Origin of the sequence: Paraburkholderia sp. GAS333 (assembly GCF_050435665.1) — a bacterium.
In the GTDB taxonomy this organism is placed as follows: domain Bacteria; phylum Pseudomonadota; class Gammaproteobacteria; order Burkholderiales; family Burkholderiaceae; genus Paraburkholderia; species Paraburkholderia fungorum_A.
This window is the reverse complement of the sequence record NZ_JBNDKS010000003.1, coordinates 114,470-170,239: the sequence shown is the minus strand read 5'-3', so window position 1 is coordinate 170,239 and position 55,770 is coordinate 114,470. Positions and strand designations below refer to the sequence as shown.

The window sequence follows — 55,770 nt, the reverse complement described above, 5'->3', positions numbered from 1 at the left end:
TTGCCTGCAACGTGTCGTCGCTATCGTAGTTGTCGTATTTGACCTTGATGCTGTCCTCTTTCTCGAAGTTCGAAATCGTATCTTTCGCGATGTAATCGGACCAGTTATAGACATTCAGTTCCGTGTCGGCCGCAAGGGCCGGCGTAACCGATAACGCCGCAAAACCGGTAAAGGCGAGAAGCGCGGCCCCCGCGACCGCATGACGAAGATGACTAACGCTCATGGTTTTTTCCCTTGATGTGAAGAGCCGGCATGAGCGCGATGTGTGGGTGTGCCCATGCCGGAAACGAACCGCCGTTACGAAATGCCGAGTTGTTGTGCTGTTGCATCGAAAGCCTGTTTGGCCTTCGAAACGATTTCGTCGATTTCCAGTCTGCTAATGGTGAGCGGCGGCGACAGCAGCATCCGGTCGCCGCTGGCGCGCATGATCAGGTTGCCGTTGAAGCAGAAGTCGCGGCAGATCGTGCCGACGTCGCCGCCATTCGCGAAGCGCTTGCGCAATGCCGGGTCCTGTGCGAGTTGCACGCCCGCCACCATGCCTGCGCCCGCTACTTCACCGACGATCGGATGATTGGCGAAGGTGTCGCGCAATTTTTTCTGGAAGTAGGGGCCGGTATCGGTCTTCACGCGTTCGATGATTTTCTCGTCGCGCAGAAGTTTGAGGTTGGCGACCGCGACGGCCGCCGCCACCGGATGACCGGAGTACGTCAGGCCGTGATTGAAGTCGCCATGCTCGATGATCGCTTTGGCGACGCGGTCATGCAGCCCCACTGCGCCCATCGGCACATAGCCGCTCGTGAGCCCCTTGGCGAGCGTGATGAGATCCGGTTCGAAGCCGAAGTGCTGATGCGCGAACCATTCGCCGGTGCGGCCGAAGCCGCCGATCACTTCGTCGGCGACCAGCAGAATGTCGTATTTACGGCAAATGCGCTGGATTTCCGGCCAGTACGTCGAAGCCGGGAAAATCACGCCACCCGCGCCCTGGAACGGCTCACCGATAAATGCGGCGACATTGTCCGCGCCGAGTTCGAGGATCTTCGCTTCCAGTTGTTGCGCGCGAGCCAGTGCGAATTCTTCCGGCGTCACGTCGCCTTGCGCTTCGCCGAAGAAATACGGCTGGTCGATATGCACGATGTTCTCGACTTTCGACGGCATCTGGTCGTGCATGTAACCCATGCCACCGAGCGTGCCGCCTGCAATCGTCGAACCGTGATAACCGTTCTTGCGCGAGATGACGAATTTCTTCGAGTGCTTGCGTTGCGTGGCCCAATATTGATGGACGATACGCAGCACCGTGTCGTTGCCTTCCGATCCGCTATTGCAATAGAAAAAGTGATTGAACGGTTCGGGCGCGAGTTCCGCAAGCAACGCCGACAACTCGATCACCGGCGGATGCGTGGTCTTGAAGAAGGTGTTGTAGTAGGGCAGTTCCTGCATCTGCCGGAACGCGGCGTCCGCCAGTTCCTTGCGGCCGTAACCCACGTTCACGCACCACAGGCCCGCCATCCCGTCGATGATCTTGTTGCCGTCCGAATCCCACAGGTACACGCCCTCGGCCTTGACGATCACGCGGCTGCCGCTGCGATTGAGCGAGCCCATGTCCGAGAACGGATGAATGTGGTGCGCGGCGTCGAGCGCGCGATAGTCGGCGGTGCTGCGTTGCGCAGCCTTCGCGCTCGCTGCGGATTGTGCGGCGAGCACCGGCTGCACGTACGCGACTTCTTCTGTTCTGTAGCTCATTGTTGCCTCCAGTAGTTTTGCGGATGCGGCTGCCGTTCTCAAACGTGCAGCAGCAGATGCCGGCGTTCCCATGAACTGATCACACGGAAAAACGCTTCGTATTCGGTTTCTTTCAGCGCGAGAAATGCTTTGACGAACTTCTCGCCGAGTACTTCTGCAATCGGCTCGCACGCGCCCATCAACGTGAGACCTTCTTCCAGATTGCGCGGCAGCTGATAGGGCAATTCGTAACCGTCGCTGACGAGCGGCTCGGTGGCCGCGAGGTTTTGCGTCATGCCGAGATAGCCAGCGGCGAGCGTTGCTGCAATTGCCAGATACGGATTGCAGTCGACGCCCGGAATGCGGTTCTCGATACGGCGCGCGGCCGGCCCGGAATGCGGAATCCGGAAGCCCACGGTGCGGTTGTCGTAGCCCCACGCCACGTTGATCGGCGCAGCCATGAAGCGCGACAGGCGGCGATAGGAGTTGATGTACGGCGCGAAGATCGGCATCAGCGCGGGCGTGTATTTCTGCAAGCCCGCGATATAGCTGGTGAACAGTGACGTCGGCTTGCCGTCGGCTGCGGTGAAAACGTTCTGACCGGTTTCCTCATCGAGCAGACTTTGATGCATATGCATGGCCGAGCCCGGTTCGCCTTCCATCGGTTTGGCCATGAACGTCGCGTACATCTTGTGACGCAGCGCGGCCTCACGCACCGTGCGCTTGAACAGGAACACGCTGTCGGCGAGTTTCAGCGGATCGCCGTGCATGAAGTTGATTTCCATCTGCGCCGCGCCGACTTCGTGAATCAGCGTGTCGACTTCCAGTTCCTGCACCTCGCAGTATTCGTAAATGTCTTCGAATAGCGGGTCGAATTCGTTGACCGCTTCGATCGAATACGCCTGACGTCCTGTTTCCGGACGCCCCGTGCGGCCGATAGGCGGTTGCAGCGGCAGGTCCGGGTCCTTGTTCATATCGACCAGATAGAACTCGAGCTCGGGTGCGATCACCGGCTTCCAGCCTTTGGCCTTGTACAGTTCGAGCACGCGGCGCAACACGCGGCGCGGCGAAATGGCGACCGGCGTGCCGTCGAAGTGAACGCAATCGTGGATCACCTGGGCGGTGGGGTCGACCGCCCACGGAATCATGCGGATGGTGCTGGCGTCGGGCACGCACACCATGTCCGGGTCGGTGACGCCGGTGAGGGTGCCGTCTTCCGGGTAGTCGCCTGTGACGGTCTGGATCATCACCGCCTGCGGCAAGCGCATGGATTCGCCCGACTCGAACTTGCTGCGCGGAATGATCTTGCCGCGCGCGATCCCGGCCATATCCGGGATGATCGCTTCGATTTCGGTGACACGGTTCTTCTTCAGAAATTCGTCGATGTCATGCATGTTGGTTCTCTCAGTTTTGGTGCGTGACCGGCTCAGGCATGCGTGGCGGCGGCGGATGCCGCGCCATAGCCGGCTCTGGTCCGCATTCGATCGCGGCAGGCGTCGCCGAACGCCCGAAAGATCGCGGTAGACAGCGCATCGCTCGCGTGCTTCCACTCCGGGTGCCACTGCACACCCAGCGCGAAGGCGCGCGCGTCGTTCACGCTGACCGCTTCGATCAGGCCATCCGGCGCAAAGGCTTCGGCCGTGAGGCCGACGCCCAGCCGCTCGACGCCCTGGCCATGCAAGGAATTCACGCGCACTTCATTCACGCTGCGGGCGAGGCGCTGCAACAGGCCGCCTTGCGCGAGCGTGATTGAATGAGACGGCGCGTATTGCACGTCGAGGTCGTCTTCCTTGTTCTCGCGATGGTCGTTCAGACCGGCCACCGCGTGAACGCTTTGATGCAACGTCCCGCCGAACACCACGTTCATTTCCTGGAAGCCACGGCAGACCGCGAGAACCGGCACGCCGGCGGCGATCGCGGCGCGCAGCAACGGCAGCGTCGTTGCGTCGCGAGCCGCGTCGTGCAGCGTGCCGGGTGCGCTCGGCTGACCGCTGTAGTGGTGCGGCTCGACATTCGAATAGCTGCCGGTGAACAGCAGGCCATCGACTGTTGCGAGCACGTCGTCGACCGGTTGCCGTTCGCCGAGCGCGGGCAACAACATCGCCAGCGCCTGCGAGCCGTCCACGATGGCAGCAATGTACTTTTCGCCGACCGTGTGCGATGGATGGACGCCCATCATTGTTCTATCGGCGGTAACGCCTACCAGGGGTTTCTTTCGCATAACGAATAGACGTGAGTGTTCATCGCGGGACGCGACATGAACAACGCTGGATAACGTTCAGGCGCAACGCGGCACGACCCGGCAGCGTCGCGCAATGCACGAAGCCGCTGAATACAGGCAGCCGGTTTTTACCGACTACGTAACGCGTTGAACCGGATAAATTGTCGAGTCGTTCGATTCGATCCGTGTACGTCGGTCCGCAGGCTGATCCGGATGAAACACACAGCCGGCACATAGCACCGCACATGCGTGATTCACACGGCTCGAAAGAGCGCGCTGACGCAAACGGATGAATCGAACGACGAAAAGGAGGGAGGCGCTACGGCAGCAGCGAAGCGACTTCGTCCGTGCGCACCGCAATGAAGGCGCGCGCGGAGATGGAGTTGTGACGTCGAACGGAACGGCGGGAGAGGATCGTGAAGACGGACAGGAAGCGGCGAAACGCAAGGCTGCCGTTGCTGCCGTCGGCGATGACGCCGTCAGCGCGGGGACAACCCGTCTGACTACGATTCCATCTCACCAAAGGGCCTCGGACTCTCACGATTAGACTCGACTAGCGACGTTGAAATTATTGAACGGGCTTTTCAGAATCCGCACAGGGCGTTTAAAGAAACAGCACGTTTGGGGATGATCGTCTCGAACCTCGGCAACTGAATTCGTCTCGCCATCAAGTCATATTGCTGACTTTGTGTGGTGGTACGACGATCGCCTGAGAACCAGCATATACGAACCAAAAAAGCCGTCAAATCATTTTTATAAAAGATTTACCGAGGCTTTCCCCAAGTGTTGCGGATAGAATTTTGCACTCGCAGCACGAGTGGTGCAGTGCGCATATTCGTCGATCACCAGGGTTTCCCCCAGCGGCGCAATACCCAAAGTGATTAGAATATTCAACACTCTTGAGTACCCGGCACTGAAATAGACGCGGTTCAGGTTGCCGTTTTCGCTATCCGCCGCATGCTGCGTTATCGGCATCCGGTTGCATGCCACATCTGAGAGCCTGGCGATGTCCATTGAAGTAGCAACGCGATTGCAATACATCCGCAAACGGCATGGCCTGTCGCAGCGTGAGCTGGCGAAACGGGCCGGCGTGACCAATGGCACGATTTCGCTGATCGAGCAGAACCGTGTGAGTCCGTCAGTCGGTTCGCTAAAAAAACTGCTCGAATGTATTCCGATGAGTCTTGCCGAGTTCTTCACATTCGAAGTCGAAGAAGAGCGTTCGGTGGTATCGCGCTGCGCGACCATGCCGAACCTCGGCAACGAGTCGATCGAGCTTTACCTCGCCGGGTCGAGTGTGAAGGACCGCAACATGGGCATTCTGCGCGAGGTCTATCAGCCGCTGTCGGATACGGGCCCGGAGATGCTGGAGCACGAGGGGCACGAGGGCGGCGTGGTAGTGAGCGGGCAGATCGAACTGACGGTGGACGGCGCGACCTGGCTGCTCGACCCCGGTGACAGCTATTACTTCGAAAGCCGTCTTCCGCACCGTTTTCGCAATCCCAGCGCGGAGCATGTCTGCGAGATCGTGTCGGCCAATTCGCCGCCCACGTTCTGACAACTTCGCGCCAACGCGCGGCGACCCATACCAGGCCGCACGACACGAAAGCCGGTTGACGTCGCTCGCACAACATTGAGGCATCCTGATGGAAAACAAATCTCTCGCATTCTGGCAAGACAAGGCCGCCACGCTGTCGATCGAAGGCCGCGCGTTTATCGACGGCGAATATCGTGACGCCGCCAGCGGTCGCACTTTCGACTGCCTGAGCCCGATCGACGGAAAGTTGCTGGCGAAGGTCGCGGACAGCGGCGCAGCGGATGTCGACGCCGCCGTCGCCGCGGCGCGCCGCGCGTTCGATTCCGGCGTATGGTCGGGTCTGAATCCGCGTCAACGTAAAGCGATTTTGCTGCGTTGGGCGGCGTCGATTCGCGAACACATGGACGAACTCGCGTTGCTCGAAACGCTCGACGCAGGCAAGCCGATCGGCGACACCACGTCGGTGGACGTGCCGGGCGCGGCGTATTGCGTCGAGTGGTTCGCCGAAGCGATCGACAAGATCGGCGGCGAAGTCGCGCCGTCCGATCATCATCTGGTCGGACTCGTCACGCGTGAGGCGATCGGTGTGGTGGCAGCGGTCGTGCCGTGGAATTTCCCGATCCTGATGGCATCGTGGAAGTTCGGGCCCGCGTTGGCCGCAGGCAATAGCGTGGTGCTGAAGCCGTCCGAGAAGTCGCCGCTCACGGCGATCCGCCTCGCGCAACTCGCACTCGATGCAGGCATTCCGGCGGGCGTGTTCAACGTCGTGCCGGGCGCGGGCGAGCCGGGCAAACTGCTTGCGTTGCATCACGATGTGGACTGCCTCGCGTTCACCGGTTCGACCCAGGTCGGCAAGCTGATCATGCAATATGCAGGGCAGTCGAACCTGAAGCGCGTGTGGCTCGAACTCGGCGGCAAATCGCCGAACATCGTGTTGCCCGACTGCCCGGACCTCGATCGCGCGGCGAACGCGGCGGCCGGTGCGATCTTCTACAACATGGGCGAGATGTGTACGGCGGGTTCGCGTTTGCTCGTGCACCGCGATATCAAGGATATCTTCATCGACAAGCTGATCGCGGCCGCGCGCAGCTATACACCGGGCAATCCGCTTGATCCGGCCACGTCGATGGGCGCAATCGTCGACAAGGTTCAACTCGAACGCGTGCTCGGCTATATCGAAGCGGGCCGCGCTGAAGCAAAGCTGCTGCTGGGCGGCTCACGTGTCGACGAAGAAAGCGGCGGTTTCTTTATCGAGCCGACTATCTTCGAGATTCCGGCCTCGGGCGCGAAGATCGCGCGCGAAGAAATCTTCGGGCCGGTTCTGTCGGTGATTACATTCGATACGGTCGACGAGGCGATCAGTATCGCTAACGATAGCGAATACGGACTCGCCGCTGCCGTATGGACCTCGAACCTGACCACGGCACACGACGTGTCGCGCAAGTTGCGCGCGGGCACGGTGTGGGTCAATTGCTACGACGAGGGAGGGGACATGAACTTCCCGTTCGGCGGTTATAAACAATCGGGCAACGGCCGTGACAAGTCGTTGCACGCACTGGAGAAGTACACCGAGCTGAAGTCTACGCTGGTGCGGCTGCGCTAAAGGATTCGCAAGCCAGCGCGGCGGCGGGTGTAATGCACGCCGCCGCGTTCCCAATGAATCCGAAGCCGGATGTCGCGCGCGCTACCGGAAACTTTGCGCGCGGCGCCGGTACGTTATCTGGTATCAGGTCATCCATGACTGAACTTATCTATGGCGACGGGGCTGTCCGTCGGTCCTCGCTCTACGGCTCATCGATCGAAAACACCTATGCGGGCGTGCTGTCGTTCATGCGACGCAATTACACCCGCGAACTCGACGGCGTCGATGTTGTTGTCTCCGGCGTGCCGCTCGATCTGGCTACGACGTTCCGCTCGGGCGCGCGTCTCGGTCCCGCAGCGGTGCGCGCGGCGAGCGTGCAGTTGTCGGAGTTGCATCCGTACCCTTGGGGCTTCAATCCGTTCGACGACCTCGCGGTGATCGACTACGGCGACTGCTGGTTCGACGCGCACAATCCGCTGACCATCAAGCAGTCGATCGTCGAACACGCACGCAAGATTCTGCGCTCGGATGCGAAGATGCTGACGCTCGGCGGCGATCACTACATCACGTATCCGCTGTTGATCGCGCATGCGGAGAAGTACGGCAAGCCGCTGTCGCTGATTCATTTCGATGCCCATTGCGACACCTGGGCCGACGATAGCCCCGACAGTCTGAATCACGGCTCAATGTTCTACAAGGCGGTGAAAGACGGGCTGATCGATCCGGCAACCTCGGTGCAGGTCGGCATTCGCACATGGAACGACGATTTCATGGGGATCAATATTCTCGATGCCGCGTGGATTCACGAGCACGGCGCGCGCGCGGCCATTGAGCGGATTACGTCGATTGTGGGGGGACGTCCCGCCTATCTGACCTTCGACATCGACTGTCTCGACCCTGCGTTCGCGCCGGGAACGGGTACGCCGGTGGCAGGTGGTCTGTCGTCGGCGCAGGGGCTTGCGATCGTGCGCGGACTCGGTGCGCTGAACCTGGTGGGAGCGGATGTCGTCGAAGTGTCGCCCGCTTACGATCAGAGCGAGATTACCGCGATTGCCGCCGCTCATATCGCGTGCGATCTGCTGTGTCTGTGGCGTCAGCGGAAAGTGCAGCAGCGGTAGAGCAGATGCTTGCCCACAACGTTGGATCGGCCGTATTTCTGCATTCGGCGTACTGGTAAAAGCGCATGAAAAAGGCGGGCATTGCGCCCGCCTTTTTAACTACTCGGTCACGCTCGCCCGCACCGTGTATTCGCCTTCATTGCCTTTATCTTCGATCATATGCGCCATCGCGGTATTGAAGTCGGCCGGCAAGGGTTCGACCGGATAGCCGCGCTTTTCCCATGCATCGAGGCCGCCCTTCAGCGCACGAATATGATGAATGTTCTTGCGATGCAACTGGCTCACGATCCGCTTGGCCGTGGCCTCGTTCGGACACACGCAATAGACGACGATCGGCCGCTTCAGCAACTCGGGATGGATCGGATCGGGCGAATCGAGATCCAGCGGCCGCGCGCCCGCAATCCGGTGCGATTCCTTTTCGCGCACGCTGTGCGGACGCGCATCGAGAATCAGCGGCGGTTCGTTGGACTTCATCAACGCGTCGAGCTGATCCGGCGTGATGCGCGTGTGCGCGAGCCAGCGGCGAAACTGCAGGCGACGTACCCAGCGATACAGCAAGGCCGCAACGAAGATGGCCGCGAACGCGTCGAAGATCGTGCCGCCGTTCTGTCGCACGAGAAGCACCAATTGCACGATCTGGTCATGCAACGCAGCGCCGCCGATCACCCACACGCTCGCCCATAACGTTGCACCGATCAGATCCCACAGCAGAAACACGCCGACGCTGATCGCGGTCGTGCCGAGCAACGGGGCGGAGATCAGGCCGAGGCCCGGCAAAAATTTCGCGATGGTCAGGATCGGCGCGCCGTGGCGCTCATAAGTATTGCGCGCAACCCGCACCGTGGTGTCCAGCGATAACGAGAAGCGCACCAGATAGTTCAGCAGACGCCGGCCATACGCGCGACCGGTGAAGAACCACAGCGAGTCGGCGATCAGCGTCGCGGCGACGGCGGCGAAGACGACGTTGGCATACGAGGTTTGTCCCATGGCTGCCATGGTTCCACCGAAGATCAACATCGGCGCGGCCGGAACCGGCAGGCCGAGCTGGGTGACGAGCACGCTCATGAAGACGGCCCAGACGCCCAGAGAGGGTGGAATCGCAACAGGGAAATGCCACACAACCGCGCTCCTGAGAATGCAATAAGGGATTGAAATAAGTCCGCGTCGGGTCGCTGCGTTGCGGACACGCAGCGCATGTTCCGTTCCCGAGGTGACGCGAGCATGTCGTCAGCCGGTTCCCATGTCGGAATGGCCGGAACAGTTCGTGAAACCGGTGCGGAAAGCGGATTTAAGCACAGGTGGCAAAAAGCCGCTGCGAGGAGGGCTTGACGCGGCGCGAATTCTCGCAGGCGCGAGTGCCGCGTGCAAGCCGGAACCGGGCCCGTCCGGGGCGGGCGAGCCTATAAAAAAAGATGCCGCTCAGTGACCTGGCGGCTCGGCTGGGACGTGTGCTTTTTTCAACTCACGCATCCGTCGCGGGATCGTAGGGCGTGACGCGTTCATGCTCGTCCGCGTGATTGCGCGCGACGATCGCGCGCGCGGCGGTGGTGGCGTCGAGATTGAACGGTTGATGGGGGACACCAGGCGGAATGAACAGGAAATCCCCCGGCTCGGTAATCACCGATTCGCGCAAACCCGGCCCGTAGCGGGTCTCGATCCGGCCTTCGAGCTGGTAGATCGCGGTTTCGTAGTCGGCGTGGAAATGCGGTTCGGCGTGGCCGCCCGGCGGCACTACGACCATGTACATCGACAAACCGGTGCTGCCCGCGGTGCTCGCGGAGATGCCGACAAAGTAGGGCAGCCGCTGGGTGGTCGCCATTTCCCGGTCGGGACGCACCTTGACGACCGGTGCCCGCGCGTCGTGCAAAACGTCTGACATGATTGCTCCTGCCGTAAGCGCCGCCGCCGCGATCGGGTTGGTGATGTCAGTGGTGTCGATTGGGTCGACGCCGGTCGTCGTGGTTCGGCTCATGCTCCCTGAGAATCAGGGAAGTCTAGACGATAGCGGCTGCATTAGCGTCTCCCGCGATGCGACAAAACTTAGGCAACCGCGGGCTGGGAGCGCAACCCGGGCGTGGTCACCGCGGAGTCGTCGATGGGAAAATGCAGCAGCGCCGCGACGAGTCCGCTGACCACCGTCGCTTCCCACAGCAACGAATACGACCCCGTCAGATCGAACACCAGCCCGCCGAGCCACGCGCCGAGGAACGAGCCGATCTGATGGCTCAGAAAGCACACGCCGAACAGGCTGCCGAGGTGGCGCGTGCCGAATACTTTCGCGACCAGCCCGCTGGTGAGCGGCACGGTGCCGAGCCAGGTGAGCCCCATGATCGCCGCGAAAATCACCACCGACGTCGCGCTTTTCGGCAGCACAAAGAACGCGCCGATCGTCACGCTGCGGATCAGATAGAGCCAGCCGAGCACATGATGCTGACGGAAGCGTCCGCCGAGCCATCCGCATCCCCAGCTGCCCGCCATGTTGAACAGGCCGATCAGCGCGAGCGCGGTCGCGCCGAGTCCGAGCGGCATATGGCACAGCGTCAGATATTCGGGCAGATGCGTCGAGATGAACGCAAGCTGGAATCCGCAGGTGAAGAAACCGAGCGTCAGCAGACGGTAGCCGCGATGCCGGCTCGCCTGCGCAAGCACCTCGCGCAGCGGCACGGCCGGTGCTTCGCGAACGGTAGCGCCGACTTTTGCGCGTCGGTCGAGCACGATGCCGAGCGGCGCGACCAGCAGCATCAGGAAGGCCAGCGCGAACAGCGACGCGGCAATCCCCGACCCGAGCCGGATGCTCTGGACCAGCGGAATCATCAGCACCTGCCCGGCCGAGCCGCCCGCGCTGACCACTCCCATCGCCATGCTGCGCTGTTCCGGCGTCGCCACCCGGCCGACTGCCGGCAATACCACGCCGAACGTCGTGCAACTCACGCCGATGCCCACCAGCAGCCCCATGCCGACGATCAGCATCGCGCCCCCCGGCGCCACCGCCGCGAGGCCGAGGCCGGCGGCAAAGGTGGTCGCGCCGAACGCGACCACGGGCGCCGAGCCGTAGCGGTCCGCCGCCGCGCCCGCGAACGGTTGTGCGAAGCCCCATACCAGGTTGTGCAGCGCGATCGCGAAGGCGATCAGCGTGACCGGCAGGCCGCGGTCGAACGAGAACGGGCCGATGAACAGCCCGAAAGTCTGCCGGATGCCCATGGCCGCACTCAGGATCAGCGCACCGGCAAGGATCACGACGGTCGTCGTGTTGAAGGCGGGGGTGAAGCGTCTGCTGTTTGCGCTCGACATGGTTTGATCTCCTTTGACCGGAATGGTCGCAGCGAGCGTCGGGCGCGGCAAAGGAAAAGATGGCGACGACAGGTGAGCGTGGCTCACCTGTGCGGATGTCGAAGCGCGATTAATTGGCGCCGTCGCGCGTGGCTACGTCGGGTGTTTCGGGAGACGTGTCGACATGCTCCGCCTCGCCGATCAACCAGCGTCTGAAGTCGAACAGTTCCGGGCGGCGCTCCACGTTGTCCGCGCTCACCAGCCAGTACGCTCCGGCGGACGCCAGCGTCGGCGCGCAGGCTTCGACCAGCGCGCCGCTGGCCAGATCGCTGTCCACCAGCGGTCTTCTGCCGAGCGCGATACCGAGGCCCATTGTGGCCGCCTCGAATGCAAGCTGAATCGTGTCGACACGCAGTCCATTCGCGGGATCGATTCCTTCGACGCCCGCTGCATCCAGCCAGCTTTGCCAGTCCTCGCTCGCCGCATTGACGTGGATGAGCGTCGCGCGTCGCCAGTCGATCTTATTGCCGCCTTCGTCATGACTTTCGCGCAGCGTGGCGAGATACGCCGCGCTGCACACGGGCACGAAACGCTCGCCGAACAGGCGGGTCCACGCAGCGCCCGCAACCGGCGCACGGCTCAGGCGAATCGCAAAATCGAAGCCATCGACGGGAAAACCGACTTGCCGATGCGAGGTGTCCACGCTCACGTTCACGTTCGGCCAGCGCGCGCGAAAGCCGGCCAGGCGCGGCAACAACCAGCGCGACGCGAAGGTCGGCGCGCAACTCAGCGCAATCGGGCGATCCGCGCGATGGTTCGGCAGACGCTGCGTACCGATGGCGATCAGCGAAAACGCTTCGGACACATACGACAGGTAATCCGCGCCGGTCGCGGTCAGCGAAATGCCGCGCGGCTCGCGCACGAACAGTTCGACGCCGAGCGCCTGCTCGAGTCCGACGATGCCGTGACTGACGGCGCTCGGCGTGACATTCAGTTCGGCGGCGGCGAGCTTGAAACTTTGATGCCGGCCGGCCGCTTCGAAAAAGCGAAGCGCGGGCAGCGGCGGCAGACGAAGCGGCATGTGGCATCCCCAGGGACGGTGTGCGCTGTTTTGCGAGAGCATACCTTGATGGGCGAAGGCGGCAAGGATGCCGACATGCACCGGAAAATAGACTGACCGTCTGTCGATTTGCCGTATCCCCATTCGTCGTGGCTAGATAGGGGACGAGATAAAACGCCAGCGCCGCCATGCTGCGCCGCACTCGCGCCCTTATCTTTCACCGATAGAGGAGATGGCCAATGACCGATGTACCGACATCCGCACAGACCCTGATACCCGCCGCGCAACTCGCCGACCTGCCGCCGCGCTTCCCCGGCGAGAGCGCCGACTATCGCAGTGCGCGCAACGCGTTGCTCGCCGAGGAAATCGAATTGCGTCGCCACATCGAACGGGTGGCCGTACAGCGGCGCGCGTTGCCGCCCGGCGGCGTCGTCCCCGAGGATTACCGTTTCGACAGCGAGGCCGGACCGGTCACGCTGTCTGACATGTTCGGCGAGCACGACACGCTCGTCACCTATAACTGGATGTTCGGACCGCAGCGCACGCGGCCATGCCCGATGTGCGTGTCGCTATTGAGCGCGTACGACGGCGGCATGCCCGACATCCTGCAACGCGTCGCGTTTGCCGTGATCGGCCGCGCGCCGATCGGCAAGCTCACGGCCTTTGCGAAAGAGCGGGGCTGGCGGTATCTGAAGCTTTATTCGTCGGGCGGCAACACGTTCAATCGCGATTACGCGGGCGAAGACCCGACCGGCGACGACGTGCCGGCGCTGAATGTTTTCAGGCGTTCGGACGGCACGATCCGCCATTTTTGGGGTGAGGAGATGGGGCCGTCGACCGCCGATCCAGGCGAAGATCCGCGTGGTGCGCCCGATCTGAATCCACTGTGGACGATACTCGACACGACGCCCGAAGGACGCGCGCCCGACTGGTATCCGAAGCTGGAATATGGCGCCGGGCCGCGTTAGGGCGCGGTCCCGGTCCCGGTCACGGCATGGGCACGCGGGATACGGCAGGGATACAACACGCGGCCGAGACCGCTCAAGGCTGCGCTTCCACCGCATAAGCCTGCGCGAGCGCCGTCTGCAGATAACCGGCCACAGCGCTCGCACGCATCGGCCGGCTGAACAGATAGCCTTGCACCGCGCTCGCGCCGAGTGTCCTGACGACCTCGGCTTGCGTCGCCGTTTCGAGTCCTTCGACCACACATTCCAGCCCGAGGTTGCGGCACAGGTCGAGCACCGACTTGACGATCTTCTTCGACGCGCTGTTGGTGTCGACGTCGGTCACGAAACTGCGGTCGATCTTGATCGTATCGAAGGGCAGGCGGTGCACGTAGCTGAGGCTCGAATAACCGGTGCCGAAGTCGTCGAGCGAGACGCGGCAGCCTGCCTGTTTGATCATTGTGAGCGCGCTGTGAGCCTGTTCGAAATCGCGCGTCACGGCCGTCTCCGTAATCTCGAACGACACGCGATGCGGCGGCACGCCGCTCTGCGTGACGATATCGATCAGACGCCGGGCACGCGCCGAAGTGGAGATATCGATCGCCGACAGATTGAACGACAGATACAGCTCGCACGGCCAGCGCGCGACTTCATCGAGCGCTTTGTGCAGCAGTATTTCGGTGATGCGCAGAATCAGTTCGGTGCGCTCCGCGATGCGGATGAACTCCTCCGGCCTGACCGCGCCGAGCCGCTCGTTATGCCAGCGCCCGAGCGCTTCAAGGCCGGTCGGACGATGAGTGTGCAGATCGTAGATCGGCTGGAACTCCAGGAACAGTTCCGATTCGAGATCGGCGTGACGTAGTTCCTGAGTGACGAGGCTCGACCGGCGGATGCGGGTTTCGTGTTCGGTCGAGAAGATCACCGGCGTGCCGCGACGGCCTTCCTTGCCGACATAGAGCGCGGCGTCCGCGCGTTCGAACACCTGCGCGACCGTCACGCCTGCTTCGGGAAACGCGGCCCAGCCGATCGTGCCCGACAGTTCCGCGACGTTGCCCGCCACCCGGTAGGGGTAGCTGAGCGCGTCGCAAATGCGCTGCCCCAATTCCACCAACCTCTCGTTCGACAGTTTGTATTGCACGAGGATGCCGAATTCATCGCCCCCCAAACGAGCGAAGAACAGACCCGGTTCCGCGAGCGCGAGTAGCCGCAATCCGACTTCCTGGAGCACGAGATCGCCGCAGGCGTGGCCATAAATATCGTTCACCTGTTTGAAGCCGTCGAGATCGATCAGCCCGACGTTGAAGCCGTCGCCGGTGCTGAGCGCCTGCTCCGACATCGCGCGCAACGACGCGAAAAAGCTGCGCCGGTTAGGCAGATCAGTGAGGCTGTCGATGCTCGCGAGCCGGAAGTTGTCGTCGCTCAGACGCTGGGTTTTCTGCTGGCTCAACTGCAATTCGCGCTGTGCGTGAACCACGCCTGCGAAGGTCCGGTAATACAACTGGATGATCACCGCGAGCGCGAAGCCAACCAGCGCCATGTCGATCGTCATCGCGATGAACACCGGCGAGCGCGTGTAAATCAGGAAGCCCGAAAAGCTCAGGATGACGATGGATAACAGCAGTAGCGCAGCCGCGCGCAGATGCATCAGGCAGAACACGCAGCCCACCATCGTGGTCGCCATATAGAACGCGACCTGGGACTGTTCGAAGGCGCTGCCGTACGGGAACAGCAAAAGCGACCAGCAGCTGAAGGCGATGCCGAACAGGCTCGCGAAAGCAATCAGCCGACGCAGTTCGGGCACGGCCTGATCGTCGGTGATGACGCGATGGCGCAGCTTCCACCAATGCACGCCGCGCGCGATGCACAGCACGCAGAACGCGGCGGGCATATAGATGGACAGCCACGCCGGGGCACTCTGCAGATGCGTGACCGCGACCGCCAGCGTGTTGACCACCAGCATGAAATAGATGAGCGGGATCTGACGGCTGAATGCCTGGAGCTGCGAGCGCACGAGATCGGGATCGCCTTGTGCGATCGATAGCGCTTCCCTGAATCTGGCTAGCCGAACCATTCACATCCCTTTAACGTTTATGTGCCACACGCAGTGATAACGGCACCGTGGGCGCGACCTTGATAGCTCGTCAGTGGGAAATTCAATGGGATTCCATGGGACGATGGGCAGCCGGTAACTACGACCTGCCGCCGCTCGTCTATGTCATTTGTGCCGGAGAGGGTTTTCCGTAGGGGCCAGCGCTCGCGTTACAGCGCCGGACACGACAGCACGCGCTGAGGTGCAAGCGGCGTGCCGGGTTCGCCATCTTTGGCCGGTGTGCCTTGCGTGGGGGTCGATACCAGCCGGACGGCGTCGGTGCCTGCATTCGCGAGCACATATTTCTCCGGGCTGTTCTGAGGCTGCCAGTACGCACGAAACACGCCGTTGTCGGCGAAGACCAGCAGTTTGCCGTGGACCGTTTTGCCGCCGCCAACCAGATCGACAGGCTCGCCGTCACGAAGATGAAAGCCTTGCGGTGTGTCCGGCGAGGTGGCGCCGACCAGGGTCGCACAGCCGTCTGCATCCCCGGCAAAAGCCCTGGCGGACATCGCGCCGAGCAGTGAAGCCAGCAGCGCGCATGTTGCAATATGGCGAAATTTCATTTTTTTATTCCTCCCGGATTCTTAACTTGTCAGACGCCGGGAGCGGCAGTTCCCACTCGCCGCGCTCGACCCTGAGGCGGCCAGAAAGCCGGCCAGCGGCGCTTTGCGTCGTGCTAAAGCACTGAAATTGCAACGGATTGTGATCTGCTGAACGAGCGCGTAAAGCGGGATAAACGCGTAAGCGCGCGATTCTTATGGCACTTTGCAGCAAAAAAACGTCAAATTGGCTCTGGGCGGGAGATACAAGCCTTACACCGACAGTTTGCGCGAATGCTCGCCTATGCGTTAGTGTGTCGGTCCCGGCGCCTCAGATGTGGCGCCGGTTCCATGATTACCATACGGGAAGTGCTATGAACAAACAGGAACTGATTGATGCAGTCGCTGCAGCGACGGGCGAAAGCAAAGCGGCCACCGGCCAGACCATCGACGCAATCGTCGAAGCGGTCACCAAAGCTGTGGTGAGCGGCGATACGGTGCAACTCGTCGGTTTCGGTTCTTTCTCGACCGGCGCGCGCGCAGCACGCGTGGGCCGCAACCCGTCGACGGGTGCAGAGATCCAGATCGCGGCAGCCAAGACGGTGAAGTTCACGGCCGGCAAGGCGTTCAAGGAAGCCGTCAACGCGTCGTAATGCAACGCGCTTCACGCTGGAGCATCCACGCGCGCTGTCTGGCGCGCGCAAGGCGATGTCTCGGGCGTGAGGAGTCACGCGCTGCCCAACGCCGGTAAGCAGCAAGCATCGGCGGCTGGTGCGGCGCGTGTGCCTGAGCGGCGAAGTGGAGCGAACCTCGCTCCGTGTCGCCAGGCTTGCCCGGCTCCGCAGATTCGACTCCAGGCGGCTGCGCTTAAGCTGTGCGCCGTTTGCGGGTTGCGTCGGCGAGTGTGGCGAGTGCCGGTTCGGTTTGTGCCCAGCTCACGCATGCATCCGTGATCGATACGCCGTACTGCAACGGCACCCCGGCTTTCAGGTCCTGACGGCCTTCTTCCAGATGACTTTCCAGCATGACGCCGACAATGCGGTTCTCACGCTGCGACAATTGCTGCGCAATATCCTGCACCACATCCAGTTGACGCAAATGCGATTTGCCCGAGTTCGCATGCGAACAGTCGATCATCACCTGCTCGCGCAGTCCCGCTGACTTGAGCGACGCACAGGTGGCGTCCACCGACGCGCTGTCGTAGTTCGGTCCTTTCTTGCCGCCGCGCAGAATCACGTGGGCGTCGTCGTTGCCGCGCGTTTCGAAAATCGCGGCCATGCCCATTTTCGTCATGCCCATGAACGCGTGACTTGCGCGCGCCGCGACGATCGCATCCGCCGCGACCTGCACGCCGCCGTCGGTGCCGTTCTTGAAGCCGATCGGGCAACTCAGCCCCGACGCCAGTTGGCGATGGCTCTGGCTCTCGGTCGTGCGCGCGCCGATTGCGCCCCACGCGATCAGATCCGCGATGTATTGCGGACTGAGCAGGTCGAGAAATTCAGTGGCGGTGGACAGCCCCAGTCCGTTGATATCGAGCAGCAGTTGCCGCGCGAGCCGCAGACCTTCGTTGATGCGGAAACTGCCGTCCAGACGCGGGTCGTTGATATAGCCTTTCCAGCCGACGGTGGTGCGAGGCTTTTCGAAGTAGACGCGCATCACGATCAGCAGATCGTTTTTATAGGTGTCCGCGGCGGCCTTAAGTTTGCGTGCGTATTCGATCGCCTGATCGTGATCGTGAATCGAGCACGGGCCGACGATCAGCACGAGCCGGTCGTCGCGGCCATGCAGAATGTCGGCGATTTCCGCGCGGGTTTTCTCGACCAGCGTCTGCACGGCGGGCGGCACCGGCAATTCGTCCTGTAGCAGCGCGGGGGAAATCAGCGGACGTACCGCACCGATCCGTACGTCGTCGATGCGCGTGGTGTCCTGGGTGGCGTCGGCCGAGCCGACTTCCTGATCGTGCAAAGGATTGTCGATGGCGCTCAAAATGTTCTCCGGGACCTTGGTAGTGGGGTGGCCTCGTGGCCTGGTTAGGCGAGTGTCGATGGGTCGATTTCGCGCTTGTTTTGCGGTGCGTTTGGATTGCGCTTGCGTGATGTTTGCATCCTGCGTGCGTCACTTCACTGGCGCGATTATGACACTCGCGTGTGGCCCCGGGATCGTGCGTGCTCAGAGTTTCTTGATCAACGCCATCGCCGCAGCGGGGTTGCGCTCCTTGAAGCCGCTGATCACATACAGGTACACGTCGCGTGCCGCCGCTTTGCCCGATGGTTCCGCTGACGTTTCCAGATCGTCTGGCGTGGTGCCTGCCGCGAGTTGCTTCGCGCGTTCGGCCCATGCATCGAGTGCTTTGGTTGAATAGCCTTTGGCCTGCTTGTCGGTCGTGCCCATGATGCGCGCGTACACGAAGGGCGCGGTGATATCGGCGATTTGCGGGTACTCGCTGTCGCCCGCGAGCACCACGGCGACCTTGTATTTTCTCGCCAGCGCGATGAATTCCGGTGTCTTGAAGGTATCGTTGCGCACCTCGATGGCGTGCCGCAGCTTTTGGCCTTCGATGCTTGCAGGCAGCAGTTTCAGGAAAGCCTCGAAGTCTTCGTGATCGAATTTTTTGGTTGGCGCGAACTGCCAGTTGACCGGGCCGAGTTTCTGTTTGAGCAGCAATACGCCGCTCGCGAAGAACCGTTCGATCGTTTCACCTGCGTCGGCGAGCACTTTTCTGTTGGTCGCGTAACGCGGGGCTTTCAGTGAGAAGACGAAATCGTCGGGGGTTTCCTGATACCACTTCTCGTAGCTCGTGGGCTTTTGCAAACCATAAAACGTCCCGTTGATTTCAATCGACGTGAGGTTCCGGCTCGCGTATTCGAGTTCGCGGCTTTGCGTGAGATCGTCCGGGTAGAAGGTGCCGCGCCACGGGGCGTAGGTCCAGCCGCCGATGCCGATACGGATGTTGGTGGATTTCGCGGGTTTCGCTTCAGGCACGTTGGCTCTCCATCTGGCGGCATCGGGGAAGTTGTAGATTAGCTTCTTTTTGCCCGATGGATTTTGCCCGACAAACAGACGCAACCCATCACCACTACGAAGAGCCGGAAACGCATTTCTCTATTGGTCGCGACTTGCGTCCTGCACATGTCGCGCGTTCTCTTCAAACCGCCGGCTCGCCTCCGCCACTTCCACCCTGAACTGCTGCAACGCATTCACCGCCAGATCCGGCGGCGTGAGCGCGCTCCACAATACGTCGATTAACTGATCCGCCGTCGCGTCGATATCGATCTGGCGGTTCGTCAGCGTGGCGTCCCACAGCACGTGCTCCATCGGGCCGAACACCATCGACCGTAACAGCCGCAGAGGCACATCCGCGCGGATCTGGCCGCTCTCCTGACCCTGCGCCAGTACCCGCATCAGAGGAGCCGTGTAGCGGCGCTGCAATTCGGTTAGCGCCTCGCTCAATTCGTGATGGCGCGCCCGCCCCTCGGACAACACCAGCGCACACAGATCGGTGCCATTGACCAGCATCAACCGTAAATGCGTTCGCACGATGAACGCGAACTGCTGACGCACGTTGCCGTCGCGCGGCAGGCCCGACTCGATCGCTTCGATGATCTCGTCGTACCAGTCGCCGATCACCCGTGCGCACAACTCACGCTTGCCGCGAAAATAGCTGAACACGGTGGCCTCGGAAATGCCCAGCCGCTGCGCGATTTCCGCGGTCGTCGCGCGCTCGTAGCCTTTCTCGGAGAACACGTCGCGCCCCGCCTGAAGAATTTCTTTCACGCGCTGCTGCGACTTGCGCCCGGCCGGCTGACGGCGCGAAACAGGTGACTCGGGGTTCGATGCAACCGTCATATGAGTAAGATTCAGATTATCTTCGATAAATTCGGCCATTCAGGACCGATGGAGGCGATCCTAGCACGTCAGCAAGCCTGTGGGCCGTCAGGAAACATTTTCTGAGTAACACTCAAAAATACCTATTGACGCATACGTCAATCTGGCGTGAAATGCGTGTGGAACCTGCTGCGCTTCGAGCGGGACGAGCCAAGGCCCATAAGGCAACGGCCGTCCGCGAAGCCGCCACGGGACAAGCCGGCGCCCATCGGAGCGAACCGGCCGCCAACGAACTCTGGAGACACCGCAATGCCCAATCTGCCCGGTCTGCAATTCCCGCTCGGCGAAGAAATCGAAATGCTGCGTGACAGCATCGCGGGATTCGCTGCCAAAGAAATCGCGCCGCGTGCGGCGGAAATCGATCGCACCGATCAGTTTCCGATGGACCTGTGGCGTAAATTCGGCGATCTCGGCGTGCTCGGCATGACGGTGTCGGAAGAATACGGCGGCGCGAACATGGGCTATACCGCGCACATGATCGCAATGGAAGAAATCTCGCGCGCGTCGGCGTCGGTCGGTCTGTCGTACGGCGCGCATTCGAATCTGTGCGTGAACCAGATTCACCGCAATGGCACCGATGCACAGAAGCAGAAGTACCTGCCCAAACTCGTGTCGGGCGAACATGTCGGCGCGTTGGCGATGAGCGAGCCGAACGCGGGTTCCGACGTGGTCAGCATGAAGCTGCGCGCGGAGAAAAAGGGCGACCGCTATGTGCTGAACGGCACCAAGATGTGGATCACCAACGGTCCCGATTGCGACACGCTGGTGGTGTACGCGAAGACCGATCCCGAAGCGAATTCGCGCGGCATTACCGCGTTTATCGTCGAGAAGGGCATGAAGGGCTTTTCGGTGGCGCAGAAGCTCGACAAGCTCGGCATGCGCGGCTCGCACACTGGCGAACTGGTGTTCGAGAACGTCGAAGTGCCGGAAGAAAATATCCTCGGCCAGTTGAACGGCGGCACAAAAGTGCTGATGAGCGGACTCGATTATGAACGCGCGGTGCTCGCGGGCGGCCCGACCGGCATCATGGTCGCGGTGATGGACGCGGTGGTGCCGTATATCCACGACCGCAAGCAGTTCGGCCAGTCCATCGGCGAATTCCAGCTGATTCAGGGCAAAGTAGCCGATCTCTACACCACGTTGCAGGCGTGCCGCGCGTATCTGTACGCGGTGGGCCGTCAACTCGACACGCTCGGCAAGGAGCACGTGCGCCAGGTGCGCAAGGACTGCGCGGGCGTGATTCTCTACACCGCTGAAAAAGCCACGTGGATGGCGGGCGAAGCGATCCAGATTCTCGGCGGAAACGGCTATATCAACGAGTACCCGGTCGGCCGGTTGTGGCGCGATGCGAAGCTCTATGAAATCGGCGCGGGCACGAGCGAAATTCGCCGGATGCTGATTGGACGCGAACTGTTTGCCGAAACGGCTTGATGTATAGAAACACGCGCAAAACACGCGTTAAAAACCGGCCTATAAAAAGCGGCGAACCGGAGACGTTACCCAAATGCCGATCATCGAATCAAAGCTGAATCCCCGTTCGGACGACTTTCGCGCTAACGCGGCGGCGCTCGAAACGCTGGTCGCCGATCTGCGGGCGAAGGTCGAGCAACTGTCGCTCGGCGGCGGCCAGGCGGCGCGCGACAAACATACGGGCCGGGGCAAGCTGCTGCCGCGCGACCGGATTGCGCAACTGCTCGATCCGGGCACGCCGTTTCTCGAGTTCTCGCAGCTCGCCGCGTACGCCATGTACAACAACGACGCACCCGGCGCGGGCGTCATCACAGGCATAGGCCGGATCGCGGGGCAGGAATGCGTGATCGTGTGCAACGACGCAACGGTCAAAGGCGGCACTTACTATCCTGTCACTGTTAAAAAGCACGTACGCGCACAGGAAATCGCGGCGGAAAATCGCTTGCCGTGCGTGTACCTGGTTGATTCAGGCGGCGCGAATCTGCCGAATCAGGACGACGTGTTCCCCGATCGCGATCACTTCGGCCGCATCTTTTACAACCAGGCGAATCTGTCCGCTGCGGGCATTCCGCAGATCGCCGTCGTGATGGGCTCGTGTACGGCGGGCGGCGCATATGTGCCGGCCATGAGCGACGAGTCGATCATCGTGAAGAATCAGGGGACGATTTTTCTCGGCGGACCTCCGCTCGTCAAAGCCGCGACCGGCGAAGTGGTGAGCGCGGAAGATCTCGGCGGCGGCGACGTGCATACGCGTTTATCCGGTGTGGTCGATCATCTCGCGCAGAACGATGCGCATGCGCTGGGAATTGCGCGCAGTATCGTCGGCAATCTGAATCGCGCGAAGAAGGTGCCGGTGGTGTTGCAGGAACCGAAGCCGCCGCGCTACGACGTGCAAAGCATGTACGGCGTTATTCCCGTCGATACGCGTAAGCCCTTCGATATTCGCGAGGTGATCGCGCGTATCGTCGACGACTCCGCGTTCGACGAATTCAAGTCCCGTTATGGCACGACCCTGGTGTGCGGCTTCGCGCATATCTGGGGACACCCGGTCGGCATCGTCGCGAATAACGGCATTCTGTTTTCGGAGTCGGCGCTAAAGGGCACGCACTTTATCGAACTGTGCTGCCAGCGCAAGATTCCACTGGTGTTTCTGCAGAACATCACCGGCTTCATGGTGGGCCGCAAATACGAAAACGAAGGCATTGCACGCAATGGCGCGAAGATGGTGACGGCTGTGGCAACGGCGAAGGTGCCGAAGTTCACGGTGATCATCGGCGGCTCGTTTGGCGCGGGTAATTACGGCATGTGCGGCCGCGCGTATTCGCCGCGCTTCCTGTGGATGTGGCCGAACGCGCGCATCTCGGTGATGGGCGGCGAGCAGGCCGCGTCGGTGCTTGCCACAGTCAAGCGCGACGGCATCGAAGGCAAGGGCGGTTCGTGGAGCGCTGACGAAGAAGAGGCGTTCAAGCAGCCGATCCGCGAGCAATACGAACACCAGGGGCACCCGTATTACGCGAGCGCGCGTCTGTGGGACGACGGCGTGATCGACCCCGCGCAAACTCGCGACGTGCTCGGTTTAGGCCTTTCTGCAAGCATGAACGCACCGATCGAAGACACACGCTTCGGCGTGTTCAGAATGTGATTGCGCGCCATTCGAAGGAGCCGCAACGTATGCAATACGAGACGCTGGAATTCGGATTCGACGCACAGGTCGCCACTATCACGCTGAATCGCCCGGACGTGCGCAACGCGTTCAATGAAATGATGATCGCCGATCTGACCTCGGCTTTCACGTCGCTGAACTCGCGCGACGACGTGCGCGCGGTCGTGCTCGCGGCGAACGGCAAGGCGTTTTGTGCGGGCGCCGATCTGAACTGGATGAAGAAAATGGCTGCCTATTCGGACGATGAAAATCGTGCCGATGCGATGCGGCTGGCGACCATGTTGTCGTCGGTTTATCGCTGCAACAAGCCGGTGATCGCACGCGTGAACGGCGACGCTTACGCGGGCGGCATGGGCCTGATCGCGGCGTGCGATATCGTGGTCGCTGTCGATAGCGCGCACTTTTGCCTGTCCGAAGCACGGCTCGGGTTGATCCCCGCAACCATCGCGCCGTACGTGATTCGCGCGTTGGGCGAGCAGGCGTCGCGCCGCTATTTCACCACGGCGGAAGCCTTCGATTGCGCGACGGCGTTGCGTCTCGGCTTTGTCAGCGAAGCGGTATCGGTCGATCAACTGGACGCGACTGTGAAGCAGATCGCCGGGACGCTTTGCGCAAACGGACCGCAAGCAGTGCGAGCGTGCAAGCAACTCGTGCAGGATGTCGCGGGCCGCGAGTTGAACGATGCGCTGATCGAAGACACGGCCGCGCGCATCGCACGTACGCGGGCCGGCGCGGAAGGCCGCGAAGGTGTGGCCTCGTTCCTCGAAAAACGCGCACCAGGCTGGCGCAACTGACGCGAAAGCCGACGTTGAAACGCGAGTCGCCCTCACATCAGAACAACCACTCCGTACGGCCCAATTCATCGAGACACTCATGTTCAACAAGATCCTGATTGCGAACCGGGGCGAGATTGCGTGCCGCGTCGCCGCGACCTGCAAGCGGCTCGGTATTGCCAGCGTGGCCGTCTATTCCGACGCCGACGCCAAGGCGAAACACGTCGCCGCGTGCGATGAAGCGGTGCATATCGGCGGCTCGTCGGCGGCGGAAAGTTATCTGCGCATCGAACGGATCATCGAAGCCGCGCGCGCTACCGGCGCGCAGGCGGTGCATCCGGGTTACGGCTTCCTGTCCGAAAACGAAGACTTTGCGCACGCGTGCGAGGCGGCCGGTATCGTCTTCATCGGACCGCCGGTGGCGGCTATCGCTGCGATGGGTTCGAAGGCTGCGGCCAAGGCGCTGATGCACGCAGCCGCAGTGCCGCTCGTGCCCGGCTATCACGGCGACGATCAGGATCCGCAACTGCTGCATCGCGAGGCCGACGCAATCGGCTATCCGGTGCTGCTCAAAGCGAGTGCCGGCGGCGGCGGCAAGGGTATGCGCGTGGTCGAACGCAGCGAGGACTTCGCCGCCGCGCTGATGTCCTGCAAGCGTGAGGCCGCGAGCAGCTTTGGCAACGATCGCGTGCTGATCGAAAAGTATCTGACACGGCCGCGTCACGTGGAAGTGCAGGTTTTCGCGGATCGTCACGGCGGCGCGGTGTATCTGTTCGATCGCGATTGCTCGGTGCAGCGGCGTCATCAGAAGGTGCTGGAAGAAGCGCCTGCGCCGGGACTTTCTGCTGAAATCAAACGTGAAATGGGCGAGGCGGCGGTCGCTGCCGCGCGCGCGGTGGATTACGTCGGCGCGGGCACGGTCGAGTTCATCATGACCGGCAGCGGCGATTTCTATTTCATGGAAATGAACACGCGCCTACAGGTCGAGCATCCGGTGACGGAGATGGTGACCGGCCAGGATCTCGTCGAATGGCAATTGCGGGTTGCCGCGGACGAACCGTTGCCGCTCACGCAGCAGCAGTTGAAACTCGACGGCCATGCGATCGAAGCCCGCATTTACGCCGAACATCCGGCGCGCGGTTTTCTGCCGTCGACGGGGACGCTCAAGCATTTGCGCATGCCTGAAGGCGTGGAATTTTCAATCGATGCCGCCGGTCTGGGCGAATCGGGCCGCAAGGCGCCCGTGCGGATCGACAGCGGTGTGCGCGAAGGCGACGCGATCACGCCGTTCTACGATCCGATGATCGCCAAGCTGATCGTTCACGGCGCAACGCGCGAAGAGGCGCTGGCGCGCATGAGTCGCGCGCTGCACGCGTGCGAGGTGGTCGGGCTGCATACCAACGTCGAATTCCTGCAGCGTATCGTGACGAGCGAGCCGTTCGCGAGCGGCGATCTCGACACGGGCTTGATCGAACGTCATCACGACGCGCTGTTCGCGCCGATAAAAAAGCCCTTCAGGGAGGCGCTCGCGCTGGCCTGCGCCGCGTTGCTCACCCGCGAGGGCGGCAGCGCACACGGTGCCTCGCCTTGGGATGCGCTGTCGCACTGGCGTCTGAATGGCGGCTACACGCAGACACTGGGCTGGCGCAACCTCGACGATGACAACGTGTTTACCGTCACATTCGCGCGCAACGGCGGCTCGCAGACACTTGAACACGACAGCCTGAGCGAAGGCTTTTCCTGGTCGAACGGCACGGGCAAACACGAGTTCTGCGCGACGATAGGCGACGCGCGGGCAACCGGCCGCGTGTTCGTCGATGGCGATACGTTCCACGTGTTCTGTCTCGGGCAGGCGCTCGCGTTCGAGTGGCAGAACCTGCTCGCTCATGCGGCCGACGTGGAAGGCGGTGAGGGCCGTTTAACCGCGCCGATGCCAGGTAAGGTGATCGCAGTGCTGGTCGAACCGGGCGCCGTCGTGGAGAAAGGCACGCCGCTGATCGTGATGGAAGCGATGAAAATGGAGCACACGATCGGCGCGCCGACGGCGGGTACGGTGTCGGAGGTGCTGTACGCCGTGGGCGATCAGGTCAGCGACGGTGCGCAGCTTCTGGTGCTCGACGTGCAGCACTGAAGCGCCGGTCAGGCGAGGCGCGGATAACCGGCTGAGCGCGCTTCGCTTTCGAGTTGTCGGATCCGCTCGTAGTCGGCGAGAGAGAGAACGGAAAAGCCCTGCAAACGCAGGCGTTTTGCACGCTCGGGACGAATTTCGAGCGTCTCGTTCAGCGCCTCGCGCAACGCTTCGATCGTGGCTTGCGGCACCGTGCCCGACGCGATCAGAGGCAATCCGGGCGACGTCGCCGTCATGCCGATAGGCCGAACCTGGCGGGCCAGTTCCGGCAATTCATCGCAGACGAAGGCGAACGTCACGCAGTCGATCGCGGCCACGTCCGCACGATTACTGGCAACGGCCTGTAGCGAACCGAGATGCGAACCGGTGCGCAGCACAGCGCTGAAAAACATCCCCGCCCGCGAGTGCGGCGCGACCGCGTGACGAAACACGTTCATACCGCTATTCGAATCGTCCTGATTGTAGGCGGCGCGCGCGCCACGGCACGAAGCCAGCGAATCGAACGGCGCGCTCGCGCGCGTCACCAGCACGCTCGAATAGTGCGCGCCTTCGCAGCCAGGCGCGTCGAAACGCGGTGTCGCGATCAGTTGAACCTGCTCGTGCAAGCCGTGCATCAACGGGAAGCCGCAGGTTTGCGAAATCAGAAGATTGGGCCGCCGCCAGAAGCCGTGCAGTTCTTCATCCGGCTCGACGATGCGGCACGTTGGCTTGACCGCGTGCAGCACGTCGCTGAGCCACCCGCGCCACTCGAGCGCGAGGGCGGGCGTCACGTTGTACATCGGCAGCGCGGCGATCCAGGTCATGGACGCAATTCTTGCATACCTAATGTCTGACCATTCGGAATTCATCCAGATCGAGCCGCACCGGCTCGGTCGGTCTGAAGGTCCACTTTCGGGCGGCCACGGTGAGAATTTCCTGCTGCGCGTCTTCGAACGCGACCAGCAGGTCCTGCTTGCGCTGACTCGCGGCGCCGCAGAAGGTCATCAGCGCCTCGGCGCTGACCTCGAAAATCTGTGCACGATCGTCGCAGCACACGCGGAACGCAACCGTCCTGCACTCGGTAACACAGGGCCGGAACCCTTCATCGACATAGACCGACATGGCGATCTCCCCTCGCACGTCTAAGTCCACAGGATGACGAGTTGTAAGCATCAGGTATGTGGGAGAACCGGCATTGGCGATAAAAAGCCGCGCGCGGCGTGCAGAGCCGCCTTTTCTGGCAAATGAATACAAGGGGGAACCTTTGGTAAGTGGATTCGCTTTTCGCCCCGGTATTCGTCCGTTTTGAGCGTGAGGGTGCTGGCTACACTCGCTCCAGCAATTTTACCTGGCTCAGAACGAACGATAGACCCACGATGGACGGCGAAAAAATGATCCTTGACAGTAGACCCCGAACGGCGATGCGCAACCGTGGCCGGCACTTCTTACTGGCTATTACCCTGGTATGTGTCGGCAGTCTGCAGGGCTGTGCGACGTCGCTCGAAACGCTCGGCCTTGGAGCGGGGATCGGCGTTGCCGGTGCGGTCGGGCTGCTGACCTGCGCGATCAGTTGCCGGTGAGCGAAGCGGGAGAGCAATAGATGGAGCAGGCCGTTCTGGCTGTGCTTGACGCGTATCACGGGCCCGTCGACAGCGCGAATGCGGACGGAAAGACATCGCGGCCCCAGCGCAAGGCGCAGTTGCAGTCTTCGCAGTTGCAACAGCAGCCGCGGGTGGAATCGAATCGCCGCCGGTATTCAACCGAGCAGGAAACAGGGCGCCTGATCAACATCCTGGCCAGAAGCCAGCGTGCGCCGAAAATCCTCGAACTCGGCACGTCGTTCGGCTATTCGACGATCTGGCTCGCGGATGCCGCCAGAGCGGCCGGTGGGCGGCTCACGACGATCGAGCTACACGACTACAAGTCGGCATACGCACGCGACATGTCCACCCAGGCAGGTCTCGCCGCGTATGTCGATTTCCAGATCGGCAACGCGGTCGTTCTGATCGAGGATCTACGATTCCAGCCTGATTTCGTGCTGATCGATGTCTGGAAGAATCTGTATGAGCCGTGCCTGGAGGCGGTTTATCCGAAGCTCAATTCAGGCGCGATTATCGTGGCGGCCAAAATGAACTGGCCACACGATGACGACGCGAAGCGCTATCTCACGACCGTGCGCGGGAAACCGGGACTGAAGAGTTTATCGCTGGCGGTTGGCGCGGGTCTGGAGATCAGCCGGTATCGCTGAAAGTTCGTGCCCTTTGTGTTACCGCTAGTTCAGCGACCACGCAGCTTTCCAGTCTCCTTCGTCGCAATATCGGCCCCGGTCCCACTGGTTTTTCAGCATCGCCAGCGGTTGAGCGCTCTTGAGGCTTGCCTGATCCCCGGCGGCCAGATCCTTGACGCTATAGCCCCGCTGAAGCATCGCCGCGACGAGTGCCGGACTGCGCGCCTGCACCGCTGCCGTCAGTTCATCCGAAGGGCTGAGCTTCGCGCCCGGCGCGTACGGAATGCGGCTGCTTTCGGCGAGCCACTCGTCGATACCTTTTGCTCCGAGTTCGGGCGGCGCGCGAGTTGCCCAGTCGGCGAAACTGGTCCACATATTTTGGGCCGACGCGGCTGTCTGCACCTTGACGCCCGCTGACTCGAGCCAATGGATCGATTTGAATGCACCGCCGGCAGCCGCGCTCGCATACGGATCGTCAGATGGCGTTTTCGCCTGCATTGCGCGCGGGTCGACGCCCTGAGTGACGAGCGTGTCCATCAGATCGGTCGATCCACTCGTGACGGCGCCCAGAAACGCCTTGTCGCGATCCGCCGGTCCCCAGAGTGGCGCGAAGAGTGCGGTAATCGCAGGGCTGTTCCTGAACCCCACCAGGTACGCCAATGAATCCTGCCCGTTGTAAAGCACGCCTGACCGGCAAATCTTCGGAATGTTGTGATTGTCGAATTGGGAGTAGGTGGCGGGCGTGACGCCTTGCAGGGTCACTGCGGCGATGCGCGGCGTGCTCAGAAGTATCGCCTGAGTCACCCACGAGTCGCCGCAGATGCTGGAGTCGTCACACTCGGCATAGGCGGGCGCGAAGGCCGTTACATCGTCTTTCGCAATGGCCCGGTTCATGGTGTCGGTGTCGGCGGCGAGCCGGATCTGGTGCGCGGCTTCCCGCTCGGTTTGCGCTGCACTTCGATGCGCATCGAGTTCGAAAAGACCCACGATCAGCAACACGAATAGCGCAAACGGAACCTGCAGCGCAAACGCGAGAGATCCGCGACCCGCCCGCCACGGTTGCTGGATCAACGTGTAGAGCACGAGGAGAACGACGCCTCCTGCCGCAGCCGGTGCTGCCACCGTGAACAGATCGGTCAGCTGGTTGATCGCACCGAAGCCAGTGCCTCCAAAAAGCAGTGCACCTGCCCCAAGCGCCGCCGAACCCCACAGGCCAACCCCCGACAAAAACAGCAGTGTCGACGCGAATGGATTGCGATATCGCGGAGCCGGTGGCCCGATGAATTCTGGTTGCTCGAACTTGAATGGAAACAGCACTGACCCATCCGCACCTTTTCCGTCGGCTTGCACTTTGCTATCTCCTAAATGTTTTGTTCTATTCAGACAGGCTGTGATTTTACGCGTGCTGTTCAATTCGTGAGAATAAGACTGCAATAAAGTTTGGAATTGTTGAAATTAATGCGGTATGAATAAATATCGCGTTTTGTTAATCACAACGCCACCCGTGGTGAAGTGCTGAAAACTCTTTCATTTCAACAGCGTTTGTCAGCAGGGAGCCCTTGTTCTGTCAGGAATCGCGAAGAGTGCGGTAATACCAGGTTCTACGCCTTATGCGATTTCAATCGTTAATTTGAGATTTGAACATTCATTCTTCGATCGACAGGTGGAGTTAATCGTGCTCGGCAACCGCTTGAAAAAATTTGTAATGAATAAAGTTGTTTGAAGTTCTGGTCTTCCTTTGCGCCGGACTACTTCGCCTTAAATCTGATGGACGAACTCGTGACTCGCAGTGCGAAACCGGTGTTATCGGAGCAGGGGGATGTTGTCGACCGTCTCAAAATATGGGTACGCGTGGCAGTTGCGAAAGGAGGCCCAGAGTGGCGATTCAAAAATAGAAATTCATCCTTGCGAATAAGGCGCTTAATTATCAGCGACCACTTTTCTAAACTTGCCGAGTGGAGATCACTGCATTGCTGCACGTGCGCCACCGCGAAGGGGCGAGCGAGTCTGATCGTCACGAATGACGCGCAAAACGACGGCCATGCGGAAGAATCAATGGACCATCAATGGACCGTTTTGCGTTGAAATTTCAGTCCAATCAAGGAGGAGCGAGTCATGATCAAGGCAACCAGCACATTAATCGCGGCAGTTGCCGCACTCACGCTGTCGGCCGGTGCTTATGCACAAAACAACACGTTGGCGACTCCGTCCACTGTGTCGCCGGCCGCTGCAACGAGCGGCTACGGAACACCTGGCGCCAACAACTCGGAGAGCGGCACGAGCGCCGGGGCGTCGAATACGAATCCGCAGAATAGCTCCAACAGTGCGACTTCCCTTACCAACCTTCCCGGAAGTCATAACACTCTGGCTACACCGTCCACCATGTCGCCGGCAGGGCAGTAACAGCCTATAAGTAGGGTAGCGACGTCGTGACAGGTCGACCGGCATCACACGGCCTGTTTAGTGCGACGTCGTTACCATTTGCGCAAATTAACAGTACTCAAGCAGCACTCGTCGCCCAATGCGTTCGGGCCGGGTCAGTCTTTCAATTTTCCAACATCGTTAGTTAGAACTCTGGCGATTGGTTGGCGCAACGTAAGGGCACGCTGCTAATCTTCTCTGTCGTCCATGAAAGCTGCACGACGGGGAATAAGCGATGACCTCCAGAAGCATCCGCCGCGCTACGGCAGATGATGTACCGACGCTCACACAGATTCGCAACGACGCGCATGCGAAGAAGGTCGCGCACCGCGATTACGCGTGGGGCAAGGAAGGGGACGGCTTTTCCGAGCAGTGGGTGCGAAACCATGTCTGTCAAAAAGATGTGTATGTCCTCGACCTGGATGACACTCCGGTCGGCACCTTTTCGCTCGATCTCGACGATGAAAAACACTGGGGACCACAAGAACCCATCGCCGTTTATGTGCATGGAATTTCTGTGCGGAAAGGCTTCAACGGACGTGCACTCGGCAGCTTCATGCTTGATTGGTGCGCTGAAATGGCGGGTAGTCTGAACCGGGCTCTGGTTCGACTCGACTGCGCCGTCCACAACGCGAAGCTATGCGGCTACTATGAGTCGCTCGGCTTTATCCGCGTGGGACTGTATCCGGAGCCAGAACCCGGCGGCTATGTCTGGTCGCTGTACGAAAAATTGGCGTACGGTCTTCGATCGGACAATCATGAAAATTGAAGTCACCGACATGCGCAATGAGCACGATGATGCTTTCGTTGCATCGCAACTCGGTGCTTATAACGCGACGTTTGCGGTAAGGGACTTTAAACCGTTGCGGGTGTTTGCACGCAACGCGGACGTGAGAACGCAAGCAATGAAGCAAAAGATGCTTCGTCACATCATTCGAAATCTGTCTGCGGTTATGACGGCTCCCCTGGTCGCGGCGTGTACCTCGACGATCCCAGTCAGTTCATTGGTCACGACCTCGCTGGCGGACGGTCGCAGCGGCGTCGTCGCTTTCGAATCGGTGACGCCCGTCAATACTTCAGATTTTCTGTCGCACTACGCCACCGGCCACAAGGTAATCATTAAAGGCGACCTCACCCTTCCCGATAACCATCCACACGCCGTACCTGCGGTAATCATCCTGCACGGAAGCAGCGGCGTGAATCGGGGAGAGCGGGTGTGGGCCCGACGCATGAATGCGCAGGGTTACGCCAGCTTTGTCGTCGACAGTTTTACGGGGCGTGGCATCAGAAATACTGAAAACGACCAGGCACAGCTTTCGATGACAGCAGATATCGCCGATGCTTATGCCGCGCTGCGCTTGTTGGCGACGGATCCTCGCATCGATAAACAGAGGATTGCCGTCATGGGATTTTCGCGAGGCGGTGTCGCCGCCCTTTATTCATCGCTGGAGCCTTTTCACATTGCCGCAACGGACGGCAATCTGCGTTTCGCCGCGCATGTCGCGTTCTATCCGTCTTGCGGTATCTCTTATGATTCGGCGCATGTGGATGGCGGACCCGTGTTGATGTTAGTCGGCGGCAAGGACAATTACACGCCAGCGCCGCCGTGCATTGCCTATGCCGACAAGTTACGTTCGAAAGGCGCCCAGGTCACGCTGAAAGAGTACCCGGATGCATACCACGGTTTCGACAGACCCACACCTCTACGCACGATGCCACTCGCGACCAGCGCACGCGAATGCCATGGATCGTACGATCTCGATACCAGAAAGTTCACGATGATGCGGAATGGCCAGGCGCTGACTGGTTCGTCTGCTGTCGCTGAATCGAAACGTTGCCTGACGAGGGGCGTCACGCTGGGGGGTGATGCTCAGGCGCAAGCGCAGTCGCCTGACGAAGTTGCTTCTTTTCTCAAGGCCGCCTTCGAGCAGGTTGAGTGACTGCTTCGCGCTTATCGCGTGCTTTGATGTCGCCGCGCTGCCGAAGGAAAGCTGTCCCATCACAGTGCAGCGCGCCCCAGCTCTAACCTCGTTCATTCATGCTACGATGCGCAGCGCCTGAAGAGAGACACGACAAGCGCAAGCTTCATCCCGTAGTCAAGACAAAAGATTCCACCCAAACCATGTACGCAGCTGCCTGGCCTCCCTCGAAAACGCACTGAAAGCCTGTGTCGATGCAGCCACTGCATCCACGCTCGCATTCCTCCCGGACCTGTTCTCACAACAGTCCGGCGATGTCGCACGAATCTTCATCTCGCATTCCGATTCGCGCGACTGCATTTTCACGAGACCACAACATGCGTATTCTCAATACGATGGCGGCTCACGCCATCCCGCTCGTTCCCCGTTCGCTGATTCGTAAGATCTCCCGCCGCTATATCGCTGGCGAAACGCTTTGCGATGTCCGCGAGCGCATGCACGTGCTCCATGCAGCAGGCTTGCGAACCACCATCGATGTACTGGGCGAGACAGCTTCGTCGACGGATCAGGCCGAGTCGATGACTCGCAGTTATCTCGATCTCGTCGAGACACTCGGCTCACACAATGAGCGTACCGAACTGTCGATAAAACTCACCGCGCTAGGCTTGCATCTTGACGAAAAGGCCTGCATGGCGCGAGTCTCGGCGATCCTGCGAACAGCGGCATCACATAGGATCACCGCGTGCATCGATATGGAAGACCTCGGTTGCACACAGAAAACGCTCGATGCGTTCTCGATGCTCGAAGCCGATGCATACCCAGTCGGAATCGCGCTGCAAGCGTATTTGACGCGTACCTACGATGACATCGTTTCGTTGCAAACTCGCAAGAGCCGCATGCGTATTTGCAAAGGCATTTATGCCGAGGCAAAAGAGCATCTGGTCGACGGCGCGTCGGCAGACCGGAGCGCGATCAACGCGCATTTCGTTCGACACGTTTCGACCGCGATACAGGCAGGATCGTTTGTGGGTATCGCAACGCACGATGCACAACTGATCGATACATTGATCGGCTGGCTGCAACACGAGCGCATCGACAGATCGCGATTCGAGTTCCAGATGTTGCTGGGAGTCTGCGAGCCGCTGCGCGACGAACTGCTGGCGCAGGGATTCAACGTGCGCGTCTACGTTCCATACGGACATGACTGGTATGGCTACAGTACCCGTCGAATCAAGGAGAATCCGCGAATCGCCGGATATATTCTGGCGGCGATGATGCGTAGCGACCGGGCGCGCTAACCGTTATAGACGAGGCGTTAAACGGGACCGGCAAGTTCACTGGTCCCGCTCCGAACGCCTGTGTTAGAGAAATAAATCCGGTGTCTAGCGTTCGGTAATAGTCGGTACGTGAGCTTCAGTCACGTCGCCAAACCATCCGGCCGCTCTGAGTTTCCCTCGCGATTGACCGGCAAAATCGTCGCCAGTCGCCGGAAGAAAATCCACGCCGGCAGCAGTGCCGCTATGTGCCGGATGAGCTACAACGGCAAACATATACTGTCTGATCCATTCGCTGTAACCCTTCACCAGAAAATCGCCCGAGCGTTCAATGTACTGCTGGCGAGACGTCTGATAGACACCCTTCAGCGCGAACCACGGCACATGCGGCAAATCGTGATGAACCAGGTGGTAGTTGTTGTTCAGAAACAGCATCCGCCAGCCCCACGCCGCTTCGTTGATCACCGTCCTGTGCGCATGCTCGCTTGCGGCGCGATGTTCGTGAAACGAGCGAATCGAACCCAGCGACAGTGCTCCATACCCGACGCCGATAATAAAGACCCATACCGGTATCGCACAGACCTGCTGCAGCCAGATCGCGAGCATCCCCAGTGCGACGAAATGCGCGAACCACGCGGGCACGTCGCGCAAATCGCCTTGTCTGATCTTGTTGAGCGCGTCGGCGGCGGTCGCTGCAATCGAGAACGCAGGCCCGACCAGCAGTCGACCGATAAACGTATTTCGGAAAGCGAGCAACGCACGAATCGACGAACCGGCCCGTTGCCATTCGCGCTCGCTGACGAAATAACTTTCGGGGTCCTGCTCAGGGTGCGTGAGATGCGGATCGTCGTGATGGCGGAGATGTGAATCGCGATAGATACGATAGGGGAACCACACGGCCAGTGGCGCAAAACCGAGCAGCGCGTTGATGAATGGCGAACGGGTAGGGTGCCCATGCAGCAGTTCGTGCTGCAACGACATGAACCACGTGCTGAGTATCGCGAGCAGAAACGCAGTGAGCGGCAACCCCAACATGCGGGCGTGCAACGCCACACCAAACCACCCGCCGTATATGACGATGATCAGCAACCACGTCGGCCATTGCGTGCGCCATGCCCAGCTAGTCGCCAGTCTGGCTAGAGTCTTGCGCTGCGTGTCGTCGAGATAAATCGCCATAGAGTCGGTCAGAAAATGCAAGTTCAGGACCGATCCTAAGGATCATTGCGTCATGCCAGAACCATTTTGTTGAGCAATGCTTCTGCGCAATCGTGCATAGGCCGCCTCAAATACGCGGACGCCGCTTTTTTTCAGGTGCTCATTGAGCGTCCGCCACGCGGCAAGCGTGATCGAGCAGGCCTTCGGCCGTGCCGCTGCCATTCTTCAGATCGATGTCGCTATTCACGATCAGCCAGCCGTCTTCAGAGGCGGAAGGTCCTGCACCTGTGACCAGAATGGTTTGCCGCGACATCGCGACCGTATCCGGGTTATCCCGTGCGACGATGCGGAAAGGATTGCTTGCGTCAGCGAGGGACGTCACGCGCATGACCCGGTAACGATTGCCGTCGAGCGTGTCCCAGCGCCATTTGTCAGGCGTATCTTTCGCGTGGCGCGCGAGCGCTTCGCTGATATCGGCGCGCATGCAGTCGATATGAATATGCAGCTGATTCTGCGAGCGCCGATACGGCGAGTTGATTTCGAGGCCGAGCTGATTGTCCGGCAACGTACGTTTGACTGCGTTCTCGACGTAATGCCGCGAATCCCACGCATCGACCCAGTAGTCCTGCGCGCGAGGCGCCAACACCAACGGACTTTCTATTCCGGTGATACGGTCGGTCGGAATCAGCAGATGTTGCGAGCGCCCGACGATATCCTTCAGGATCACATAGCGTTTATCGAGATCCACGACCGTGCATTGGCCGGGCGTCCCAGTGCTCTGCTGCGACGGCACACAGCGTATGTCGACGATCTTCCATAGCGCGTTGGAATCGACGGTAGCAAGGCGCGCACAGGCCGTGGCCGTGAACACGACCGTGACTGCGGCGGCAAAACGGGCAATCGAATGAAAAGATTTTCTGCGGGATTGGGCGGGGCGGGCGGGTGTCGGTGTGGTCATCGGCACGTTGGCGTGGGGTTTCGAAAGAGGGGGATAAACGTCAAAGCACGGGCGCGGGCAATAGGCCGAGCAACTGTTCGAACGCGACGCCAATAGCCAGCAGCCGCCGGTCTTCACCGAGCGGACCGTCCAGTTCGAGGCCGACCGGCAAGCCGCTCGCCGTCATGCCCGCCGCCAGCGACAGGCCCGGAATGCCGGACGTGCTGGCCGGATCGGTGTTGCGCAGGTAAGCGTTCATCGTGGGGATCGGCGCAGAGCCGTCGATTGAAACCGTCGACGAGCCGTGGATGTCGTCGATCGGTGTCGCGGCGAGGCGCGTGGTCGGAAACAGCAGTGCGTCGAGACGGTGATCGGTGAACGTCGCGGCAATGTATTGCTGCAGGCGCGGCCGCCAGTGGTTCAGCGCGGCTTGATACTCGCCGCAGAGCACTCCTGCGAGGACGTCGTCGTAAATCTCGCGCACATCCGGGCTCGCAATGCGCGCGGCCAGTTCCGCCACCGTCGTGACCGGCGCGTGATTGGCGACGAGCCAGGCCCCCACATCGCCGAGCGCTTCATGGACCGCAATCGGACTGCCGACCATCGCGTTCAGATAATCCAGATCGCTCATCGCTACCGGTACGAACACGACGCCCGCAGCTTCAAGCTGATTCAACGCGGCACGCGCGACATCTTCCACCTGTCGTTCGAGCCCTTCCCAAAGCGGCTCGGGCAGGCCGATACGTAGGCCGCTCAATGCGATTGCGGGCAATCCGCCGGCACCTGTTATCACACCGTCGAGCAGCGCAATATCGGCGACGGTGCGTGCCATCGGGCCCACAGTGTCGCGCGTGTGGCTGATCGGCACGACCGCGTCAGGATCGTGATAGCGCCGTTCCTTGCCGCCATTGCCGACCGATGGACGAAACCCCGCGATGCCCGTCAGCGCGGCCGGAATGCGGGTCGAGCCGCCCGTGTCCGTGCCGAGACCGGCGGGCACGATGCGCGCGGCGATCGCCACGGCCGTGCCGCCCGACGAGCCGCCGGGAATCAGTGACGGGTCGTACGGATTGCGCACCGGACCCGCATGCGCGGCGAGGTTCGTGCTGGTAATGCCGAACGCGAGTTCGTGCATGTTGGCTTTGCCGAGCACGATCGCCCCGGCGTCGATCAAACGCTGCACGGAGGGTGCGTTCGTCGCCGGCACGAAGCCTTCGAGTGCGGGTGTGCCTGCCGAAGTCTGCAAGCCTGCCGTGTTGATGTTGTCCTTGATGACGACCGGCAATCCGGCCAGCGGCAATTGCGCTTTCTGCGCGGGCGACAACGCGTCGATGCGCTTCGCGGCCGCGAGCGCACCGTCTAGATCGATCGTGGTGAGCGAGTTCAGATTAGCGAGCGATGCCGCTCGTGCGAGCAACGTGGCGACGTAGTCGGTTGCGCCGAGACGTCCTGACTGGATCGCATCGACCGCTTGCGTGGCGGTCAGCGCGAGTTGTTCATCGACGGTCCATGTCATGACTGGGCGCCTCCCTGTCGTTGCGTATTCGCGCAATGTGCGCTTGCAGGGAGGGCGTAACGGAGATCGGTGTCGGGCATGGTGGCGTCGGGAGAGCGGACTCGATGTGCCGACTATTCTGGCACATCCGCTTCAGACGCATGGTTGGGCCGCGCAGACCTGCACCGGCAGTCGGGCGAACGCGACACGCAGGGTGTCGAACCCCTTCTCGCCGCGCTCGACGCAACCGCATTCTCAACGACCGCAGGTTATTGAAAGGCCACCAGAGGCCCATCAAAAACTCACTGATGATTATCGATCCACATACGTCCCCATCGGAATGCGTAGGCGAGTGCATGTTCTTCGTCGAAGAAGTAATCGAGCGCGTCGAACGAGTACGCCTTACCGTGGTCCGCGCTGGTTTTTTCGATCGTGAGGTTGGCGGCAAACAGCCCGTTGGGCAACAGTTGCGCAACCGGCGCGACTTCGTAGCCCTTGTAGCGAATATGTGAATTCATGGTCTCGACAGAGGTGCCCGTGTGCGTTGCAGAAAATCCAGTGCGTGCGACTAACCCTGTAGCGCCGTGCGTCTGGAAAGCGGCGAATCGGTGGACAGGGTCAAGCGTAGGGCGCGCTGCGCAGCGGGTGAACCAATCTTTCGTCGTAAGCAAATCAGCGGGTTTCGGGAGTGATATTCAGATGCCCGGATCGGATCATATGCGCTGTGTTCGATCACACTATCCAGCCTCGCGCGGCGAGTCTGTTATGTGCCGCACGGTTCGTGCAAACGCCACTCGCGTGGGCCGCCGAAGCGGCGCCACGCGAGTGTGTCAGGAGCGGGGGAAAACGCTGAAAAAGAAGCGCGTGATACGCGGATTACACCGCGTGCAGCAGACGGGCAGGCTGTGTGGAAGCGAGCGTCGACGCGTTCAGCGAGTCGCTTTCTGCCGCGCGATGAGCGTTGAACGCCAGCGCGAATTGCGCAGCCTGCTGACCGACGGTCGCGAGCTGGTCGACGACCTTCGCGTCGGAGCAGGTATCGACGGAATCGAAACGCGTTTCCAGCGTGTTGATGCCCGCGCCGAACGGCGTGGGCCAGCCGCGCAACGCGTGGACGATCGAGCGCAGCGACGTCAGCACCGACCCGGCGGCTTGCCAGCCATAGGCGGTGACGATGCAGCCGACCGCGCGGCCGTCGAGATACGGACGTTCGTCGGCGCGTAGTTCTTCCAGCGTGTCGAGTGCGTTCTTGACGAGGCCCGACACGCCGCCGTGATAGCCGGGCGTGGCGATGATCAGCGCGTCTGCATGGCGCACGGCTTCGATCAGTTCGAGCTGCTCGTCGGTACGGTTGGGCTGTTCGGGCGCGTAGTGCGGCAGGCTATGCAAAAACGTGCCGCCGAACAGGCGGGTGTTCGCGCCGGCGGCTTCCGCGCCGCGCAATGCGAAGCCGAGCGCGCGCTCGGTCGACGAAGCGGCGCGTGTCGTGCCGCCAATGCCGATGACGAGAGGCCGGCGGTGATGATCGAATCGGGTCAACGAAATGCTCCTTCGGTAGCGGCTCACGACCTGCTGATGCGGGTAGGTGAGCGACGGGCCGGGGCGAACCGGACTTTGAAGTGTCATCTTAATGACCCGTGCGCACGAACCTAAGCGACTTTTTGTTCTAACGATATAACCAGGCGCTGTTCGACGCGCAGCATGCGATGTACCTGACCCCGTGTCAGATAAGCATATGGCGAACCATTGGTTGGACTCGCGATGACGGGTGGCTATCATCGAATCGTCTCCTCCATGACATCTCCTTGACATGGGTTAAGCCTCGCCGCGCAAGCGGTGGGGCTTTTTTTTGCCCTCGACGCGCGTGATCGGGCGACACTCGAGCCGACCCGCCGGCCGACACGCTAAAGCCGTTTTGTGCATGCTACGATGGGCCGCGACGATTCCCGGCGAGGTCAGCAAGTAAATGGCAACCCTATATGACACGCTCGGCGTGCAAACGCACGCCACCGAAGAAGAAATCAAGCGCGCGTACCGCAAGGCCGCGATGAAGTGGCATCCCGACCGCAATCACGGTGCGCACGAGGAAGTGGCGCGCGCCACTTTCCAGGAGATCAAGGACGCGTACGCGATCCTGTCCGATCCCGAGCAGCGCAAGGTGTACGACGCGGTCTACGCCGAGCAGATGCGCGGCTGGGAGGCGCAACGCACGCGCGCGCAGCAGGCGCGGGCGAAACGCGAGGCGGCGGCGCGCGCAGCCGACGAGGCAGCGTATGCGGAAATGGTCTCGGTCGCAATCCGTTTCGCCGACGAAGGCCACAATCGCGACGTGCTGTTCGGCGTGTTGCTGGGGCGGCAATGCGAGGCGAAGCGAGCCGCGCAGATCGCGGACAGCGTGGCGGCATTGCAGGCGTCGCGCCGCGAAGCGGCAAAACCGACGAATACGCCTGACGTACCCGACAAACCCGATCTTTCGGCTCAAGCCGACGTGTCGGCGAAGAAAGAAGACGCTGCAGAGCACCGCGCGAGAGGCAAGCGCGACGAACCCGCCGCCGACGCCCAACCTGCGGGCGCACTCGGCGGCCTGTGGTTCCAGTTCCTGAACGGCTTGCGGTTTTAACGCGTCACGCGGGGTGGCTGCCGATCCGCGTCAGTTCGGACGCGATCTCGTCGATGTAGGGATCGCTCAGGCCGCACTCTGCCAGCGCGCTTTGCAGCTTGAAAACATAGTCGGCGTTGGTGCCGAACAGGCCGGTGGCGACGGCCATCGACGGGGCAATCGACGAGGCCCGTGAATCGCCTTCATATTGCGAATCCTCGGGTTCGGCAACGAAGGCGATTGCGGACACTTGCGTGCCGTCGTCGAGCGTGACCGGCGCCCAGGTCGGACGATAAGCGCCCGTCACCATCTCGCGAATCCAGAGAATCCGTAGCTCTTCCTCGACCGTGGCGCCGCCCAGGCGCAATGCGACGCCTTCCGTGCTGCCTCCCGATTCAAGCGCGAGCATGCGGCCCGGCTGCTCCGGCGTACCGCGCCCGGCGATCAGCCGGATACAGAAGCTGCGATGCCAGCCATGCAGCGTCGCGATGCGGCGGCTGTCGAACTCCGAGACCGGATTCCACAGCAACGAGCCGTAAGCGAAGACCCAGATGTCGCCGTCGCACGGACGCTGCCGCAACGTCTGCGCGAGCGATGCGTCGATCCGCGCCTGGGTCCACAGCATCTCGCCCGGCAGCGAATCAAAACTTTCGAGGTATGCGCCAGAGCAAATGGCGTTTCTGTTCAGCATCCGGTAAGCCCCGTCATGGTGCGCGGCGCGCGTCGTCCGTCGTTGAACGGCTTCGCGCGGGCCAAAAATCAGCTTGCAGTATGAGCGAGTGAGTCGCGGGAATAAATCCGCCGGACAGAAACGGTGTGTCGCCCGAGTGGCGACAATCGGCGCCTGGCGCGCCGTCATGACGTGATTGCCGCGTTTCAGGCCGTTCAGTCGCGACATGCGCGCTCTTTATCCACGGGGAATCCATCAACAGAATAGCGGCCTGAGTGTGTCGCGACGCGCGGCCGGTGCGATGCCGGTCCACTGCGCGTCGAACGCTGGAACTCCACCTGAGGGCTCGAAAAATGAAAACCACCACGCCGCACGACGCGCAGCGCGACAAGCCGCTTATCCTCGCCGCCGTGTGCCTGTCGGCGCTTGTCTTGCCACTGGCATTTTCGGGCGGCGCAGTCGCTACGCCTGCAATCGGCCGCGACCTTGGCGGCAGTGCGGCGGCGCTGACGTGGATCACCAATGCATTCATGCTGAGCTTCGGCAGTCTGTTGATGGCCGCAGGCGCGCTCGCCGATCAGTTCGGCCGCAAGCGGGTTTTCGTGTGCGGACTGGCGGGGTTTATCGCGACGTCGCTCGCGTTGGGTTTCGCGCCGTCGGTGGCCTGGCTCGACGCGCTGCGTGCGTTGCAGGGCGTTGCGGCGGCTGCGTCGCTGGCGAGCGGCACCGCCGCGCTCGCGCAGGAATTCGATGGCCACGCGCGCACCAGGGCGTTCAGTCTGCTGGGGACGAGCTTCGGCATTGGCCTCGCCTTCGGTCCGTTGATGGCGGGCGCGTTGATCGCAAATTCTAGCTGGCGGGCGATCTTCTGGACAATCGCGGCGATCGGCGCGATCGCATTCGTCTTCGGCGTACCGCGTATGCGCGAAACCCGCGATCCGGCCGCCAGCGGGCTCGACTGGCCGGGGACGATCACCTTTACCGGCACGCTCGCGCTGTTCACGTTTGCCGTGATCCAGGCGCCGCAGGACGGCTGGTCGAGTGCAACTGTGGTCGGTCTGCTGGCTGCGTCGGCGGGATTGCTGGTGGCGTTCGTGGTGGTGGAGGCGCGCGTCGCGCGACCGATGCTGACGCTGAGCCTGTTCCGCTATCCGCGCTTCGTCGGCGTGCAGATGCTGCCGGTCGGCACCTGCTACTGCTATATCGTGCTCATCGTGATGCTGCCGCTGCGTTTTATCGGTGCAGAAGGGTTGAGCGAAATGGACGCCGGTTTGCTGATGATCGCGCTCTCCGCGCCTATGCTCGTCGTGCCGATGCTGGCCGCGTCGCTGACCCGCTGGATATCGGCTGGCGTCCTGTCGGGCATCGGCTTTCTGGTCGCCGCAGCCGGGCTTTGCTGGCTAAGCCTCGTCGACATGAGCGCATCGCGAGCGTCGGTGATTGCGCCGATGCTGGTCGTCGGCATCGGCGCGGGCGTGCCCTGGGGTCTGATGGACGGACTCTCCGTGAGCGTCGTGCCGAAGGAGCGAGCAGGCATGGCATCGGGCATTTTCAGCACGACGCGGGTGGCGGGAGAGGGCATTGCGCTAGCCATCGCGATGGCGATTCTCGCCGGCCTCGTCCACGCGAGTCTCGCCCGCATCGTGCCGCACGCCGGACCCGCGACGATCGCGCGGATTGCCGAAGCATCGCAGCGTCTGACCACTGGCGACCTCGCGCAAGCTGCCGCGAGCCTGCCGCAAATCGGCCGGCACGAACTGGTGCTGAGCTATACGCATGCGTTCACGCGCCTGCTACATGTGCTGATCGCGATCACGCTTATGTCGGCGCTCGCGTCTTTTGCGTTTCTGAGTCGTACGGGCTCGAAGGACGATCAGTCCGACCAATCGCCGCGCAAAGTCGTGCAATCCGCAGCCGTGTGACGAATAAGCGCCTGGCCGGTAGACCATAGACCTAGACCGAATTGATATAGACCGCAGTCTTTAGCGTTCGATTTTGCGCTTCTAGAATCAGTAGTGCGTTCGCGATGGATGTCGGTCGAACGTGGTCAGTTGATTGCCAGATAGCTTCATTTGCCGCTGCGTTGGCAGGTGCCGGGCGCTTTTGCGTGAGGCCCGGATTTGCGCAACTGGCGACTCTGAATACCGGGTATCGACTGTTCTCTCCTGTTTGCTCCCCAGCTAATTTACCTGCGATTGGCTGGAGATTTTCCCGCGAGCTCTCTCCTCATCTTTCTCTGCGAACGCTTTGGCTCGCCCGTCTCCACGCATCGATTCCCCGAGAGGTACAACGGCCATGTTTACCTTCATCGTTGTAGTTGCGGTTGCTGCGTTTATTCCGTACGTCGCCGCGCCGGGCATTGTGAACGGCGTCAAGGCGATCAGCTCGCCCGCGCCCGCAGCCGTATCATTCGACCCCGCTCCAGCGACGCCAGCCTATGGCAGCGATGCCGCCAACCGGATCCTGTCGGAGCGCAACGATAGCGAAAGTGCGACCTGACTCAACCTGCCGGCGCGCGCTCGCTCACCCGCGTGCCCGCTCGTCCGCGTGAAAGACAGCGAAATGTAAGGCTCAGCGTCGCGCTGGTACACTTCGGCCTCTTCGTGATCCGCCGTGTGTGGCAAGTCCTGCCTGTAAGTGGAAGCGTGAGTGCCCTGGTGGAAATTCCCGTGGCGCGAGGAATTTAGACATCGTAGTGTCACGGGGTCGCAAGACTGGGCCGGCAGAATAGCGCCCAGAAGCAAAAAAATACGGCTACGGGGTGAGCGTGACCAGAAAATATAAAGTGCTGTTTCTTTGCAGGGACAACGCAGCGCGCAGCATCATGGCGGAGGCTTTGCTGCGAGAACTGGCAGGACACCGGTTCGAAGCATTCAGCGCGGGGCCGGAGCCGGCCGCGCGAGTTCATCCGCATGCAATCGCGCAATTGCGGCCGGGTGTGTCGGATCAGGGCGTGCTCAGTCCGAAGAGCTGGCTGGAATTCACCGGCGAGTGGGCGCCGCGCATGGATCTCGTCGTTTCCATGCACGAATCCGTCGACGCTAATCACGCGCCGTCATTTCCCGGGGAACCGGAGCTGTGCAACTGGACCTTTGCCGATCCGCTCGCTGGCGATCTGGACGAAGCGGAACGCGTGCGATTGTTTGCCAAGGTGTTCTGGCAGATCGTGCGGCAGGTGAGCGGCTTTATCGAATTGCCGCAATACGCGCTGCTCATGCGCGACACCACCCGCGTGGGCGAGTTTCAGGACAATGCCGGTCATGACGCGCGACGGGTCGGCGTCACCGGTGTTTGATCGACCCGGCCGCGCCTGAACCCGATTCAGATCCGTACGTTTAGCCCACGAAAATCGGACTATTTTTATTGTGCGGGTTTAGCGCCATTCATCGGATCGCCCGGCGACATCGACGGCATGCCGTTGTCGGGCGAATCCATTTTCTTCATTCCGCTTCCCGGCATTGCGTCCATCGGACTCGGAGCGGGGTCGCCCCAATGGGTCATTCCCGCTGTCGCTGCGCTGTGTGCGTTGCCGCCGCCGCTACCGCCCTGGCCGTTGCCGCCGCCTTGCGCGAATGCCGGACCGCTTGCGAATAACAATGCGGAAAGACCGGCCGCACAACCCGCGATGATTTTTAGCGTTGATAGACGCATCACGATTCTCCTTGCGAGCTCATCGGGCGTAATGGCTGCCGCGAGCTGGACGTAAGCCGCTCATGAAATCATGACCGGTTCTCGGGAAGCAGCGAGTCATTGCGCTGCTCTTACCGGATATACGGCGAGCAAGAAGATATGGATGCAAACTGGCGGCGCGCACGAGTCACTGTCCGGCAAGCGTGTTGACGGACACGCCAGACCAGAGGGATCGCACTGGAGAATGCAGGGATAAACTTTTTTACGCTGAGCGAATCAGTCAACTCAGTCGCAACTCATTACGGACTCCGCCATACCGCACTTTAGCGACCGGTCGGGCGCGCTAACGGACTGCCGGCAAACGGATCGTTTTTCCAGTCGACCTGTTTTTTGGATTGCGGGGCAGGGGCCGGTTTAGCAGACATTTCAAAGTGGTCAATTGATTGACCCGCACTGATTGCCTGTTTAAGCCATTGCGGCATTTCGCCCTGGCCGTCCCAACTGTCGCCGGTCGCGCTGCGGTAACGTTCCGCCTTTTGCGCAGATGGCTCGGACGCCAGCACGGCAGCAAGGTCTTCTGGTTCGATACCAAACTCTTCCATGCGATGGCGGAGATACGCAATGATGCTATCTCGCTTCCTTTCGTCCATAAGATATTCGTCCTTCTAAAGCGTCCAGCGTTCTGTCAATTACAGATTGCAAGGGAAAGTCGCGATGCATCGAGCCCATTTGACTGGGGCCGGCTCGCGGTGGTGTTATCGATTGAAGGTAATTTCATGAGCCGCGTTAGAAAACGTTGCTCCATAAATCGCAATACAGTCTGTGCCAAATGCGCCAATCGGGAACAATCAGTGAGTAATGCCACGCCCGCCACACTCTGGCAGCACTTCGCCGCGTGCCGGGTAAGGCTGGATAAGCCTCACGGCTGCAGGGGGAAATACTGTGATGACATTGCTTTGATTGCGACTGGCTGGTTTCACGTCCACCTTCCGTCTCTCGCCGGTGTCTTGCGCGCCGCTCTTTTACGTTATAGCAACATCATAACGCACTGTGCGGATAATGCACGCGCCGGATTAACGGATTTTCTTTGCAAATGAGGTTTATCGAACGATGTGGGGTTCATGCGACACGCCCCGGCACCGGAGATTGAATTCCCAGGCCGGCGAACTATAACCAAATTGCGGAACAGAAATCCGCGTTGCCAACCTGAGGGACTGATTCCGGTTACCCGCAAGGACGTATCTCCATCGGTTACAGGTTGGTCAATTACTTACTTGTTTAGTTCGATGACTCATCGCAGCAGTTGCGCATCGGCATCAACTCGTCGGGCAACCCGATTGGGCGAGCTAATTTTTTCGCGGATCAATTTTTCAGGGGGCGAGAACTGCTGCGCCGGATTCGAGGAGTCTGGCCATGAAACTACGTTTATTGATGGTAATGGCGAGCGCCGTTCTGTTTCTCGCGCCCCGGCCAGTTAGCGCGTCCGAATCCGACGGCCAGCCAGGAGCGGCTGCGTCGGGACGCGCGATGATGCAGCAGAATGCCAACGAATCGGCGCAGGCGACGACCGATATCCCGTTGGGAGACACCGGGCAGGGCCAGCAGGTCCGCAACGTGTCGTATGGAGGCGTGGCGGCGGGGCAATCGGAATCGGGAACCCGGCCTGGTCAGCCGTGCGGTTCCGCGCCTCAATGCAAGGTGTATTTCGGTCAGTAACGGAATTGACCGATGCGGGTGGGAACGCGATACCGGCTAAAAATATAATGTGCCGCGTCCCCCACACGCACTAGGCAAGTGCCATGTTCTGCATCGGTTGGTTGCTGCGCTGCTCGTCGAGACGACCCGTTACTTCGCCGAATCCTTCTGCTGCATTTTCCGCTTCAGCCCGCTGATTAAACTGGCTGAATTCATCGAGCAATGCGCGCCACGAAGAATGCCAGCGCGTTTCCCTGATGCAGGTACCCGTTGGATCGGCGATGCGCAGCACACCGTTGTCCGGATAGAACGTCAGCGTGACAGGCATGCCTTCGAGTACGCAGGTGGCAGTGCAGGGGCGTGTGGTGAGCATGTCCGTTAGTCCTTTGATGAATGATCGCGAATGTGCGAAACGCTGACGCGAGCATCAGCAAACGCTGTGCCCGGGGTTCGTCATTCTTTTTCGCACGGGACCGTGACCGGAGAAGGTCCGTTTCAGAACAAGGATCGCGCTATTCACATTGCGGTCGCGGCGCGTCAACGCAGTGATGGCGAAGTCCCCGCGCAGCGCCCGAATACCCCCACTCGAAACTGCGATTTTACGCAGCCGTCAGCGCGAGAATTAATGCAATGGTAAGGTACGCCCTATTCGGGTTTTCACTCACTGATTTGCCGCTGCCGTCAGCATGATCCGGCAGGCAAAGCCGCGTTTGCGATGCAAAAAGCGGCGTTCAAATCGATTAGTGCGGTGTGACCGCTCCAATCCCACCTGTTGTTAAGTAATCAGAAAACAATACTATGTTGATGGAAGATAATCTGCCGGCGAGCGATGGCTCGCTGGACGATGGGACCTCGTCGTCCCTGCGTTCGTGGCTCGCTGTCGGCGCGGTCGCGATAGGCGCATTTGCCTTTGTGACGACGGAGTTTTTACCGGTTGGACTTCTGCCGCGCGTCGCGGCGGATCTCGATGTTTCGCCCGGCACGGCCGGGCTGATGGTGACCGTGCCCGGCATCATCGCGGCCATCTCTGCGCCGGGTCTGATGCTCGTGGCGGGGCGGATGGATCGTCGGCGCGTGTTTCTTTTACTCACGGCGTTGCTGCTCGCGTCAAATCTTATTTCCGCGTTTGCGCCTGACTTCTCGATCATGCTGGTCGGCCGCGCGCTGCTCGGCGCTGCGTTGGGCGGCTTCTGGACGCTCGCCACCGCAGCCTCGGGACGTCTGGTGCGGCCAAAGGATTCCGCCAAAGCCATGGCGACGATCCTGACCGGCGTGACCTGTGCGACCGTGATCGGCGTGCCGCTCGGCACCTTCATCGCGAGCTTTGCATCGTGGCGCGCGTCGTTCATGGCAACCGGCGTGCTCGTCGCGATTGCGCTCGTTGCGCAGTTTTTCTTCGTGCCTTCGCTGCCGTCGTCGGCCGCATTGCGTTTGCGCGATCTGGTGGCGTTGCTGCGTCAACCGCATCCGCGTCGCAGTATGTTGATGGTCGCGCTCGTGTTCGGCGCGCATTTTTCGTCGTACACCTACGTCACGCCGTTCCTGCTGCGCAATGCCAATCTGACGATGTCGACCATCACGTGGCTTCTGCTCGGCTTCGGCATTATCGGGTTCTTCTCGAACTTCGCGATTTCGTCGACCGTCACGCGCAATCTGAAAGCATCGGTCGGCGCAATGGTTTCGCTGTTGATGTTCGCGTTGGTGTCGCTGCCGCTTTTGCAGCATTCGACGATTGGCGTTGCGGCATTCGTGCTCGCGTGGGGCGTTTCGTTCGGCGCATTGCCGCTGTGCTTCAGCATCTGGATTCAGCGTGCGACGCCGCAGTCGCCTGAAGCGGGTTCGGCCCTGTTCGTCAGCATCATCCAGATTGCGATTGCGCTGGGCTCGCTGGTGGGCGGCGTCGTGGTCGACCATGCCGGTGTCCCCGCCGACTTTCTGTTCGGCAGCGGACTCGCGCTGTTGGGACTGGCAGCATGGGCGAGCTTTGGTCGCGGCGAGCAGAGCGCAGCAGTGCAAGTGGTAGCACAAACGGAAGCACAAGCGGAAGCGTTGGCCTGTCCTGCGTGCGTGGACTAGTCATTCGATTGAGGGCGGTCTGACGGCTTTTGTGTCAGCCGCCTGCGTGGTGTCGGCATGCAATGTGCTGACGGCTTATGTGATAGCCAGCCACGGAGACCGCCATGCGGCAAGAATCGACCAACTCATACGCAGACAGCCTCAGCACGGTTCCAGATACATCGAGTCCCGCTTACGCGGCAACGCATCCTGTCACGCGCGCATTCGATGCATTCGCGAGTTCGGTGACGCGCCTCGCGGGTTCGCCGGTCGCCTTTGGCGTGGCGGCGATCACCGTGTTCGTCTGGGCGGTAACGGGTCCGCTATTTCATTTTTCCGACGGCTGGCAACTGGTCATCAATACGGGCACGACCATCGTTACCTTCCTGATGGTCTTTCTGATTCAGCAAAGTCAGAACAAGGATAGCGTGGCGGTTCATCTGAAGCTGAACGAACTGCTTGCGTCGCATCGCGCGGCGAATAACCAGTTGATCGGAATAGAGGACGCATCCGAAGAAGATCTTCGACGCCTGGCCGCCGCGTATTTGCGACTGGCAAGCAAGGCCGGCAACGCTCGCGGCGAAAGTGTCGACGTGGATGCATGTGTGGACCGCCCGGCAGAGTCGCGCGGATAGCGCGTGACGTCCGCCTCGAATATTCACGCGATGGCTTATCGACTCGATTTGGATAAACGGTGCCCGAGGCCGAGATTGGTCGCCAACTGCCACGTATAAACGCGCGAATAGCTCACGCCAAAACGGGTTTTGATCAACTCGCGCAGCCGCGCATTGGTCCACGCATCGGTCGGGAAACCGTGCTCGCACGCGGACCCGTTCAGCGCCGCGGCAATCCACTGCATCGCCGCGCCGTCGAGCAATGGCGAGCGGCCGCCTACACTCATTTTCTGCAGCGCTTCAAGCCCGCCATCCGCGATGATGCTGCGGTATTTGCGGACAGTATCGGTCGACAAATGCAGCGCTTCGGCGACTTCGTTGACCGACGCGCCGTCCACCAGCATCCGGCCGGCGGCCATCCGTCGCATGACGCTTGGCAGCTCTTCGGTTCGGGAGGGCATATTCCACCTTGCTGGGAAGTCCGGGCACAAAAAAAATGGAATGCGCGCGCATTCCCCTCGTGTCTGATTCCAGTGGACTGTCAATGTCCTTTATAGGAGCGGATTAACGTCTCGCTGGCCGATAACGCCGGCGGCGATGAAAATGTTTCTGCGGAAATCCGTATATGAAACTACTAATAATCGTTTTTGCATCTTGTGTGGAGTTTTATGGCAAAAACAATCGTCGTGCAAATTTAATTTAATAGAACTATGATGCCTTGCGCAAATATCTGCACTGGTAGAATGCGTCGAAATAAATGCTGGCTTAATAGTTCTCGCAATACAGGTTCAGGGTAATCGTCCTTGCTATTCTCATATACGTTTGCTAGCATCCCGTAACAGTTTGAAATAATCATAACTTTGCCAGCTTCAAGCCCGCACAGCGTGCCAGTGCGGCAGCCAACGTCTCTGCGAGGAACGCGTTATGGCTAGCCACTCATTTTTTCGCTAACGCTCGCATGAGCGCGGCGCGAAAAGACGCCCAATCTTTGCGCTTCCTTATTGATAGGAATTGTCCCTGAATCGCATTCTGCGACGTGGGCGACGCTGTTCGTTAATTTTGACATGCGCATTATGCAGTGACTTCCTTTGGCTTTAAAAGGATGGCCTCGCATGGCTGAAGCTATTATGTCGGCGGGCTGATTTTTAATGGCGTCCGTTTTGGCGGATTTTGTCGAAAGTCTATTCGCGAAAAGCGAAGCCTGCGGCGCGGACAAAATCGCTATCCGCTAAATCCGACCCCAACGTTGAAGATTCGGGAGCATTTCGCGGCAGTTAGCAGCGCGGATTTTCGCCGGGCTGAATACGACGCCAGGTAAATGGCGGTGACGAACCGGGAGAGGCAACGGTGAAATTCAGGACCATCGCAAAGACCAGTGCAACCGGGGCTACCGTACTGCTTTGCCTGTTCCTGTTCGCGCGCGCAAACGCCGCGGGATCACCGGAAGCATCGGACGCGACGGCGCTGGCAAACACTACCGTCTCACCCGACGAAGCACGCGGCATCGTGAAGGATGCATTTATCTACGCCTATCCGATGCTGTTTAACTACAAGACGATGTACGACCAGGCCATCGATCCGGCGTCGAAATCTTATATTGGCGGATTCGGCAGGTTCCGCAATTATTCGACGCCATACGGCCCCGAAAACCGCGAGATCGTCACGCCGAATAACGACACACCTTACTCGTGGGCATGGCTCGATCTGCGGCGGGAGCCTTGGGTGCTGACCGTTCCTGCCATTCCTGACGATCGCTATTACGTGTTTCAGTGGATCGACCTTTTCACCTATAACTTCGCGTACGTCGGGTCACGCACCACCGGCGACGGCGCCGGCCACTATCTTTTCGCCGGCCCCTCGTGGCACGGCGACAAGCCGGCGGGCATCGACAAGGTGTTTCGTTCGGAGACGGATTTCATTCTTACGCTGGGACGTACGGCGCTTAGCGGCCCCGATGACGTCGCGCGTCTCAAGGCCATTCAGAAGGGCTACGCGCTTACGCCGCTTTCGTCGTTCGAACACCGGCCCGCGCCGGCGGCCGCGCCGAAACTGACATTTCCAAAGTGGGATGAAAAGAAGGCGACGTCGATCGATTTCATTTCGTACCTGAATTTCCTGCTGCAATTCACGCAACCTCCCGCGCCTTCGGAAGCGGAGCTTATGCGGCGCTTTGGCGCGATCGGCATTGGGCCGGGCAGGCAATTCGACGCCGCGTCGTTGTCGCCCGACATGCGGCAGGCTATGGAGGCGGGTCTCGCCGATGCGAAAGATGCGCTGGCCGAAGCGGAAAAAAGCACGACCAGTTCATTCGATCTTTTCGGCTCGCGAGAAGATCTGAAAGACGACTATCTGAAACGTGCTGTAGCGGCCGCAATGGGCATTTATGGAAACACGAAAGAAGAAGCGGTGTATGTGGGCACGCGTCTGAATGCCGATCACGAGCAGTTGCTGGGTTCGCAACCTTACGTGATCCACTTCGACAAGACGGAGTTGCCGCCCGCGAAATTCTTCTGGTCGATGACGATGTACGACCTTCCGGGGCGCCATCTGGTCGCCAATCGAATCAGTCGCTACTCGATTGGCGCCCGCACCAAAGGTCTCAAATATGGAGCCGACGGATCACTCGATATCTACGTGCAGCACTCGTCGCCGGGACCTGAGCTGGAGTCGAACTGGCTTCCGGCCCCTGAGGGCGCCTATAACGTGATCGCACGAATCTACGGACCCGGTCCGGCCGCGTTCGATGGTTCGTGGAAATTCCCTGTTCCGCAGAAGCGCTGAAGTCGTTGCGTTGCATCGTGTATCGACAACCTGATCCGACATAGCCTGCACGCTGTTCAGGCGCGGTAGAGGCACAGAAGACGCATCGACCCATCTCGCAGGAGACTGCCTTGGATATATGGAATCGCTCTGCCAGCAGGCCGCTCAAGCATCTGGCCATCGCAGCCGGTATGTTCGGCCTGAGCTGCGCACAGCATGCATTCGCGACGGAAGGTGGTGTGGGGCGGCCTATTACCGGGCAGCAGGTCATGCCGTACGCGGGTATCGTTCCGCCCACGTCCGACTGGATCGTGTCGTTCACGTCCATCTATTACGAGGGTTCGTTAGGCGCATCGAAAACCATTCCGGTCGCCGGCACGATCACAGCAGGGTTGAACTATCAGGTCGTGTATGTGATGGCCAACGCGATCAAAACATGGGGCATTACCGCAGGCGGATGGAATTTCGCTTCGAGCTTCGGCGTGCCGGTGCAGTACACGAACGCATCGAGTTTTCACGGAATATTGCCGAACGACCACGCGACCCAATTCGCCGACATCTTCTTCACGCCGGTGATCGCCGGATATCACTTCAGTCAAACCGATCACGTGGCATTGAGCGTGCAGATGTACGCGCCGACCGGCGCATACAGTACGAGCCGGATTGCGAACGCCGGACAGAACACGTGGACGTTCACGCCGACCATTGCCTACACGCACCTGATTGCCTCGCAGGACATCGAGCTTTCCGCGAATTACGGCGTCGAGTTCTACACGGCCAACAACAAGACCAACTATAAGAACGCGCCCGTCAGCGTGCTCGATCTTCTGGCACTCAAACGCTTCAGGAACGGCTGGGGCGTCGGCGTGGTGGGCGGCTGGATCGAACAGTTGGGTAACGACACAGGCGGCGTTGCCGATTTGATCGGCAGTACCAGCGGACACTCGGTGGGCATCGGGCCAATGGTCACGTGGTCCGGAAAAATCAGCAAAACACCGGTGTCGGCGACGCTGCGCTGGGTCAACGAACTCGAGGCGAGCAGGCGTCCGAAGGGAAATGCCGTGCAGCTTTCCATTAGCGCGACGTTCCAGTAGCGGCGAATTTTTGAATCATCTTGACGAGGCATTTCAGTTTCAGTCACTCATAGCCCGATAGTCGCGTTGCGCACTCTGTGGAGCATCCGGCATGGAGTCAGAGAATCATGCCAATAGGCCACGCGCGTGCAGACTCGTAATTCAGCGGAGGAACCGGATGGATGCAACTCTTACTGCCCGATTGATCGACACGCTTGTGCGCACCGCCGGGAATCGTGGCGTTCTGCCGTATGCGCGCTTTCACGCGCTGTTTCCGAGCAACACGCTGCTGGTTGTCAGAAACGCGGTACTCGACGACGCGTTACGCAGTATCTGCGATGAACAGCATGCGGACTATGGCGTACTTCTCGCGCGAGATAACGGACTGCCCGGTCCCGATTTTTTCCGCCGCTACCGGGCGACCAGGCGAGTCGAGTACACAGGGATCGTCGGTGATCCGCGATATCACAATGCGACGATGAAGCAGCAGCGCCTGATCGTCGCCGCGGAACGCAACCGCGTGTACGAACATGCGGCGAAGCATCTTCGCGACGGTGCAAAGCCTGTCGAAAACGAGTGCTATGCAGTCAATGGCTTGTGAAATCTGCTTATGTCAACGACGCAGTCAACCGGAGGGTTTCCATGGCTTGTTCTACATCGAGTCCGCTTTCATATCAGGTGAAGACCGCGATTGCCGCGCTGACGGTTCTTCTCATCGCTGCTCCGCCCGTGTTTGCTCAGGCCCCGGCTTCTGAACCGGCTCCGCAGGCCGTGGGCGCGGCGGCGCTGATCCATCTTCAGGCGCGCGTCGTCGAAATCGATGCCGATTCGAATAGCGTCGCGCTTCAGGGCCCTGAAGGCAATATCGCGGTTCTCGACGTGAATCCCGACGTCGCGGACGTGAAGAAACTGCACGTCGGAGAAATTCTGAATATTGCTTACCAGAAGGCAGTTCTGATCGGCGTGGACCGGCTGGCGTCGAAGGGAATCCGTCAACGTGTCGACACGGAACTCGCACAGCCTGCTTCCGGCGGCGTGGTGGCGTCGGCTCGTCGGGTCGAAGTGGTGGCGACGGTGCAGAGAATCGATCGCAAGCATCGCACGATTACGTTGCGTGGACCGACGCGCACGGAAACGCTCGACGTGGCACCGCAAGTTGCACTGGATAAGATCAAGGTCGGCGACTCGGTGCGGGCGGTTTTTGTGACCGCGATCGCCGCATCGGTTGCGCGCAACGATACGCAGGCGCAGTGAACCGCATGGCGTGACCAGGTAGTTCATCGAAAGCTTGGCGACGCATCGGCGATGTCATATTGGTTCGCGTGAAGGAGCATGAAATGGAACAGGAACGACCGGAACCGACTGACGCGTCGATGCGTAGAAAGCTGATTCGCAGCAAGATACACGTAGGACTTGCCGCGTTCGGCACGCTGGCCGCAGTCGCAGGAATTGCTGTTGCGATCAACGGTGGACTCGAATTCAACCGGACCAAGGTACTGGTCGGCGTGGGCATCATCGTCGTATCGACCGTTCTTTATATCTCGATGCTCTTTATCGACGCCGACGAGTAGAAAGGGATACTTTCATGAAGCCGTCTCGGATCAGCAGGTGCATTCCTGGCGCCGCGGTCGCGGTGCTTGGCGTCGTTCCTCTTGTTGCACCGTTCAGCGTTCACGCGCAGTCGGCTGCGCCGTCATCGGGCAATGCGGCGATTCCCGTTACCGTTGATAACTTCGTGCGCGCCGAATCGGATCAGTACATCGCTTCGCTGGTGAAGCAGGGCGGTTTGGGTAAGCTCTATCATCACCGTGAGCCGGCCTCCATCGACGACCAGACGGTGATCCGGCTCAACCGCGACACGCTTTACACGTCCGGCATATTCGACCTCGACGCCGGACCGGTGACGATCACGATGCCTGATCCCGGCACACGTTTCATGTCGCTTCAGGTGATCAACGAGGACCACTATGTGCCGAACGTGTTCTATGGCCCCGGCGCTCATACGCTGACCCGCGATAACGTCGGTACACGTTATGTGGTGATTGGAATCCGTACGCTCGTAGACCCGGCGAACCCGGACGACATCAAAAAAGTTCACGCGTTGCAGGATGCGATCAAGGTCAGCCAGCGGTCGCCGGGCAAGCTCGACTCGCCGAATTGGGACCCGGTCAGTCAGAAGAAAATGCGCGACGCTCTGCTGGTTCTCGCGACGACTCTTCCCGATTTCAAAAAGTCGTTCGGTACCAGAGAGCAGGTCGATCCGGTCAGGCATCTGATCGGAACGGCGGCGGCGTGGGGTGGCAATCCCGACCGCGATGCGACTTATCTCAACATCACCCCGCAGCGTAACGACGGCCAGACGATTTATCGTCTCAACGTCAAGGACGTTCCGGTCGACGCGTTCTGGTCGGTGAGCGTGTACAACGCCGAGGGTTACTTTCAGAAGAACGCGTATAACGCTTACACGCTCAATAACCTGACGGCGAAGAAGGGCGCAGACGGTTCGATCGACATCCAGTTCGGCGGATGCGATGGAAAAATCGCCAACTGCGTGCCCGTAGTTTCCGGCTGGAACTACACCGTGCGGCTTTATCGTCCCCGCGAGGAAATTTTAAATGGGGCGTGGGTTTTTCCGGATGCGAAGCCGGTGCAGTAAATAGTACGGGTTGTTTCGATGTGTCTGGCTACGTCGCGCCGCCGTGCTGCATTTGCCGATGCGTGGCGTGATCGGCCAGCAGTCGCCGCATGGTCGTGAGCAGCATGGCCCCGTCTACCGGCTTGCGAAGGAACCCGTCATAACTGATGAAGGCCGGCGGGCTCGGTTCTCCCGACACCAGAATGAAGACGACGTCCGCCAGCCCAGGCAGATTGCGCAGTCGATGACAGAGTTCGCTACCCGACATGACCGGCATGCGCCAGTCGGCAACGACGATGTCGGCAGGGGAGTCGATGAACATCGCCAACGCGGATTGACCGTCGTTTGCGATTCTTGTTTCGAAACCGTCAGCCGTGCAGCTTGCGCTCCATGCAGCGAGAGCTTCCGGGTCGTCGTCTACGAGTAGTACGCTTGCCATGCCAGATTTCCCGATTACCAATATTGGGTTTGGCAATCGGAGGCCGGCCAAGTTCAAGCCAAAGTTCAGACCAGACTTCAAGCGGGCGTTTATTGTTGCGTCGCCGTCATTCCCTCGACTCGCTATCCGGCAAAACTCCCCCGGCCATCCCGATCCGCTTTTGTTATCACCCCCTCCAATACTCGAATTGTT

General features: G+C 60.7%; 57 protein-coding genes (1 of these 57 running past the window's edge). 28 read left to right on the top strand and 29 right to left on the bottom strand.

The features are described from left to right. The 6 genes from ABH945_RS16620 to ABH945_RS16595 all read right to left on the bottom strand — a co-directional run. Positions 1–223, bottom strand: partial view of a polyamine ABC transporter substrate-binding protein gene (locus tag ABH945_RS16620; RefSeq protein ID WP_074769428.1) — the 5' end (the start) only. 899 nt of this gene lie to the left of the window's left edge; the window shows 223 of its 1,122 coding nt (coding positions 1–223); its start codon is at positions 221–223; the stop codon falls past the left edge of the window. A 74-nt stretch (positions 224–297) separates the two neighbouring features. Then, positions 298–1,740, bottom strand: a complete 1,443-nt coding sequence (locus ABH945_RS16615; protein WP_429251217.1) for an aspartate aminotransferase family protein — start codon at positions 1,738–1,740, stop codon at positions 298–300. Between the two features lie 38 nt (positions 1,741–1,778). Continuing rightward, positions 1,779–3,113 (bottom strand): glutamine synthetase family protein, encoded by a 1,335-nt coding sequence (locus ABH945_RS16610; protein WP_429251216.1) that lies wholly within the window; start codon positions 3,111–3,113, stop codon positions 1,779–1,781. A 32-nt stretch (positions 3,114–3,145) separates the two neighbouring features. Beyond that, a complete protein-coding gene (locus ABH945_RS16605; protein ID WP_429251215.1) occupies positions 3,146–3,940 on the bottom strand; it encodes a gamma-glutamyl-gamma-aminobutyrate hydrolase family protein in 795 nt (264 codons plus the stop codon). 319 nt (positions 3,941–4,259) lie between these two features. After that, the gene (locus tag ABH945_RS16600; RefSeq protein WP_429251214.1) at positions 4,260–4,481 is read right to left on the bottom strand and encodes a hypothetical protein; all 222 of its coding nucleotides are present in this window, start codon (positions 4,479–4,481) and stop codon (positions 4,260–4,262) included. A gap of 212 nt (positions 4,482–4,693) precedes the next feature. Continuing rightward, positions 4,694–4,954, bottom strand: a complete 261-nt coding sequence (locus ABH945_RS16595) for a hypothetical protein (protein ID WP_429251213.1) — start codon at positions 4,952–4,954, stop codon at positions 4,694–4,696. On the opposite strand from ABH945_RS16595, the gene ABH945_RS16590 reads away from it, so the two are divergent. From ABH945_RS16590 to speB, 3 genes are all read left to right on the top strand, one after another. Next, positions 4,947–5,498, top strand: a complete 552-nt coding sequence (locus ABH945_RS16590) for a cupin domain-containing protein (RefSeq protein ID WP_429251212.1) — start codon at positions 4,947–4,949, stop codon at positions 5,496–5,498. The genes ABH945_RS16595 and ABH945_RS16590 overlap by 8 nt on opposite strands. 88 nt (positions 5,499–5,586) lie before the next feature. Beyond that, positions 5,587–7,080: an aldehyde dehydrogenase gene (locus tag ABH945_RS16585; RefSeq protein WP_429251211.1), complete on the top strand. Its 1,494-nt coding sequence runs from the start codon at positions 5,587–5,589 to the stop codon at positions 7,078–7,080. A gap of 134 nt (positions 7,081–7,214) precedes the next feature. Continuing rightward, positions 7,215–8,177 carry an agmatinase gene (gene speB / locus ABH945_RS16580; protein WP_429251210.1) on the top strand — a complete coding sequence of 321 codons (963 nt, stop codon included), beginning with the start codon at positions 7,215–7,217 and terminating at the stop codon, positions 8,175–8,177. 99 nt (positions 8,178–8,276) lie between these two features. Here speB and ABH945_RS16575 read toward each other — a convergent pair whose 3' ends face one another. The 4 genes from ABH945_RS16575 to ABH945_RS16560 form a co-directional block, all read right to left on the bottom strand. After that, on the bottom strand, positions 8,277–9,296 hold the full coding sequence (locus ABH945_RS16575) for a VTT domain-containing protein (protein ID WP_074769412.1): 1,020 nt from the start codon (positions 9,294–9,296) through the stop codon (positions 8,277–8,279). 343 nt (positions 9,297–9,639) lie between these two features. Next, complete coding sequence (locus ABH945_RS16570; RefSeq protein WP_074771159.1) at positions 9,640–10,056, bottom strand: cupin domain-containing protein; 417 nt, start codon at positions 10,054–10,056, stop codon at positions 9,640–9,642. 161 nt (positions 10,057–10,217) lie between these two features. Next, positions 10,218–11,468: an MFS transporter gene (locus tag ABH945_RS16565; protein WP_429251209.1), complete on the bottom strand. Its 1,251-nt coding sequence runs from the start codon at positions 11,466–11,468 to the stop codon at positions 10,218–10,220. A 109-nt stretch (positions 11,469–11,577) separates the two neighbouring features. Further along, on the bottom strand, positions 11,578–12,528 hold the full coding sequence (locus ABH945_RS16560; protein ID WP_429251208.1) for a LysR substrate-binding domain-containing protein: 951 nt from the start codon (positions 12,526–12,528) through the stop codon (positions 11,578–11,580). Positions 12,529–12,746: 218 nt separating this feature from the next. On the opposite strand from ABH945_RS16560, the gene ABH945_RS16555 reads away from it, so the two are divergent. Further along, on the top strand, positions 12,747–13,475 hold the full coding sequence (locus tag ABH945_RS16555) for a DUF899 family protein (protein WP_429251207.1): 729 nt from the start codon (positions 12,747–12,749) through the stop codon (positions 13,473–13,475). A gap of 73 nt (positions 13,476–13,548) precedes the next feature. Here ABH945_RS16555 and ABH945_RS16550 read toward each other — a convergent pair whose 3' ends face one another. Both ABH945_RS16550 and ABH945_RS16545 read right to left on the bottom strand, forming a co-directional pair. Further along, positions 13,549–15,522, bottom strand: a complete 1,974-nt coding sequence (locus ABH945_RS16550; protein WP_074769404.1) for a putative bifunctional diguanylate cyclase/phosphodiesterase — start codon at positions 15,520–15,522, stop codon at positions 13,549–13,551. A gap of 188 nt (positions 15,523–15,710) precedes the next feature. After that, positions 15,711–16,106: a hypothetical protein gene (locus ABH945_RS16545; RefSeq protein ID WP_429251206.1), complete on the bottom strand. Its 396-nt coding sequence runs from the start codon at positions 16,104–16,106 to the stop codon at positions 15,711–15,713. A 350-nt stretch (positions 16,107–16,456) separates the two neighbouring features. Between ABH945_RS16545 and ABH945_RS16540 the strand changes: the two genes are divergently transcribed. After that, on the top strand, positions 16,457–16,735 hold the full coding sequence (locus ABH945_RS16540; RefSeq protein WP_042324988.1) for an HU family DNA-binding protein: 279 nt from the start codon (positions 16,457–16,459) through the stop codon (positions 16,733–16,735). A gap of 214 nt (positions 16,736–16,949) precedes the next feature. Here the strand turns inward: ABH945_RS16540 and ABH945_RS16535 are convergent, their stop codons facing one another. From ABH945_RS16535 to ABH945_RS16525, 3 genes are all read right to left on the bottom strand, one after another. After that, complete coding sequence (locus ABH945_RS16535) at positions 16,950–18,068, bottom strand: 3-deoxy-7-phosphoheptulonate synthase (protein WP_429251205.1); 1,119 nt, start codon at positions 18,066–18,068, stop codon at positions 16,950–16,952. A 183-nt stretch (positions 18,069–18,251) separates the two neighbouring features. After that, the gene (locus ABH945_RS16530) at positions 18,252–19,064 is read right to left on the bottom strand and encodes a DUF72 domain-containing protein (protein ID WP_429251204.1); all 813 of its coding nucleotides are present in this window, start codon (positions 19,062–19,064) and stop codon (positions 18,252–18,254) included. A gap of 120 nt (positions 19,065–19,184) precedes the next feature. Next, on the bottom strand, positions 19,185–19,928 hold the full coding sequence (locus ABH945_RS16525; protein WP_074771158.1) for a TetR/AcrR family transcriptional regulator: 744 nt from the start codon (positions 19,926–19,928) through the stop codon (positions 19,185–19,187). Between the two features lie 288 nt (positions 19,929–20,216). On the opposite strand from ABH945_RS16525, the gene ABH945_RS16520 reads away from it, so the two are divergent. The 4 genes from ABH945_RS16520 to ABH945_RS16505 all read left to right on the top strand — a co-directional run bounded on the left by ABH945_RS16520 (position 20,217) and on the right by ABH945_RS16505 (position 26,004). Continuing rightward, complete coding sequence (locus ABH945_RS16520) at positions 20,217–21,398, top strand: isovaleryl-CoA dehydrogenase (RefSeq protein WP_074769396.1); 1,182 nt, start codon at positions 20,217–20,219, stop codon at positions 21,396–21,398. A gap of 73 nt (positions 21,399–21,471) precedes the next feature. Continuing rightward, positions 21,472–23,079: a carboxyl transferase domain-containing protein gene (locus ABH945_RS16515; RefSeq protein ID WP_429251203.1), complete on the top strand. Its 1,608-nt coding sequence runs from the start codon at positions 21,472–21,474 to the stop codon at positions 23,077–23,079. A gap of 29 nt (positions 23,080–23,108) precedes the next feature. Further along, a complete protein-coding gene (locus ABH945_RS16510) occupies positions 23,109–23,894 on the top strand; it encodes an enoyl-CoA hydratase/isomerase family protein (protein WP_074771157.1) in 786 nt (261 codons plus the stop codon). Positions 23,895–23,973: 79 nt separating this feature from the next. Beyond that, the gene (locus ABH945_RS16505; RefSeq protein WP_429251202.1) at positions 23,974–26,004 is read left to right on the top strand and encodes an acetyl/propionyl/methylcrotonyl-CoA carboxylase subunit alpha; all 2,031 of its coding nucleotides are present in this window, start codon (positions 23,974–23,976) and stop codon (positions 26,002–26,004) included. 8 nt (positions 26,005–26,012) lie between these two features. Here ABH945_RS16505 and ABH945_RS16500 read toward each other — a convergent pair whose 3' ends face one another. Together ABH945_RS16500 and ABH945_RS16495 are read right to left on the bottom strand one after the other, a co-directional pair. Then, on the bottom strand, positions 26,013–26,804 hold the full coding sequence (locus ABH945_RS16500) for a phosphate/phosphite/phosphonate ABC transporter substrate-binding protein (protein WP_429251201.1): 792 nt from the start codon (positions 26,802–26,804) through the stop codon (positions 26,013–26,015). A 19-nt stretch (positions 26,805–26,823) separates the two neighbouring features. Then, entirely contained in the window at positions 26,824–27,102 is a 279-nt protein-coding gene (locus tag ABH945_RS16495) for a DUF1488 family protein (RefSeq protein ID WP_074769388.1), read from the bottom strand. 254 nt (positions 27,103–27,356) lie between these two features. Here ABH945_RS16495 and ABH945_RS16490 point away from each other — a divergent pair, with 254 nt between their 5' ends. Further along, positions 27,357–27,560 carry a hypothetical protein gene (locus ABH945_RS16490; RefSeq protein WP_143026356.1) on the top strand — a complete coding sequence of 68 codons (204 nt, stop codon included), beginning with the start codon at positions 27,357–27,359 and terminating at the stop codon, positions 27,558–27,560. A 20-nt stretch (positions 27,561–27,580) separates the two neighbouring features. Next, a complete protein-coding gene (locus tag ABH945_RS16485; RefSeq protein WP_429251200.1) occupies positions 27,581–28,228 on the top strand; it encodes an O-methyltransferase in 648 nt (215 codons plus the stop codon). Positions 28,229–28,252: 24 nt separating this feature from the next. Here the strand turns inward: ABH945_RS16485 and ABH945_RS16480 are convergent, their stop codons facing one another. After that, positions 28,253–29,557, bottom strand: a complete 1,305-nt coding sequence (locus tag ABH945_RS16480; RefSeq protein ID WP_429251199.1) for a hypothetical protein — start codon at positions 29,555–29,557, stop codon at positions 28,253–28,255. 765 nt (positions 29,558–30,322) lie between these two features. Here ABH945_RS16480 and ABH945_RS16475 point away from each other — a divergent pair. The 4 genes from ABH945_RS16475 (at position 30,323) to ABH945_RS16460 (ending at position 33,845) form a co-directional block, all read left to right on the top strand. Continuing rightward, positions 30,323–30,610: a hypothetical protein gene (locus tag ABH945_RS16475; protein ID WP_074769380.1), complete on the top strand. Its 288-nt coding sequence runs from the start codon at positions 30,323–30,325 to the stop codon at positions 30,608–30,610. 253 nt (positions 30,611–30,863) lie between these two features. Further along, on the top strand, positions 30,864–31,397 hold the full coding sequence (locus ABH945_RS16470) for a GNAT family N-acetyltransferase (protein ID WP_429251198.1): 534 nt from the start codon (positions 30,864–30,866) through the stop codon (positions 31,395–31,397). Next, positions 31,387–32,568, top strand: coding sequence for a dienelactone hydrolase family protein (locus tag ABH945_RS16465; RefSeq protein WP_429251197.1), 1,182 nt, complete (start codon positions 31,387–31,389; stop codon positions 32,566–32,568). Before ABH945_RS16470 ends, ABH945_RS16465 begins: the two co-directional genes overlap by 11 nt. A 356-nt stretch (positions 32,569–32,924) precedes the next feature. Beyond that, positions 32,925–33,845 carry a proline dehydrogenase family protein gene (locus tag ABH945_RS16460; protein WP_429251196.1) on the top strand — a complete coding sequence of 307 codons (921 nt, stop codon included), beginning with the start codon at positions 32,925–32,927 and terminating at the stop codon, positions 33,843–33,845. Positions 33,846–33,929: 84 nt separating this feature from the next. Here the strand turns inward: ABH945_RS16460 and ABH945_RS16455 are convergent, their stop codons facing one another. The 5 genes from ABH945_RS16455 to ABH945_RS16435 all read right to left on the bottom strand — a co-directional run bounded on the left by ABH945_RS16455 (position 33,930) and on the right by ABH945_RS16435 (position 38,947). Beyond that, a complete protein-coding gene (locus ABH945_RS16455; protein WP_429251195.1) occupies positions 33,930–34,997 on the bottom strand; it encodes a fatty acid desaturase in 1,068 nt (355 codons plus the stop codon). Between the two features lie 139 nt (positions 34,998–35,136). Then, positions 35,137–35,934 carry a CDP-diacylglycerol diphosphatase gene (locus tag ABH945_RS16450; protein ID WP_083380068.1) on the bottom strand — a complete coding sequence of 266 codons (798 nt, stop codon included), beginning with the start codon at positions 35,932–35,934 and terminating at the stop codon, positions 35,137–35,139. A 40-nt stretch (positions 35,935–35,974) separates the two neighbouring features. Beyond that, positions 35,975–37,429 carry an indoleacetamide hydrolase gene (gene iaaH, locus ABH945_RS16445; protein ID WP_429251194.1) on the bottom strand — a complete coding sequence of 485 codons (1,455 nt, stop codon included), beginning with the start codon at positions 37,427–37,429 and terminating at the stop codon, positions 35,975–35,977. 281 nt (positions 37,430–37,710) lie between these two features. Beyond that, complete coding sequence (locus ABH945_RS16440; RefSeq protein WP_074769366.1) at positions 37,711–37,926, bottom strand: transcriptional regulator; 216 nt, start codon at positions 37,924–37,926, stop codon at positions 37,711–37,713. A gap of 358 nt (positions 37,927–38,284) precedes the next feature. After that, positions 38,285–38,947 (bottom strand): NADPH-dependent FMN reductase, encoded by a 663-nt coding sequence (locus ABH945_RS16435; RefSeq protein WP_429251908.1) that lies wholly within the window; start codon positions 38,945–38,947, stop codon positions 38,285–38,287. A gap of 427 nt (positions 38,948–39,374) precedes the next feature. Between ABH945_RS16435 and ABH945_RS16430 the strand changes: the two genes are divergently transcribed. Further along, positions 39,375–40,028, top strand: coding sequence for a J domain-containing protein (locus ABH945_RS16430; RefSeq protein WP_429251193.1), 654 nt, complete (start codon positions 39,375–39,377; stop codon positions 40,026–40,028). Between the two features lie 4 nt (positions 40,029–40,032). Here the strand turns inward: ABH945_RS16430 and ABH945_RS16425 are convergent, their stop codons facing one another. After that, positions 40,033–40,698: a gamma-glutamylcyclotransferase gene (locus tag ABH945_RS16425; protein WP_429251192.1), complete on the bottom strand. Its 666-nt coding sequence runs from the start codon at positions 40,696–40,698 to the stop codon at positions 40,033–40,035. Positions 40,699–41,030: 332 nt separating this feature from the next. Here ABH945_RS16425 and ABH945_RS16420 point away from each other — a divergent pair, with 332 nt between their 5' ends. The 3 genes from ABH945_RS16420 to ABH945_RS16410 all read left to right on the top strand — a co-directional run bounded on the left by ABH945_RS16420 (position 41,031) and on the right by ABH945_RS16410 (position 43,972). Continuing rightward, positions 41,031–42,599, top strand: coding sequence for an MFS transporter (locus ABH945_RS16420; protein WP_429251191.1), 1,569 nt, complete (start codon positions 41,031–41,033; stop codon positions 42,597–42,599). 373 nt (positions 42,600–42,972) lie between these two features. Next, positions 42,973–43,176 carry a hypothetical protein gene (locus tag ABH945_RS16415; RefSeq protein WP_429251190.1) on the top strand — a complete coding sequence of 68 codons (204 nt, stop codon included), beginning with the start codon at positions 42,973–42,975 and terminating at the stop codon, positions 43,174–43,176. A 268-nt stretch (positions 43,177–43,444) separates the two neighbouring features. After that, entirely contained in the window at positions 43,445–43,972 is a 528-nt protein-coding gene (locus ABH945_RS16410; protein WP_429251189.1) for a low molecular weight phosphatase family protein, read from the top strand. A 65-nt stretch (positions 43,973–44,037) separates the two neighbouring features. Here ABH945_RS16410 and ABH945_RS16405 read toward each other — a convergent pair whose 3' ends face one another. Next, positions 44,038–44,328: a hypothetical protein gene (locus ABH945_RS16405; RefSeq protein WP_429251188.1), complete on the bottom strand. Its 291-nt coding sequence runs from the start codon at positions 44,326–44,328 to the stop codon at positions 44,038–44,040. Between the two features lie 302 nt (positions 44,329–44,630). Continuing rightward, positions 44,631–44,957, bottom strand: a complete 327-nt coding sequence (locus tag ABH945_RS16400) for an H-NS family nucleoid-associated regulatory protein (RefSeq protein WP_074769354.1) — start codon at positions 44,955–44,957, stop codon at positions 44,631–44,633. Between the two features lie 763 nt (positions 44,958–45,720). Here ABH945_RS16400 and ABH945_RS16395 point away from each other — a divergent pair. After that, complete coding sequence (locus tag ABH945_RS16395; RefSeq protein WP_074769352.1) at positions 45,721–46,023, top strand: hypothetical protein; 303 nt, start codon at positions 45,721–45,723, stop codon at positions 46,021–46,023. A 70-nt stretch (positions 46,024–46,093) separates the two neighbouring features. Here the strand turns inward: ABH945_RS16395 and ABH945_RS16390 are convergent, their stop codons facing one another. Further along, positions 46,094–46,375: a hypothetical protein gene (locus ABH945_RS16390; protein ID WP_074769350.1), complete on the bottom strand. Its 282-nt coding sequence runs from the start codon at positions 46,373–46,375 to the stop codon at positions 46,094–46,096. Between the two features lie 425 nt (positions 46,376–46,800). Between ABH945_RS16390 and ABH945_RS16385 the strand changes: the two genes are divergently transcribed. Together ABH945_RS16385 and ABH945_RS16380 are read left to right on the top strand one after the other, a co-directional pair. Continuing rightward, the gene (locus tag ABH945_RS16385) at positions 46,801–48,078 is read left to right on the top strand and encodes an MFS transporter (RefSeq protein WP_429251187.1); all 1,278 of its coding nucleotides are present in this window, start codon (positions 46,801–46,803) and stop codon (positions 48,076–48,078) included. 104 nt (positions 48,079–48,182) lie between these two features. After that, positions 48,183–48,692, top strand: a complete 510-nt coding sequence (locus tag ABH945_RS16380) for a low affinity iron permease family protein (protein ID WP_074769346.1) — start codon at positions 48,183–48,185, stop codon at positions 48,690–48,692. A gap of 35 nt (positions 48,693–48,727) precedes the next feature. Here ABH945_RS16380 and ABH945_RS16375 read toward each other — a convergent pair whose 3' ends face one another. Then, positions 48,728–49,132, bottom strand: a complete 405-nt coding sequence (locus ABH945_RS16375; protein WP_074769344.1) for a helix-turn-helix domain-containing protein — start codon at positions 49,130–49,132, stop codon at positions 48,728–48,730. An 886-nt stretch (positions 49,133–50,018) separates the two neighbouring features. Here ABH945_RS16375 and ABH945_RS16370 point away from each other — a divergent pair. The 6 genes from ABH945_RS16370 to ABH945_RS16345 all read left to right on the top strand — a co-directional run bounded on the left by ABH945_RS16370 (position 50,019) and on the right by ABH945_RS16345 (position 55,160). After that, the gene (locus ABH945_RS16370) at positions 50,019–51,452 is read left to right on the top strand and encodes a DUF1254 domain-containing protein (protein WP_429251186.1); all 1,434 of its coding nucleotides are present in this window, start codon (positions 50,019–50,021) and stop codon (positions 51,450–51,452) included. 110 nt (positions 51,453–51,562) lie between these two features. Next, positions 51,563–52,525, top strand: coding sequence for a SphA family protein (locus ABH945_RS16365; protein WP_429251185.1), 963 nt, complete (start codon positions 51,563–51,565; stop codon positions 52,523–52,525). Between the two features lie 157 nt (positions 52,526–52,682). Next, positions 52,683–53,105, top strand: a complete 423-nt coding sequence (locus ABH945_RS16360; RefSeq protein ID WP_429251184.1) for a hypothetical protein — start codon at positions 52,683–52,685, stop codon at positions 53,103–53,105. A gap of 41 nt (positions 53,106–53,146) precedes the next feature. Next, complete coding sequence (locus tag ABH945_RS16355; RefSeq protein ID WP_074769340.1) at positions 53,147–53,758, top strand: copper-binding protein; 612 nt, start codon at positions 53,147–53,149, stop codon at positions 53,756–53,758. Positions 53,759–53,841: 83 nt separating this feature from the next. Beyond that, on the top strand, positions 53,842–54,075 hold the full coding sequence (locus tag ABH945_RS16350) for a DUF2964 family protein (protein WP_074769338.1): 234 nt from the start codon (positions 53,842–53,844) through the stop codon (positions 54,073–54,075). 14 nt (positions 54,076–54,089) lie between these two features. Next, a complete protein-coding gene (locus tag ABH945_RS16345) occupies positions 54,090–55,160 on the top strand; it encodes a DUF1254 domain-containing protein (protein WP_429251183.1) in 1,071 nt (356 codons plus the stop codon). 28 nt (positions 55,161–55,188) lie between these two features. On the opposite strand, the gene ABH945_RS16340 is transcribed toward ABH945_RS16345, so the two are convergent. Next, a complete protein-coding gene (locus tag ABH945_RS16340; protein WP_074769334.1) occupies positions 55,189–55,578 on the bottom strand; it encodes a response regulator in 390 nt (129 codons plus the stop codon). Between the last annotated feature and the right edge of the window lie 192 nt (positions 55,579–55,770).

What these genes read in the sequence shown, in the direction of transcription:
- ABH945_RS16360 (WP_429251184.1), top strand. Translation starts at nt 52,683, where the DNA reads ATGGATGCAACTCTTACTGCCCGATTGATCGACACGCTTGTGCGCACC.
- ABH945_RS16570 (WP_074771159.1), bottom strand. Translation starts at nt 10,056, where the DNA reads ATGTCAGACGTTTTGCACGACGCGCGGGCACCGGTCGTCAAGGTGCGT.
- ABH945_RS16590 (WP_429251212.1), top strand. Translation starts at nt 4,947, where the DNA reads ATGTCCATTGAAGTAGCAACGCGATTGCAATACATCCGCAAACGGCAT.
- ABH945_RS16525 (WP_074771158.1), bottom strand. Translation starts at nt 19,928, where the DNA reads ATGACGGTTGCATCGAACCCCGAGTCACCTGTTTCGCGCCGTCAGCCG.
- ABH945_RS16475 (WP_074769380.1), top strand. Translation starts at nt 30,323, where the DNA reads ATGATCAAGGCAACCAGCACATTAATCGCGGCAGTTGCCGCACTCACG.
- ABH945_RS16395 (WP_074769352.1), top strand. Translation starts at nt 45,721, where the DNA reads ATGAAACTACGTTTATTGATGGTAATGGCGAGCGCCGTTCTGTTTCTC.
- ABH945_RS16430 (WP_429251193.1), top strand. Translation starts at nt 39,375, where the DNA reads ATGGCAACCCTATATGACACGCTCGGCGTGCAAACGCACGCCACCGAA.
- ABH945_RS16515 (WP_429251203.1), top strand. Translation starts at nt 21,472, where the DNA reads ATGCCGATCATCGAATCAAAGCTGAATCCCCGTTCGGACGACTTTCGC.
- ABH945_RS16550 (WP_074769404.1), bottom strand. Translation starts at nt 15,522, where the DNA reads ATGGTTCGGCTAGCCAGATTCAGGGAAGCGCTATCGATCGCACAAGGC.
- ABH945_RS16510 (WP_074771157.1), top strand. Translation starts at nt 23,109, where the DNA reads ATGCAATACGAGACGCTGGAATTCGGATTCGACGCACAGGTCGCCACT.
- ABH945_RS16425 (WP_429251192.1), bottom strand. Translation starts at nt 40,698, where the DNA reads ATGCTGAACAGAAACGCCATTTGCTCTGGCGCATACCTCGAAAGTTTT.
- ABH945_RS16420 (WP_429251191.1), top strand. Translation starts at nt 41,031, where the DNA reads ATGAAAACCACCACGCCGCACGACGCGCAGCGCGACAAGCCGCTTATC.
- ABH945_RS16470 (WP_429251198.1), top strand. Translation starts at nt 30,864, where the DNA reads ATGACCTCCAGAAGCATCCGCCGCGCTACGGCAGATGATGTACCGACG.
- ABH945_RS16380 (WP_074769346.1), top strand. Translation starts at nt 48,183, where the DNA reads ATGCGGCAAGAATCGACCAACTCATACGCAGACAGCCTCAGCACGGTT.
- ABH945_RS16615 (WP_429251217.1), bottom strand. Translation starts at nt 1,740, where the DNA reads ATGAGCTACAGAACAGAAGAAGTCGCGTACGTGCAGCCGGTGCTCGCC.
- ABH945_RS16400 (WP_074769354.1), bottom strand. Translation starts at nt 44,957, where the DNA reads ATGGACGAAAGGAAGCGAGATAGCATCATTGCGTATCTCCGCCATCGC.
- ABH945_RS16355 (WP_074769340.1), top strand. Translation starts at nt 53,147, where the DNA reads ATGGCTTGTTCTACATCGAGTCCGCTTTCATATCAGGTGAAGACCGCG.
- ABH945_RS16485 (WP_429251200.1), top strand. Translation starts at nt 27,581, where the DNA reads ATGGAGCAGGCCGTTCTGGCTGTGCTTGACGCGTATCACGGGCCCGTC.
- ABH945_RS16505 (WP_429251202.1), top strand. Translation starts at nt 23,974, where the DNA reads ATGTTCAACAAGATCCTGATTGCGAACCGGGGCGAGATTGCGTGCCGC.
- ABH945_RS16565 (WP_429251209.1), bottom strand. Translation starts at nt 11,468, where the DNA reads ATGTCGAGCGCAAACAGCAGACGCTTCACCCCCGCCTTCAACACGACG.
- ABH945_RS16440 (WP_074769366.1), bottom strand. Translation starts at nt 37,926, where the DNA reads ATGAATTCACATATTCGCTACAAGGGCTACGAAGTCGCGCCGGTTGCG.
- ABH945_RS16595 (WP_429251213.1), bottom strand. Translation starts at nt 4,954, where the DNA reads ATGGACATCGCCAGGCTCTCAGATGTGGCATGCAACCGGATGCCGATA.
- iaaH (WP_429251194.1), bottom strand. Translation starts at nt 37,429, where the DNA reads ATGACATGGACCGTCGATGAACAACTCGCGCTGACCGCCACGCAAGCG.
- ABH945_RS16585 (WP_429251211.1), top strand. Translation starts at nt 5,587, where the DNA reads ATGGAAAACAAATCTCTCGCATTCTGGCAAGACAAGGCCGCCACGCTG.
- ABH945_RS16560 (WP_429251208.1), bottom strand. Translation starts at nt 12,528, where the DNA reads ATGCCGCTTCGTCTGCCGCCGCTGCCCGCGCTTCGCTTTTTCGAAGCG.
- ABH945_RS16340 (WP_074769334.1), bottom strand. Translation starts at nt 55,578, where the DNA reads ATGGCAAGCGTACTACTCGTAGACGACGACCCGGAAGCTCTCGCTGCA.
- ABH945_RS16555 (WP_429251207.1), top strand. Translation starts at nt 12,747, where the DNA reads ATGACCGATGTACCGACATCCGCACAGACCCTGATACCCGCCGCGCAA.
- ABH945_RS16520 (WP_074769396.1), top strand. Translation starts at nt 20,217, where the DNA reads ATGCCCAATCTGCCCGGTCTGCAATTCCCGCTCGGCGAAGAAATCGAA.
- ABH945_RS16375 (WP_074769344.1), bottom strand. Translation starts at nt 49,132, where the DNA reads ATGCCCTCCCGAACCGAAGAGCTGCCAAGCGTCATGCGACGGATGGCC.
- ABH945_RS16495 (WP_074769388.1), bottom strand. Translation starts at nt 27,102, where the DNA reads ATGTCGGTCTATGTCGATGAAGGGTTCCGGCCCTGTGTTACCGAGTGC.
- ABH945_RS16540 (WP_042324988.1), top strand. Translation starts at nt 16,457, where the DNA reads ATGAACAAACAGGAACTGATTGATGCAGTCGCTGCAGCGACGGGCGAA.
- ABH945_RS16490 (WP_143026356.1), top strand. Translation starts at nt 27,357, where the DNA reads ATGGACGGCGAAAAAATGATCCTTGACAGTAGACCCCGAACGGCGATG.
- speB (WP_429251210.1), top strand. Translation starts at nt 7,215, where the DNA reads ATGACTGAACTTATCTATGGCGACGGGGCTGTCCGTCGGTCCTCGCTC.
- ABH945_RS16545 (WP_429251206.1), bottom strand. Translation starts at nt 16,106, where the DNA reads ATGAAATTTCGCCATATTGCAACATGCGCGCTGCTGGCTTCACTGCTC.
- ABH945_RS16605 (WP_429251215.1), bottom strand. Translation starts at nt 3,940, where the DNA reads ATGCGAAAGAAACCCCTGGTAGGCGTTACCGCCGATAGAACAATGATG.
- ABH945_RS16415 (WP_429251190.1), top strand. Translation starts at nt 42,973, where the DNA reads ATGTTTACCTTCATCGTTGTAGTTGCGGTTGCTGCGTTTATTCCGTAC.
- ABH945_RS16500 (WP_429251201.1), bottom strand. Translation starts at nt 26,804, where the DNA reads ATGACCTGGATCGCCGCGCTGCCGATGTACAACGTGACGCCCGCCCTC.
- ABH945_RS16450 (WP_083380068.1), bottom strand. Translation starts at nt 35,934, where the DNA reads ATGACCACACCGACACCCGCCCGCCCCGCCCAATCCCGCAGAAAATCT.
- ABH945_RS16455 (WP_429251195.1), bottom strand. Translation starts at nt 34,997, where the DNA reads ATGGCGATTTATCTCGACGACACGCAGCGCAAGACTCTAGCCAGACTG.
- ABH945_RS16465 (WP_429251197.1), top strand. Translation starts at nt 31,387, where the DNA reads ATGAAAATTGAAGTCACCGACATGCGCAATGAGCACGATGATGCTTTC.
- ABH945_RS16405 (WP_429251188.1), bottom strand. Translation starts at nt 44,328, where the DNA reads ATGCGTCTATCAACGCTAAAAATCATCGCGGGTTGTGCGGCCGGTCTT.
- ABH945_RS16345 (WP_429251183.1), top strand. Translation starts at nt 54,090, where the DNA reads ATGAAGCCGTCTCGGATCAGCAGGTGCATTCCTGGCGCCGCGGTCGCG.
- ABH945_RS16610 (WP_429251216.1), bottom strand. Translation starts at nt 3,113, where the DNA reads ATGCATGACATCGACGAATTTCTGAAGAAGAACCGTGTCACCGAAATC.
- ABH945_RS16390 (WP_074769350.1), bottom strand. Translation starts at nt 46,375, where the DNA reads ATGCTCACCACACGCCCCTGCACTGCCACCTGCGTACTCGAAGGCATG.
- ABH945_RS16385 (WP_429251187.1), top strand. Translation starts at nt 46,801, where the DNA reads ATGTTGATGGAAGATAATCTGCCGGCGAGCGATGGCTCGCTGGACGAT.
- ABH945_RS16460 (WP_429251196.1), top strand. Translation starts at nt 32,925, where the DNA reads ATGCGTATTCTCAATACGATGGCGGCTCACGCCATCCCGCTCGTTCCC.
- ABH945_RS16350 (WP_074769338.1), top strand. Translation starts at nt 53,842, where the DNA reads ATGGAACAGGAACGACCGGAACCGACTGACGCGTCGATGCGTAGAAAG.